The sequence below is a fragment of the Elusimicrobiaceae bacterium genome, from assembly GCA_028700325.1.
Taxonomy (GTDB): Bacteria; Elusimicrobiota; Elusimicrobia; order Elusimicrobiales; family Elusimicrobiaceae; genus JAQVSV01.
On record JAQVSV010000006.1, the window covers coordinates 1 to 55,658 of the forward strand.

The window sequence follows — 55,658 nt, forward strand, 5'->3', positions numbered from 1 at the left end:
CACCGCGTTGGAAAATTTCGCCGCCAGCGCGGAAGCGACCTTATGCGCCAGATGCGGATACTGCATCAGCAGCGCGGTCTGCACATAACTCTGGCTGTGAAACCCGCTCGGCAGCTGGAAATGCCCGTTAAGTATAGCGTCATGCTCCTGCAAAAGCCCCACGACGTCCAGATTATTTAGTTCCGACATTTTTCCTCCCTGACGCCGCAGCGGCCTCGCGCTTCGGCTTTTCCATATTAAGATATTGCTGTATTTCCTTGAATTCAGCGCTGATCCCGGCGGCTGCCGCCGCGCTTATTTTCCTGCCCACATCGTCCGGCGAACGCATCGTCACTTTCGGAGCGAGCATCGAATTTTTTATGTTGAACGACAGCGCCGGATTGCCGCTGGAGTCGGTAAGATTCTCCGACAGCCCGCCCATGCCGCGCCGGGCGGTGAACCGGGTATACACATTCAAATCCAGCTTTTCACCGGGCCAGTCCACCATGCCGTCCATATAAGCGGACATGACACCGCCGTCCAGATAAAAAGAGTTGATCCACATCCCGCCGTATCTCCAGTTCGTGGAAGCTGCCATCGAATTGAACCCCACGTCGCGCAGCACCGACCCGATCTGGAACGCGCCCGAAGTTTCCATCCGGTGCATCGCCAGAAACGGCCTGAACGCCACGTTCAGCGCCGGGCTCTGCTCGGCCATCCGCTCCAGCTGGTACACCACGCCCTCGTCCAGCTTCGCGTAGACCTTGCCGTGAAGCCCCCGCATGCCCCTGCCGATCCCCCTGAGATTGAACTCGATTTTAAGATTGCGCCCGGAAATAACCGGCGTCACCAGTTTTTCGGCGTAAATAGAGCCGTGGAACCGCGGCATGAAGTCCGGCATGCGCCGGCGGAAGTTTCTAAGCCATGCCAGCTTTCCTTCAAAAGGCTTGGGCGCCGGCCTGGAACTGACCCCGTGCGCGATACTGCGGATCGTGCCGATCGTTTCACCCACATCTATATGATTCATCCTGACTACGGAATGGATATCGCGCTTTTTAACGTCTTTGAGATTGGCGATTTCGGTCTTGAGGCGGAATCTGCTGTCATTATACCTGCCGGAAAGATCGCCGACGGTAAGGGTTGAACCGTCATAGGTCGCGCTCCCTTTCAGGCTTGAAAACACCGTGTCGCCGACTTTGACCGTGGCGTTATTGATTTTGAGCGCTGAATTCGCGCCGTCCATTACGGCGGAAAAATCGGCTTTCGAAACCATGAACCCGAGAAATATGCCTTTGGCGTTTTTGGAATAAAGCCGCAGCGCCTCGACAGCCGGCTGCCCGGCCCGCTCCGACACGGTCAGCGTCATGGAAACCTTGCCGCCCAGCAGATACTCTTTCGCTCCGCCCCAATATTTCGACAGACTGCCCAGATCTATGCTGTTGGACCGGAATTCCACATTATAAGCGGGCATCGCGGTGGAAAAAGCCACGCTCCCGCGCGCACGCAATGCCATGCCGCCCAGCGAGATATTCAGATCCGACAGATCCAGCCTGCCGCCCGCATACCGGGCCGTGCCCGTCACCTTCGACTTCGGCAAATTAAGACCGAACGGTTTGCCCGTGAACGGATACAGATCCTTGTCGCTCAAAGCGGGCAGCGCGGCGGACAGCGTAACCACGGGCTCCAGAAAATTTTCCGCGTCCAGTTTTAAATATGCCGGACCGCGAAACGCGTTCACCCGCACATCCGTGTCCGACAAAGTCGCTGACGACAGATTCAGCCCCGCAAGATTGAAAAAACCTTCCGCGTAAACTCCGGCGTGCACCGGCCGCGGGCCGGACCCGCCGTCATATTCAAACGCGAGCCGGAACGGCGTGTTTTTATCAACGCTGAAATCCCACAAATGCAGTTCCGGCAGCGAATAAACGCGCTTTTCGCCGCCCGCCGGATCGCGCACCGCAAGCACGGCGTTGCGCACGCTCACGTTGGCGGAACTGATCATCCTCAGAAGAGTCGCGGCGGAATTCCGGCCGCTTCTGTTACCGGAACCGTAATCGCCATGCGGCAAATCGCCCAGCCGCCAGGCGCCGCTGCTGTCAACCACGGCATTAACACGGATATCCTCGATAACGGCGTCATCCACCTCAAGCTGGCGTCTAAGCAGCGGCATCCAGCGATACGAAATTTCCAGCGGCCCGGTTGAAACAAGATCTTCCCGCTTGCCCAGCACCCTGATGCTGCCGACTTTAAGGCCCTTGAAAACCAGAAGCCGCGCGTTTTCCACCACTACCGGCCGGTGCAGCGCTTCCTGGAGTTTATAGCTGATGAGCATGGTGATATGCTGCGGAGTGAACATGGTCTGCACGATGTACGCGCCTACGGCAACGGCAAGCGACACCAGAAGCGCCAGCAATACCGCGCCCCTTAAAATCCATCTGGTGGAAAGCATGACGCGCCCGTGCCGTTTCAGCGGTTTCAAGGGCCTGATCTGCTTTACCGACTTCAATTCCGAAGAAACACTATTCATCTTCCGCCTGCACCCGCATATATCCTGCCTAAAAACTCCGCCGCGGCATTGAGCGCCCGGCTCCAAAACTCCACAGTGCCCTGCGCGACATGCTGCGCGCCCGCCCGCACCGCCACGGTTTCCGGAAACAGAAACTTAAACGCCGCCAGCAGCACAACGCAGTTCGACAACACTATAACCGCCGTGGAAAACACCGTTCCGCCCGCCGCATCGAGATCGCTCTGCCCCGCGGCGCACAGCACTTCCACGGTATTGACAAGATGAAACGCCAGCAAAAACCCCAGTCCCGGCATAAAATAAACCGTCCACGGCGTCAGATCGTAAAACAGGCCCGCTACCGCATAGCAGATGGCGAACATCGCCGCAAACAGCGGCAGACAATACGGCGCAAGCGCGACAAACGCGTTGGATCCGTCCAGCACCACAGACCCGCTGTCCTTCCCGATCCTCATGCGCCGGACGTTAAAACCGCTGCTCCACGCCGCCGCCGCGTGTGTCAGCTCATGCGTAAGCACATACAGCTTCTGCGGCCGGTAAACCAGATAATGAAGCACGGTGTAAGCCGCCATGCCGCCAAGAAACGGAAACCCCTGCCGGAACACCGAAAAAATTCTCACAAACGCCGCGCCCGTTTCATAAAGCACCAGCGCAACAGCCGGCAGCGCGGCCACGCCCGCCAGAAACTTGATCATGCCGCCGGGCGGCCGTTAAAAACGCGCACCGCTATTGCGCCGGAACATGCGAACCGGAAAAAACCGATGCCGTTCACCTTGCCGCCCATCCGTTCAGAAATTGGTGGTGACCAGAGTTTCAGTGCTCTGCACGCCGTGCGTGCTGCGGATCTCGCGCACGACCATGGAACTGAGCTTGTCCATGGTGGGCGCCTCGGCTATCACCACGGCGTCCCACGCGCCGAACGTAAGATACACGTCTTTCACCGCCGGAATGCCGCGGATGTGCGCCACCGCCTTGTTTTCCAGCCCGACAGTAAGTTTGCAGACAACGAATGCTATCATCTCGATTCTCCGTAACCGGCTAGAGTTTCCTTATCCACTGGGACGAAATGTACTTTTCCCGCAAAGCGCCCGCCGCGGCAAGCATCGCTTCATCCGCGCGGCGGCTTGCCCACTTCAGCTCCCATTGCGCCGCCAGGCAGCGCAGTATCACCAGCTCAAGCTCTTTGGCGCGGGCCCGCGCGCCAGGCAGCTGCAGCGAACCCTGATACAGCACTGTATTGCCGAACCGGCGGATCGCACCGCCCAGAATCTTGCTTCCGCCCGACATGAGATCCTGCGCCACCGGTTTCTCGAAACACCGGCTCGCGCCCTGCGGACCGGACGGCGCATAGTCCGCCGCGCCGCTATACAGCTCCGCCCCTATCCCGCGCAGGCACAGGCCCGCGCTGATGGCGGAATGCAACCGCGCATACAGTTGCGCCGGGCTCAAAACCCCGCCGTCGGGAAACACGCACGAGAAAGTCAGATCCGAAAAATGCGGCACAATTCCGCCGCCGGTCGGCCTGCGCGTGTAATTTGTGCCCGTGCCGGGCGGCAGCGCGCGCTCGACTTCGCTCACCGTCTGGGCGTAACCGAACGTCGCGCCGGCACCGGACCAGTCAAAAAACCGCACCGCGAACTCCTCAGGCCGGGACACCGCGACAGCTTCATCCGCCGCCATCTGCCCGAACACGTCCAGCGCGGGCCACTCCAGTATGATACCGCGCATGACGGGCAAACCACTACCGCCAGCGCACGTCGGGATTGCGGGCCGCGCCCACTTCGTCCAGCCGGTTGACCGGCAAACCCTCCGGCGCGTTTTTAACAAGCGCCGGATCCGCCAGCGCTTCCGCGGCGATCGCGCGCATCGCGCCGATAAAAGCGTCGAGCGTTTCCCGGGTTTCCGTTTCAGTCGGCTCGATCATAAGCGCTTCATGCACTATCAGCGGAAAATATATCGTCGGCGCGTAGAACCCGTAGTCGAGCAGCCGCTTGGCCACGTCGAGAGTTTTAATGCCGTTAAGCCGCTCCGGCACCGTGGTCAGCACGCATTCGTGCATGCAGTGCTCGTCGTAAGCGCAGGGAAACAGGTCTTTGAGCTTCACCCGCACATAGTTGGCGTTGATTATAGAGTTCTCGGCTATCGAGCGCAGCGTGCCGCCGTCATGCATCCGCAGGTAGCAGTAGCCTTTGAGCACCACGCCCGTGTTGCCCAGGAAACTGCGCACCCGGCCGATGCTGCCCGGCCGGCCGGTTTTTATTTTATAGGCCCCGTTTTCGCAAACAACACGCGGAACCGGCAGAAACTTCTCCAGTTCCCTGACCACGCCCACCGGGCCCGAACCGGGCCCGCCGCCGCCGTGCGGCGTGGAAAACGATTTATGCAGGTTCAGATGCATGATATCCACGCCGAACTGCGCGGGTTTGGCGATGCCCATTACGGCGTTAAAGTTCGCGCCGTCCATGTAAAACAGCGCGCCCGCGTCGTGCGCCGACCTCGATATTTCAAGAATTTCGCTTTCAAACAGGCCCACCGTGTTCGGCACAGTCAGCATTACCATCGCGGTCTTCGGGCCAAGCGCGGCTTTCAGCGCGCCCAGATCAACCCGCCCGTTCGGTTTGGATTTCACCGTCACCACCGAAAATCCGCCCATCGCCGCCGAAGCCGGATTGGTGCCGTGCGAGGAATCGGCCACTACGATCTCGGTGCGCGCGCGATCTTTGCGGGAACGGTGATAGGCAGCAGCAACAAGTATCCCGGTGAACTCGCCGTGCGCGCCGGCCGCCGGCGCGAGAGTGAACGCGCCCAGCCCGGTAATTTCGCACAGCAGCTGTTCCATGCCGTAATAAAACCCGAGCGTGCCCTGCATCGCCGCTTCCGGCGCGTATGGATGGACGTTGGCAAAACCCGGCAGCGCGGCCATATCCTCGTTGACGCGCGGATTGTATTTCATGGTGCAGGAACCCAGCGGATAAAAATGCGTGTCGAGGCAGTAATTCCTGCGCGACAGGCCGGTGTAATGCCGCACCGTCTCAAACTCGCTGAGCTCGGGCAGCCTGGGCGGGGTTTTTCTCAAAAACCGCTCCGGCAGATAGGCGCCGGCGTGCTTCTCCGGCCTGGGAAACCGGATGCCGCGCCGGCCGGCTGCGCTTCGTTCGATCGAAAGAATCATCGGTTCGGTTTTCAGTTCGGCGGGTTTGCAGTTCATTGCGGTCGTCATTTGGAAAACCTCCCCAGTTCGGCGGCGAACTGCCTCATTTCCTCGTCGGTGCGCTTTTCGGTGGCGCAGACGAGCAGGCAGTTTTTCATTGACTTGTCAAAATTGCCGAGCGGCACGCCCGCCAGAATGCCTTTTTTAAGCAGCCGGCTGCGCACCTTTTCGGCGGGCACGGGACACTCGAGCACGAACTCGTTGAAATACGGCCCGGAATATTTGACGCTGAAGCCCGGCGCGGCGGACAGCAGCGCCGCCAGCCTGTGCGCTTTTTCAACGCACAGTTCAGCCGCTTCCTTAAGCCCGGCAGGCCCGAGCAGCGCCAGATGGATTGTAGCCGACAGCGCGCACAACGCCTCGTTCGAGCAGATGTTGGAGGCCGCGCGTTCGCGCCGGATATGCTGTTCCCGGGCCTGCAGGGTAAGCACGAACCCGCGCCGGCCGTTGTGATCCTTTGTCAGGCCGCAGATGCGGCCCGGCATATGGCGCATATGCTCTTTTTTGCACGCGAAAATGCCGAGGTAAGGACCGCCGGCCGACATGGGATTGCCCAGGCCCTGCCCTTCCGCGACGGCGATATCCGCCCCGTAACTGCCGGGCGCGGCCAGCACGCCAAGGCTTACCGGATTGACGGTCGCCACAAGCAGTGCGCCGCAGGAGTGCGCTTTGTCGCTCACGGCCTGCGCGTCTTCGATAACGCCATAGAAATTGGGCGTGGCAAGCACAACGGCCGCCGTATCGCCGCCCAGCATGGAGTCCAGCGCGGCCATGTCCATCTGCCCGCCGGCGCAGGGAATATCGGCAAACACCGCCGCGCCTGTCACGCCGAAATAGGTTTTGAGCGTGGCTTTGTACTCCGGATGCAGCGCGCCCGTCAGCAGGATTTTCTTCCTGCCGGTTATGCGGACGGCGGCGTTAACCGCTTCCGCCAGCGCGGTCGCGCCCTCATACATGGAAGCGTTCGCCGCGTCCATCTCAAACAGCGCGCAAATCGAACTCTGAAACTCGTAAATCGCCTGCAGCATGCCCTGGCTGGCTTCGGCCTGATAGGGCGTGTAGGCGGTGAGAAACTCGCCGCGCTGGACAATATGGCGGATGGCCGACGGAATGTAATGGTCATACGCGCCCGCGCCGGCGAAACACGCCAGCGGCGTGTTTTTCGCGGAGAGCCGGGTCACATGCTCCACCAGTTCCTGTTCCGTCAGCGCCGGCGGCAGATTGTAAGCGGGATTGAGCAGCTCCGCCGGCACCTGCGCCGTCAGTTCCTCTACAGAGGAAACGCCGATGGCCTTGAGCATCTCCTCCCGTTGCTTTGTGGTGTGTGGACTGAACATTTTGCGCCCCTTACTTGCCGGCCGATTGCTGGTAAGCCGCAAAATCCATCAGCCCGGCCAGTTCCGCCGGCTTGGAAAGTTTCAGCTTGAAGAACCAGCCTTCGCCATGCGGCGCCTTATTAGCAAGCGACGGCTCGTCCACCAGCGCTTTGTTCACCTCGGTCACGGTGCCGGAAACCGGCGCGTAGAAATCAGACGCCGCTTTGACCGACTCGATTACCGCGCACGCCTTGCCCTGCTCCACCGCCGCCCCTGCTTTAGGAAGCTCCACAAACACGATGTCGCTTATCTCATGCTGCGCGAAATCGCTGATGCCTACTGTTGCCGTATCGCCTTCAACATGCGCCCATTCATGGCTTTTTGCGAATTTGCAATTTTCTGCGTTGAACATATACCGCTCCTTGTAATTAATTGATTTTTTCAGGCCGGCCAAATCCGGCGGATTCAAACCTTGTTGTCGTAAAACGGCGTTTTGGCGACTTCCGCCGCCACCCGCGCTCCGTGGATTTCTATTTCCACCTTGTCGCCCGGCTCGAGATTGACCGGAGTCACATAGCCGACTCCGATCCCGGCGTTGAGGCTGGGCGAGAAAGTCGCGCTGTTAAGCGCCCCGATCCTGACACCGTCTTTATAAACCGCGCAGCCGTGCCGGGGCACCCCGCGGCCGGTCAGTCTGAAACCGGTGAGCTTTTCGCGCAGGCCGGCATCTTTGCGGCGGAGAACGGCGTCCCTGCCTATAAACTCGCCTTTCTTGGGTTTGACCACCCAGCCGCAGCCGGCTTCGTAGGAAGTGTGGTCTTCGTCCGCGTCGGAGCCGTAAAGCAGATAGCCGGCCTCCAGCCGCAGCGTGTCGCGGCTGCCCAGCCCGCACGGAAGCAGGCCGTAAGCGCCGCCGCGCCTGAGCAGTTCGTCAAAGAACGCGTTGATCCCTTTAGGGGAAGCTGCGACCTCAAAGCCGTCCTCGCCGGTATAACCGGTACGGGTGACGACCGTGTATTCGCCCCCGAATTCGGTTTCCAGTATGCCGAACCGGGGCAGCCTGAGCGCGGCGGGGAATATTTCGCCGGCCAGCGCGGGCGCTTTCGGACCCTGCACCGCGACCATGCCGAACCGGTCGCTCGCGTTTTCCAGTTTCACATTGAAACCGGCGGACTGTTTTTCAAACCACGCGAAATCCTTGGCAAGCGTCGCGGCGTTGACCACGATCAGAAACCGCTCCGGCTCGATACAGAATGAGATGGCATCGTCTATAATGCCGCCGTTGTCGGCCAGAATATGGGAATAAACGCCTTTGCCCGGCTCGCATTTGATGTTATTGCTGTTAACGTACTGCACAAACCTGTGCGCGTCCGGCCCGGTTACGAAAACCTGGCCCATATGGGAAACGTCAAACACGCCGCAGGCGTTTCTGACGGCTTTATGTTCGGCTACGATCCCGGAAAACTGCACCGGCATTTCCCAGCCGTGAAAATCAACCATGCGTCCGCCGACTTTGACCAAAGCGTCGAAAAGCGGAGTCCTCCTTAATGTTATGCTTGTCACAAAACCTCCTGGTTTTACTGGCAACTGTCCCGACTATATACATATTATATGTTTGAAGCGACATTTTCCAGCGCAAAAAGCAACGCTGTCACGCCGCGCCGGAGTCTAGCCGGACATGAATCTCCCCCGCCTGTGCCATTGGCCTGCCGGTTGTTATTACGCTTTACCGGCAAGCCGGGGATTTCTTTTGGTCCAGACTTCGTTTGCCCTGCTTGCGCAGGGTTACGCACTCCATCCCCCCTGCCTGAGCCATGCCGGCAATCATTATGCCGTGCCTGCCAGCGCCGGGTTTTCGTGAGCGGAATTTATAAAAAACCGCGGCCCGTAAAACGGGCCGCGGCGCAAAACGTCAAGCCGGCTATCAGCGGCTGAGCGCTTCTTTGATCGTTTCGGACATAGTAGGATGGGCAAACATGACCTTTTTCAGCTCGGGCACAGTCAGCCCGGCCCGGATTGCCACGGAAAAAATGTGGATCAGCTCGGTGGCGGTATGGCCGACGATCTGTCCGCCGAGTATTTTGCCGGTTTTCTCGTCCGAAACAACCTGCACAAACCCGTCCGGCTCATCCTGGCTCAGAGCGCGCCCGGAGCTCAGGAAAAACGCCCGGCCAACCTTGACTGTATGGCCCTTCTTTTCCGCCCGTTCCCTGTCCAGCCCCACGCAGGCGGCTTCCGGACGCGTATAAATGCAGCCCGGCACCAGTTCGTTGTCATATTCCTCGCTGTGGCCCAGCGCGTTGCAGGCGGCGATATCGCCCTGATGTTCCGCCGCATGGGCAAGCAGCGCCAGCCCGTTCACATCGCCGACGGCGTAAATGTGCGGTTTCACGGTGCGAAGCCGGCTGTCCACCTTAATGCCGCGCCTGTCCCACTCAAGCCCGGCCTTCTCGAGCGCGAGTTCACCCAGTTCCGCCACCCGTCCGACCGCGACAAGCACCTCATCCGCATGCAACTGCGTGCCGTCCGAAAGGTGCAGGAGTTTCTTCCCGTTTTCCAGGGCAACGGAGTCGGCGCTCACACCCAGATGCAGATTAATGCCTTTCTTTTTGAATGCCGCCGCCACGGCGCGGCCCACGCCCGGATCCATGCCGGGCAGCACGCCGGGCTGAAGCTCTACCAGATGAGTCTGCACGCCAAACGAGTGGAACACGCACGAAAATTCCGCTCCGATCGCGCCAGCGCCGATAATCGCAACCGACCCCGGCAGCTTCTCCAGCCCGAACACGCTGGTGTTATCAAGCAGTTCCGCGCGCAGCGCGTCAAAGGGTTTCGGGAAAAACGGCCGGGTGCCCGCTGCGATGATGGCCGCGTCGAACGCAACGGTCCGCCGGCCGCCGCCGGTCTCAATTTCGGCTTCCCGGTCCGACAAAAACCGCGCCGTACCCTGCACATAATCAATCCCGAGCGACTTGAACAGCCTCATCAGGTTGCCGCGCAGTTTTTCTATAAGAGCCTGCCTGCGCGCCGAAATTTTCGCCCAGCTGAGATGCGCGGCCACATCGGACAGCGCGGCTTCCGCGCCCGGCTCAAGCAGCGCCGGCAAATCATGCAGCACTTCAAACCGGTGCGCCGCGTCAAGCAGCGATTTCGACGGAATGCAGCCCCAGTTCAGACAAACCCCGCCGGGATGCGCCTTTTCAACAAGCGTCACCTCCGCGCCAAGCGCCGCCGCCTTTGCCGCCGCGGGGTACCCGCCCGGACCCGCTCCTATCACAAGAATTTTTTTTGTCATAACAAGCTCCCGTTCAAATTATTCCCGCCATATTCCGCGCCGCACGGTCAGTCCGCCGTGCTTACAGGGTAGCGCGTGTCCAGAAACATGCGCAGGCTGCGCAGCGAATCCCGCAGAACGCTTCCGACTGTCGAAGAAACTTCCGGCTTGAATTCCGGGTTATCAAGCGGACCCCATACCGCCAGCTCCAGCCCGGCGCTGCCGGCTTTCATATCCAGTTTGAAATCGCCTTCCTTTCTGCCCGGATCAACACAGCCCTCGAAGTCCAGCTTCAGATCCGGGCCGGCGGCGGCGAATTCCATCGTTTCCCATTGCCGGGCGCGCTGGCGGAACCTGGTTTTAAGGCTGTCCACTTTAAACGCGTTCAGATCCGGAACGCTCGCGCCCTGCAGACTGGAAAGCGTTTTAAACGGCATGGCAAGCCAGTACGTCCATTCTCCGTAACCGGCGCGGCCCAGCCCCTTGAGCGTAACGCCTCCGGCGTAAAACGCGGCGTCAATGCCGCGTTTGTAAAGCGGACCCTCGAAATCCCTTAATTTCCAGTCTAAATCCAGCTGGCTGGCCTCCATGGCGCCGGACACAAGGCCGGAAACTTTCACCGCGCCGTCAGAACCGGAGAATCTGCCGCCTTTAAAATTCACCGTGCAGATGACGCTTACCCCGCCGCTTATCTGCGCGCCGCGAAACAGCCCGTCCGCACGGGCTTCCAGCCGCATGTAATCGGATCCGCCGTATCTGTAAATTCCGTTAACGTTTGTAAAGATCAGCCTGGTGCCGTCCAGTCCGTCCTCATACTGAAGCAGACCGTTTGCGATCACCATTTCCGTCACCGGCCGGCCGGTTTTATCCGGATCGCGCAACGCAAGAATATCGTCGAAATTCCACACGCCACGGTCCGTGCGCTTTATCAGAAGCGAGCCGTCGGTCACCGTCAGTCTGTCAAACTCGGCCCGGCCCGCCAGAAGCGCGCGTAAATTCGTGTCAATCATCACGCTGCCGGCGCGCAGGAAATCTCCGCCGGAACGCCTGCTGTTTTCGTTCAGCGCAACACCTTCAAATTCCAGCCCGTGCGCGCGGGTAAGCCGGACGGCACGGAACGAAAAATCACGCGCCAGATGTTTCTTTATCCGCGCCGTGATTATGGCCGACATCCGTTCCGGAGTAAAATACCGCACGCGGGCATAATACAGCCCGCCCACGGCTCCCGCCGCCAGAACCAGCGCTGCGCCCGCCGTCACGGAAAGTTTTTTATGTTCGCGAACAAACCGCATGAAGCTGGTCATATCAGCAATTCTATCTTATTCGGCAATTCCTTAAAATATCCTGCCGGCGCACAGGCCGGCGCACAGGCGGCGAATACGTTGCGGCGGGCGCATAACACCAGTCCCAGCGCGCCCGGCTAATGGAATCACGGCTTGCCGGATTTTACCGCGGCGGGACTTTTTATACCGCCCGACCTTTCAGGCGGGCCGGAAACACCTGCCCCGCCAAACCAAAAACGGGAAAGCCCCGGAAAATTCCGGGGCTTTCCCGTGCTGCATAAACAAATGCGGTTTAACGTCTTTTTCGCATGGCCTCGTCAAACCCGCTGCCGTCGCGGGACAGATTTACCCAGCGGAGGAAACCGCCCCACTTGGATGCGCCGAACGGATTGCTGGAATAAGAGTCCATAATCCTGTGGTTTTTGCTCGGCATATAAACCGACACACCGCTGGTCAGCCGGGAGCGGGCACTGTCTTCCTGAGCCGCAGTTACGACATAGTCTTTATAAATGACGGTCAGAAGGGCTTTCGCCGCACTTCTCACCTTTTCCGATCCGCTCGCACTCGCCTGCAATTGGATAAAATGGCCGAGATCGCAGTAATCGTTATACATGCTCGACGTGTCGCTGTCCATCCGCAATACTTTGTCGCGGGCAAAAAGCGACGACTGCAGATCGTGTTCGGAAATTATCGCGCTGACATATTCGTTCAGCGCCGCGATCACGTTCTTCAACCCGCTCGGTCTTACCACCGACAGCGTGAACACGGGATCAGCCCTGCCGAGCCGGGTGTCGTTTTGAGCCACGGCTTTGAAAATCCCGGCGGCCATGCCTTCCGCGCCCTGATAAGCGTTTTGCTGGACCGCCTCAAACATATCGGTGAAAGGCACGTTGGTAAGCATGGAAGTTTCCGAACCGATTATCAGCTTCGCGCCGTCAAGCCGCGCCGAAACCTCAGCCATCTGCATCAGGCAGGAGTAAAAGAAAAGCACATCCACGCCTTTCGCGGCCCTGAGCACAAACCCAAGATCGGGTATGGACATGCGTGAATGTCCTCCGTTCTGGTCGCCGGCCGAAGTGCCCAGCATCCCCGCGCCGTGACCGTACATCATAAGCAGATAATGGTCTGCCGGATAAGCGCTTTTGCCCCACCGCATGAAATCGAGCAGGGTGGCGGGCGAAGCGGGGTCGGCATCAGTAACCATGGCGAAAGAGATAACCGCCGAATTGCTGTCTTTGGTCACATGATAACGCGCGGAACCGCCCACCACGTCATCCATGGTCACTATTTTGTTGGTGGGCACGATAAGCCCGGACTTGAGCTGCTTGTACTGGGCCGGCGGAGTAAGATCCTTGGTGCTTCTGGCCATATGCACAACCATCTGCACATCGGAGTTCGAACCGGTCTGTTCCATTTCGTTGACAACACGCAGTATATCGGGCGCAAGGTTGTTGTTGCCGTTGAGGTAGACCATCACGGTCCACCTGGCGTGCTTTCTGACGCCCGCGTCCTGCCCGGCGGCATATGCGCTGAAAGACACCAGCCCGGCCAGACAAAGCGCCGCGACCGCCGCGATCAAAAACCTTTTCATCATCGTTTTCATATTTTCCACCGTTCAGTCCAGCGAGTTTCAATTATGGTATATTCTATACAACGGCATCCGCCTTACGCAAGGACCGAAAAGCACCGCCTGACCCGGTCCATAAGACCTAATATTATCCCGGCCGCCAGACTGCGGTTTGGCGCAGAATGCTATAATATTTTAATATATTCGTTCACTGGGATAGCCATGAAAAAACATTTTTTAACCGCTTTGCTGTTCACCCTGTCCGCGCCCTGCGCCAGCGCGCAGAAAATAGACATCGTGTATCCTGTAGAAGGACACATAATGTCAGGCGGCTCTGCCGCATACCTGTTCGGCAACATCAAACCGCCGAAAGGCAAATTGAAAATCAATGAAGTATCCGTAAAAGTGCATTCGAACGGCGCGTTTATCACATATCTGCCGGTCAAGCCGGGCCCGTTCGCTTTCAACTGCGAGCTTACGGCGGGCACGCAAACGGTGAAAGCCGTGCGCAATATCGTGGTGGGATCATCATTTAAAAAACCCGATAACGCCGCCGTGTATATTGACACTTCCTCCCTGTCGCCGTGGGCCGACATCATAGCGCGCCCCGGCGACTGGATATACGCCTCGTTCAGCGGCACGATCGGGCAGAAAGCGTTTTTCAGGATACGCGGACTGTCCGGCGAGCTCCCGATGCCGGAAACCGCGCCGGGCAGTTACGCTGGCGCCTATCTGGCGCAGAGCGCCGATAAAGCGGAAAAAGCCGAAATCCAGTTCCGGCTGACCGGCGCGCTTGGCGAGGCGACGGCGCTGGCTGGCGGGAAAGTGTCCGTCAGGCCGGATTTCAGCCCGGTCGTGGAAATCACCACCGATTCGGTAGGCACGCGCACCGCCAGCGGAGCCGGCTACATGCTTTTTCTTTCCGCCGGACAGCGACTGATGGCAACAGCGAAAACAGGCCGCACGCTCAAACTGAAACTTTCGGAAACGCTTGACGGCTGGGTGGACGAAAGCTATGTGCGGTACCTGCCGGACGGCACTCCGCCGCCGTCCAGCGAGATGACTACGATAAACACGGTCTGCAGCGCAACCGGCACCGCGGTCGTCATCGCGGGAGTAGGCTCCGCGCCGTGGCGGGCGGTGGAAACGGAAAACGGGCTGGAAGTCACGTTCTTTTACACGAAAAACCATACCAACTGGATCGTGTATGACTCGTCCGACACCATGATACGCGACATCCGCTGGCGGCAGGACGACAATAACACCTGCACCGTATCAGTCAATCTGCAGCCGGGGCTGACTCTGTGGGGTTATGACGTGACCGGCTCGCAGGACAGCGCGATCATTTCCCTCAGCCGCAAACCGCTTTTGAAAAGCAGGCCCGGCCGCAAACTCGCGGGCCTTAAGGTTATCATTGATCCCGGTCATTCGCCCACCTCCGCTCCGCCGTACGACGGCGCGATCGGGCCCATGCGGACGATGGAATACCAGCACACGCTGGAAATCGCGCAGATGCTCAAAACCGAGCTTGAAAAACACGGCGCGGTCGCGCTGACCACCCGCAAAAGCTCCGAAACCGTGCCCCTGCGCGAACGGCCCCGCATGGCCGCGCGCGAAAACGGCAACCTGTACATAAGCATTCACGCCAACGCGCTGGTGGACACCGCCGATCCCTACGCCACTCCGCGCGGATACTCGCTTTACTACTATTTCCCGCACAGCCGCAGCTTCGCCTCGAACATGCACAGGGGCATGCAGAAATTCATTCCCCTGCCGGACGAAGGGCTCCGTTACGGCGATTATCATGTGATCCGCCTGACCGCCATGCCGGCCGTGCTTATCGAAACCTCGTATCTGATCCTGCCGGAGCAGGAAATGCTCTTGAATGACGAAGCGTTCCGCATGAAAGTGGTGAACGCCTGCATGTACAGCATTTTCAGCACTTTCGGCCAGCGTTACACCGCGCCGCCTTTTGTCAGAACAAAACCGAAACCCGGCCAGGAAACCGGCAAACCCGGCCGCAAACCCGGGGAAACAGCCATAAAAAAACCGGGCGGAACAACCGCGCCCGGAAAAACCGGTTCCGCTAAAAAAGAACCGGTTCCCTCGGCCAAAACCGCCGCAACACCAGCCGCGCAAGCCGGTTCCGCGGCTAAAAAACCGGGCAAAACCTCCTCTGACAAACAGACAAAAGCATCAAGAGAGAAGCCCGCCGCAATGGAAAAACCAGCCGGAAAAACCTCCGCAAAAAACAAACCTGCGGCAAAAACGCCGGCTTCCGGCAAAAAACAAGCAAAATAAAAACCGGCCGGGAAAACCATAAAAAGAAACCGGCCGCAAACCCGGCAAATAAATAACCGCCCCGCCGCGTATTGCGGCGGGGCGGTTCGCGTGCCAATCAGCTATTTATTCACATCACGGCGCAGGCAAAAATCAATTACCGGGCACTGCGCGCAGCGCGGCGCGCGCGCCTGGCAAACCCGGCGCCCGTGCAGAACCAGCGCCATGGAAAACCAGCGCCAGTCGGCCCGGTCAAGCTGCCGCATGAAATCGCGCTCGATTTTAACCGGATCCGCACTGCCGGTAAACCCCATGCGCCACGCCAGCCTTTTAACATGCGTGTCAACCACAAACCCCTCGGTCTTTCCGAACGCCTCGCCAAGCACGACATTGGCGGTCTTGCGGGCGACTCCGCGCAGGCTTAAAAGCCCGTCCATGGTATCCGGCACGCGCCCGCCGAATTTTTCCATGATTGCCGCGGCGGACTGTTTCAGCGACAGCGCCTTGCTGTGATAAAACCCCGCCGAATGAACAAGCCGCTCGATCTCGCCGAGCGGAGCCGCCGCCAGTTCGCGCGGACCGGGGTATCGCCCGAAAAGCTCCGGCGTCACCGCGTTAACCCGCGAGTCCGTGCACTGGGCCGATAAAATGACCGCGCCCAGCAGCTGAAAAGGCGTTTTGTAAACCAGCTCGGTGCGCGCGCCGAAATACAGCGGCCGCAGTATTTCCGTTATTTCAGCCAGCCTCTCTTTTTTATTCACGGTTTATCCGCCGTTATTTCCACGCGGTTGCCGTCCGGGTCAAGAACACAGCACTCGTAATACCCGTCGCCCGTGCGGCGCGGCCCGTCACAAATCACATACCCGTCGGACTTAAGCCGCGCGGACAGCAAATCAACCGCCCGCTCGTCGCCTGCGGCAATCGCCACATGCGCGTAACCCGCAAAGCGCTCCGCCTTGCCGCTTTGCCGGGGCGCAAGCGTGGAAATATTCATCAGTTCAAGCCTGGAACCGGACTCAAATTCCAGGAACCGCGATGAAAAACCCGTCGCCCCGTTGCGGTATGCCCGCCCCGCCGCCGCGCCGAACTACCTCTCGTAAAACCCGGCCAGTCTTTCGATATCGCCGGTCCAGATCCCGACATGTTCTATTTTCATGCTCCGTCATCCCGTCCCGCCTGCCAATCCCGATATATGATAATATTTTGCGGGGGTAGCGCGTCCGCATCCTGGCGAACACAAAACGATTGACCGCACCGACCTATTATATATAATGTAAAGCGGCGCGCCATTAAAATCCGGGCGGGCCGCACAGCAAGGGGGATATAATGTTCTGTTATCAATGTCAGGAAACATCCAAAAACACGGGCTGCACAATCGCCGGAGCATGCGGAAAGAAAAACGGCACTTCCGACATTCAGGATCTGCTGATCTACACGCTGATGGGCATGGCGCGTTACGCCTATGAACTGCCCGCGCCGCGCGACCGGAAATACGGGGATTTCATAACGGCGGCGCTGTTTTCCACCATAACCAACGCCAATTTCGACGATACCGCGCTTCTGCGTCTCGTGCGCCAGGCCCTGGCATTGCGAGCGGAACTGGCCCGCGGTCTGGACGGCAAACTGGCCGGGCCAGCGCATGACTCAATGATCTGGTCGGCGGCCGGTGACGCGGAAATGCTCGCCAAAGCCGGCACCTGCGGCATCATGGCTCTGAGCGAAAACCCCGATCTGCGCTCGCTTAAATCGCTGGTGCTGTACGGGCTCAAGGGCATATCGGCCTACGCGCATCACGCCGCCGTGTTGGGCTGCGTAAGCGATGAAATTTATGATTCCGTGATCAAGGGCCTGGCCGACTGCACCCGCGAGCTGCCCGCCGATACACTGACCGCGCTTGTTCTGGAAACGGGAAAAACCGCGGTATCGGCAATGGCGCTGCTCGACAAAGCCAACACCGTCACCTACGGCCACCCGGAAATAACCAGGGTGGAGCTGAGCGTCCGCAAAAACCCCGGAATCCTTATTTCCGGGCATGACCTGAAAGATCTGCACGAACTGCTCATCCAAACCAGGGGAACCGGCGTGGACGTGTACACCCACAGCGAGATGCTGCCGGCGCACTATTATCCGGCGTTCAGGAAATTCGCGCATTTCGCCGGCAATTACGGCGGCTCATGGTGGCACCAGAACAAGGATTTCGAAACATTCAACGGCCCTGTCCTGATGACCACCAACTGCATCATCCCGGTCAAGGATTCCTACGGGAACAGGATTTTCACCACCGGCATGACGGGTTATCCCGGCGTAAAACATATCGAAGACCGCCAGCCCGGAAAAACCAAGGATTTTTCGGAGCTGATCGCGCTGGCAAAGACCTGCGCTCCGCCTCTGGAACTGGAAACCGGCGAGCTGGTGGGCGGTTTCGCCCATAATCAGGTTGCCGCCTTGGCGGACAAAATAGTCGCGGCGGTGAAATCAGGCGCGATCAGACGGTTCGTGGTCATGGCCGGCTGCGACGGCCGCCAGCCCGCGCGCGGTTATTTCACGGAAGTGGCCCGGCAGCTGCCGCCGGACACAGTCATACTCACAGCCGGCTGCGCCAAATACCGCTACAACAAACTGAAGCTGGGCGATATCGGCGGCATTCCGCGTGTGCTGGACGCGGGCCAGTGCAACGACTCCTATTCGCTGGCGGTAACCGCACTCGCGCTGAAAGACATGTTCGGGCTGAAAGACGTCAACGAACTGCCGCTTTCATTCGATATCGCTTGGTATGAACAGAAGGCGGTTGCGGTTCTGCTGGCGTTGCTGGCGCTCGGGTTTAAGGGAATCAGGATGGGTCCGACACTGCCGGCTTTCCTGTCGCCGCAGGTCGCCGCGACTCTGGTTGAAAAATTCGGCATAAAACTTGCCGGGCAGGCCGCCGAGGACGTGGAAAAAATGATGACGGGCAATTAGTCGCTCGCGGCCGGGCAGGCTTGAGCCTGCCCGGCCGCACCGCGCATTGCGCCGTGCGGCGGGAAACGCTACAATAATCCTGCCACCGTATGACCAATACCAGGAAACTGGCTGTTATCGTGTTCGGCGGCCTGATTGCCGCCTGCCTCTATCACTGCGCGCTGATGGGGGCTTTGCTGCATCGCGACTACCCCCAAAACACTTTTCTGTTCAACAACGACTGGCTTTTTTCCGATTTCTACGAAACCGTCAAACTGGCCTCCACCGGCAATCCCTATTCCGGCGCGGCGGTGCTCAACAGCGTATATCCGCCGGCGCTTAACCTGGCGGCGCTGCTGCTTGCCAGACAGCCGTTCCTGCGCCCGAGCGACTTATACCTGCTGCTGGCCGCGCTGGTTATCGGCGCGGCCGGCTGGCTGGTTTTCAGGGAAAAGGATCCCGCGAAAACCGCGCTTAATGTGCTGGGCGGCGCGTTCGCGTCGTACCCGGTTATTTACTTGCTGCACCGCGGCAATCTGGAGCTGATTGCGTTTCCGTGCCTGTTCGCCGGCATATATTTTTACGACAAAAAGAAATACGCCGCCGCCGCGCTGGGCATAGGGCTGGCGGCGGCCTGCAAGGTTTATCCGGCGATATTTTTCTTTTTATTCGTGACGGACAGAAAAATGCGCTGGGCAGCGCTGTCCGCCGCGATCTGCGCGGCGGTCACGGTCGCGGGCTTCATGTATTTCCATAACGGGCTCGCGCAAAACATCTCCGCCATGCTCGCCACGATGCGCGCGTATAACGCGGAATATGTAGGCAAGGGGTACGGACTGGTGTTCGGGCACAGCCTCTACGGCGCGCTTCAGGCGGTGCGGTGCTGGATTCTGGGCATAGAACCTGTTTACTCAAGCCCGCGGCTGATCAAATTCTATCCGTATATCGCGGCGGCGCTGGGGCTTTTCACGCTGCGGCGGGTGTGGCTGGAAAAAGAACTGTGGAAAAAAGTCGCGCTGCTTACGGCGGCAATGCTGGCGCTGCCGTATGTGTCGGCGGATTACCGGCTGATCAGCCTGTTCGCGCCATTGTACCTGTATTTCAAAGCGGGCTATAACGGCAGGTACGCTTGCGCATATCTGTGGATTTTCGGGCTGCTGCTTGTTCCGAAAAACTTTTTATATTTCTGCGAACCGGAAGTGTCTTTGTCCGCCGCGCTTAATCCGCTGCTGCTGGGCGCGCTGGCCGCGCTTATCGTGCGAGAACAGATTGCCGGGCGGAAAGCAACCGTCCCGGACGGCGCGCCGCCGTCGTGAAATTTGATTTGGCGGAGATTTGTACTATAATATCATCAGACGCCGGAAATCATGGCGCGCAGCAAATTTCTTTCTCATAAGGAAGAAACACAAAGACTATGGTTCTCGAACCTAAGGCTGAGCCGGACGGAAGTGGCAGTAAAAATCAAGCAGCACCGGAGCGGACGCAACAGACTCTCCAAAACAGCAGTGCCGCAGCAAACCTTCACATCGGGATGAACGACTGCGCTGAAAACGCCGGCCGTATATATCCCTTCTTTAAGCGGTGCGTTCGCGCCGCGCGAAAACCTGCCGTAATAAAAGGGAAAGTTTCGGGCCCGCAATTTTTAATCCGCGGCGCTTCGCCCATGCCCGCATGGCTTGAGCGGTAACCGATACCAATACCGAACGGACAATAAAAAACATCAATGACCGAAAAACAGCTGTGCCTTGAAGAAGCACCCGGTAAAGACTCCGCCGAACCTCCATCCTCCGGCGGGCAGAAAACACTTAACACCATAGGGCTGGCCTTCAACCTGCGCAAGGAAGGCTGCGTGAACGAAGCGTACGAGGAATACGACGATATTCACACGATAGAAAGCCTCAGGCGCGAAATAGAGAAATACGGCTACGAGGTCCTCCTGTACGAACAGGATGATGATTTTCAGGCGCGGCTTCGCGAGCGGCGGCCTGATCTGATGATTAACATAGCCGAAGGGATCGGCACCGGCCGAAGCCGCGAGTCGCAGGTGCCCTGCCTGCTGGAAAGCATGGGGATTGCGTACAGCGGATCCGACCCGGTGGCGCTGGGCATAACGCTGGACAAGTATGTCACGTCCGCGCTGCTCGATCACGCGAAAATCCCGGTTCCGGCGATGCATCTGGTCAGCGCCGCCGAAGATCTCGCCGGCTTGCCGCGGATTTTCCGCGACGGGCGGCGTTACATTGTAAAGCCGCGCTGGGAAGGCTCCTCGAAAGGCGTGCACGACAATTCCGTGGTGGATAATTTCGCGGATCTCAAGGCGCGCGCCAAAGACGTATTGAAAAAACACAGCCAGCCGGCGGTTATCGAAGAATTCATGCCGGGCGACGAAATCACCGCCGGGATCTGCGGCAATAACCGGCCGGAACTGCTCGGCATGATGAAAATCGAACCCACAGTCAGGGAAAAGGATTATTTCCTCTATTCAATCGAGTACAAACGAGAATGGGAAACTAAAATCGTCTACCGGCGGCAGGACACGCTCGGCCGGAAAGTGCGCCAGGCCGTTGAGAAATACGCGCTCGCGGCGTTCCGCTGCCTGGAACTGCGGGACATGGCGCGGATTGATTTCCGGCTCGACAGCAAAGGCGTTCCTCATATAATAGACGTCAATCCGCTGCCCGGCATGTCGCCCGAGTACAGCGATCTGCCCATCCTGGTGCGCCTTAACGGCGGCACCTATACCCAGCTGTTCGAGCGGTTTCTCAGAACCGCAATCACCCGGCACGGCTTCGCCGTGAAATTCTAAAATGCAGACAACAACCCCCACCGGCGTTTCACCCGCCGGCAGAAACATCGTCATCGCCTACGCTTACGAAAAGACCCAGCGGGAGGACGTGAAAGCCTGCGCGACCTGCTGCAGGCTGCTTTACAAGGAACTGGCCTCGATGGGCTTTAAAACGCGCCGGATGAAAGTGTCCGACAGGAATCTGACCCGGCCGCACGAACTGCGCAAACGCCTCAGCCGGGACAACCCGCTGTGCATTTTCAACCTGTTCGAGGGATTCTCCTACAACACCAAAACGGAATCCGTTTTTTCCAGAATTCTGGAAAGCGCTAAAATTCCGTTCACCGGCAACAGCACCAGCGCGCTGGAACTGTGCCTGGACAAACAGGCGGTCAAGGAACGGCTCGCCCTGCACGGCGTAAAGGTGCCGGCGGGCGTGCTGGCGAAATCGCCGGAGGACGTGGAAAACGCGGGCCTGCGGCTGCCTGCGTTCATCAAACCCTGCTACGAAGACGCGAGCGTGGGAATCGGCAAAGACTCGCTGGTCAGCACGAGGGAGGAACTGCTTGCCACCGTGCGGAACCGGCTGGCGGCCTTTCCGTCCGGCGTGATAGCGGAGGAGTTCATACCCGGCGTGGAATACACCGTCGGGCTGATCGGCACGCCGCCGTACGAGGTGATAGGGATATCATCGCTCCAGTACAATCCCGCCGCCGGGAACGAACTGCGGTTCCTGCATTACGAATCGAAGTGGGACACGGAATCGGAATCCTTCCGCATGCTCATGCCGCAGGTGCGGCCGCTGCCGCCCGAAATCAAGGCGGAGCTTGAAGATATCGCCATCCGTGCGGGCAAAGCGGTCGGGTGCAATGGGTATTTCCGCGTTGACGTGCGCGAACGCAACGGGGAGTACTATGTGCTTGACATCAATCCGAACCCCGATATAAATTCCGACAGCGGCTTCATAAAACAGGCCCGCAAAAGCGGCTACACTTACGGGCAGGTGCTGACCAAGATCATAGCGGCGGCCACATGCTGAAACAGACGGTCAATGCGGCGGAGTTCGCGGCAACCGCGGAAGGGACCGGCGTTTTCGCGCGCCATGAAATTGATGTTCTGAAAGAAATCCTGCGCGACTGCGAACACGATCCCGCCAATACTTACGTTATTGACGCGGAGCGCGACGGCTCCGCGCTGCGCGGATTCTCTATTTACGGCAGAACCCCCATGACCGATTTCGGCTGGGATGTCTACTGGATAGTCGTGGCGAAAAACCAGCAGGGCCGAGGTTTGGGAAAACAGCTGCTGGACCGCGCCGAACAGGCCATTATGGCGCATGACAAACGCGCGGTGTTGAGAATTGAAACCTCATCGCTGCCGGAATACGCGCCCGCGCGGAAGCTGTACCTGAAATGCGGCTACGAAAAAACCGGCACGATCCCCGACTTCTACAAGGCGGGCGACTCGCTGATGCTGTTTCACAAACTCATTTCACGCTGACACATATCAGGCGGCAAAGCGCGCCGGCGGATTCTATCCGGCGGCGCGCTTTAAGCTGCAACCCGCTGACGGTATCGCTTTCTCAACGAGAACCCTCAAAACAACACGCAACTGCCAATTTGAGTTAATTAAAATTTTGCCCGGCTCCGAACCTGCGCCCCGGCCCGTTTTTCAGGCGCGTAACCAGCCGGCCGACGGTGAGGAAAGCTCGGCGGCAAGCTGTCTGGCCCGCGCGATGTCAATCTTGCCCGACCCCAGAAACGGGAGCTCCGGCACGCTGAAAAAACAGTCCCGCGCGGGAACCCATAAAGGCGGCAGCCCGGAATCTTTCAGCCGGGCATGAAGCGCGTCCGTATCGCCGATCGCCCTGCACAGCACGGCCAGCTTTTCGCCGCGTTTTTCATCAGGCAGCGAAACCACCACGAACGTGCGCTCGATCACTCCGGCAAGCTGGTGCAGCTTTTCCTCAATCTTGATATGGGGCACCATTTCGCCGGCTATTTTGGAAAACCGGGACAGCCGGTCGGTAATGGTAACGAATCCGTCCTCGTCTATCGAGGCGATATCGCCGGTGATATAATACCCGTCGCGCATTACGGCGGACGTTTTTTCCGCGCTGTCCAGATAGCCTTTCATAACGTTGGGGCCCTTCACCAGCAGCAGGCCCGGCGTGTCGGCCGGCAAAGGCTCGAATGTTTCGGGATTCACCACCTTCATGGCGATACCCGGCAGCGGCGCGCCGATGGTGCCCGGCTTGCCGCCGGTCTGGTGCAGGCCGTCCATATCCACGTCGGGAATATTGAGCGAGGCGGCGGGCGACAGCTCGGTGCAGCCGTATCCTTCCAGCGGCATGATCCCGAATTTATCGCGGAACGACAGCGCTATTTCTTCGCGCAGCTTCTCGGCCCCGGTAACAGCCAGCCGCAGGGTTTTGAAATCCGCCGTTTCGATTTTGCGGATATACGCCACAAAAAAACCCGGCGTGCCAAGCAGCATTGTCGCGCGGTAGCGGCGGGCGAGCGCGCCGATCGTGCGCGCGTCAAGCGGGTTGTAGTGGTAAACGACCCCGAACCCGGCAACCAGCGGCAGCCATAAGGTGACGGTATACCCGAACGAATGAAAAAACGGCAGAACACCCACCAGCCGGTCATGCGGAGTAAGCTGGTAAATCTGGGCCGCCGCTTCAATGTTTGAATGGATATTGGCATGCGACAGCATCACGCCCTTGGGTTCGCCGGTGGAACCGCTGGTGAAGATAATCGCGGCGGTAGCGTCAAGCGGCACGTCCGCGCGGGCGAGCAGGGTTTTACGCAGCATGAACATGGGATAGATAAACAGGACAATCGCGGAGGCCAGGCCCTCCAGTTTAGAGATTCCCGCCGTCAAATCCTCCAGAAAAACCATGTTTTCCGACACCTGCCAGCCGCGGGCCTGCGCCAGTTTTTTCGACACGATTATTTTTTCCAGTCCGGCCTGCCGGGCGCAGGCGGCGATATTTTCAAACGGCGTGGTGTAATTAAGATTGACCGGCACCTTGCCCAGCAGCGAAACCGCTATGTTGACCAGCGCGCCCGCGGCCGACGGCGGCAGCAGAATTCCCACGTTGGACGCGGCCGGAAGTATTTTATCCAGAATTTTCGACAGCACCACCGCGCGCGTAAGCGCGGACCCCATCTTTATTCTGCGGACTCCGGAATCAGCCATGCAGAACCGGAACCAGTGGCGTTTGGCCTCCTCCGCAAACGCCAGCGGCAGCGGCAGTTTAGAGTCAAGCCGGTTCCTGAAGGCTTCCGCGCCCAGTTCCTGCATGGCAAGCCGGATGGTTGAGGAATCGGTATCCGCCGGCATAGCGCGCCCGAAACTGACAGTCACCGGGTAACCCAGCCGCTTCGGCCACTTGAAAACCGCGCGGCCGCCCTCGAAACTGAACAGTCTTCCCCACACCCCGTCAATATGTACCGGCAGGATGGGCGCGTCCAGCCCTTCGGCAATCCGCTCATAGCCTTTTTTGAAACGCAGCAGCTGGCCGTGGCGTGAAATCTCGCCTTCGATAAAAATGCAGACCGCGTCGCCGTTTGCAAGCGCGTCCTTGGCCATGCGCAGTGACCGCACGATTTCGCGCGGCCCGCTGGAATGCGAAATGGGAATGCATTTGGCCATCCGGAAAAACCAGTTCAGCACCGGCATGTCATAAAACTTTTTATGCATTATGAAACGGATGGGCCGCTGGCACGCGCCGGTGAGAAGAAGCGCGTCAACAAAAGAAATATGGTTGGAAACCAGCAGAACAGGCCCGTCCGGCGGAAAATTGCCGCCGCCCTTGGTTTCAATGTGATAGGCGATATTGACCACCGGATAAGCGATAAACCGCAGCAGAAACTCCGGCAGCACGGTTATGATATAGGCGGCCACCGCCAGAGTCATCGCGCCCAGCACGATAAACACCTGCGCGGGATTAAGCTTGAACCAGCTGTCCGTCGTCCACAGCACGGCGGAAGCGACAATAACGCCCGTAAACGCCATAATGTTTCCGGCGGCTATGAATGTGCCGCGCCGGGCCTCGGGGCTGCGGTACTGCACATAGGTTTCCAGCGGCAGTTCAAACAGCCCGCCCGAAAGCCCCAGCAGAAACAGCAATACCCCGGTCGCGAACACCGAATCAAAACTGAAAGCGAGCGCGGCGGAAAACACCACCAGCCCCAGCGCGCCGACCGGCACCAGCCCCAGCTCCACCCGGTTCCTGGACAGCCGGCCCGCCAGCACGCTGCCAACGCCTATGCCGAGCGCGACCATCATCTGAAACACGCTCAGCGCGGCCGCGGTTTCGTGCATCATTTCGCGCCCGTAAACCAGAATGTTCATCTGGAACATCGCACCCACAAACCAGAAATAAGCGCTGCCCATAAGCGCGAGAAAAATTTTGCGGTGTCCGGAAACTTCCCTGATATCGGAGTAAATTCTTCCCGCCACATCCAGCTCGAACCGCTGCGAACCCGCGGCGGCCGGCACCTTGCCCACCAGCAGGCTGGCCGCCAGGCCCAGCCCGGCGACCGCCAGGAAAAACGGCACCGCCTGATAGAATTTCCCGTGCGTGAACTCCAGCAGCAGGCCAGCCGCAGCCGCGCCGAGAATGATGCCGCCAAACCCGGTCATTGACATAAGCCCGTTGCCGTTTGACAGATCGTTCGACTCCAGCAGTTCCGGCAGGATCGCCAGCTTCACCGGGCTTAACAGCGCGCTGTGAACACCCATCAGAAACATCAGCGCCAGCAGCGCCGGCACGCTTTGAAAATACAGCGGCAGAAAACTGACCGCCATCAGGCCCAGTTCCACCGCTTTAAGCGCGATGATTGTTTTATGCTTGCAGAACCGGTCGGCCAAAGCGCCGGCAAAACTGGAAAACAGTATATAAGGTATTACGAAACAGACACCCGCCAACGCTATAACGTGCGCCGTTCGGGCCTGCGGCAGAGTTACCGCCGCCATCAGCATGATGAATGTTTTAAAGGCGTTGTCATTGGCCGTGCCAAGCAGCTGCACGGCCAGCAGGCTCACAAATCCGGGACTGGCGGTTGAAATTTTAGCGTTCTTCACTTGCCCCTCTGTTGAAATACTGTAAAAGTATAACAAAAACCCGGCATGCGTTGTATCGCCCGGCCGGAAAAACACTATAATATCGGTATGAAAAAGAAACTCATTGCCGCAGCCGCGCTGTGCTGCGCGCTCGCTTGCACAATCGTGCCCGCGCATGCGGGCACAAAGATAAAACGCGCGGCGACCGGCAACACCGCAAAGACCGTTGCACTCGACGAAACCGGCGCGGCGGCCGGCACGCTGACGGACAAAACCGAATATATCCTCTATATTCCGGCGGGCCTGAAACCCGGGACAAGGCATCCCCTCGTCGTCGCGCTTTCGCCCGGCGGCGAGCCGTATTCCATGCTTAACGCCTGGCGTTCGGCGGCCGACCGGCATAAATGGCTGGTATTCGCGTCGAAAGTGTTTAGCAACGGCGGCGACGCGGACAAAAAACTTGCCGCCGTTTCCAGCGCGCTGTATAACGAGATCTGCCTGCGGCCGGACACAGACTGCACAAAAACGATCGTCACCGGCATGTCCGGCGGCGCGATGGGCTCTTACATACTCGCCATGATGGAGCCGGGCATGATAGCCGCCGTTGTCGCCAACACCGGCATGATGCACGAAAACGAGAAACGGGCGAATTATCCGCGCGGCAAGGCGGCGGTGTTTCTCGCCAGCCCAGCGGACTTCCGCTATGACGCGATGAAACAGGACCGCGGATTTCTTGAAGAAAGAGGCTGGAAAACCGAATGGCTGGAATTTGCCGGCGGGCACACCATCGCACCCGCCGGCATCTATGAGCGGGCCGCGCAATGGGTGCAAACCAACGTATTCAGCACACCGCAGCCGCCGCAAGAGAACCGGTAAAACCCGATCAGGCTGTATCCGCGGCTTTTGCGCCGCGCAGTCGGCGTGTGCCGGCTGACGCGCCGGCGCCAAGTCCGCCGGAGATGAGGACACGCGGCTTTCCGCGCACGGATCCGGTTTTCAATGTTGAACGTGCCTGCCACCCGCTTTCCTGAAAGCCGCAAACAGGCGCAAAAATCCGCACGAAATGTACCGGGCCGGCAATCATTATGTCGTGCCGGCCGGCGCCGGATTTTTGTAAGCGGAATTTATTAAAAACGGGCGCCGGTTACCCGTCACCCGACCCGGTCTGGCACAAATCCATTTTAATTCGGCGCGCGGAATCCGCAGGTTTTGCAGCAGTCCGGTCTATCGTCAGGTGAAGCGATTGCGCGGCGCAGCCGCATGGCGGCGGGCCCGGCCAGAATCTCATCAAGCGGCGAATCGGCTATTGAACCGAGCGTCATACGCCCGTCAAAATCCGCACAGCACGGCACAACCCTCCCGTCAGACAGAATGGCGCAGTTGTGCCGCAGCCCAAGGCACCCGCCCGGCGGTCTTTCCGCGCGGGCCGAGCCGGGCCATTCGAAAAACGGGCCGGAATTAAAATACACGCCGGGCGCAAGTTTCACGGCGCCGCGCTCAAGCGCGGACGCCGTCACGCCAAATTCCGCAAAAACGCGGCCGGCTGTTTCGCGCTCGAAAACTCCGCGCAAATCGCCGCGCAGCCGAAAAGAAGCGATCACGCGCGCCGGACGGGCGCGTGCAAAACGCAGAATGGAAAGCAACGCCGCCTCCCGGCCGCGCGTTTCAAGCGAGGCCAGCGCGTGCAGCGAAATCGAAACCTGCTTAAGGCATGGCTCTTCAAACAGCGCCGGACCGAATTTATCCAGCAGAGTCGCGTTGGTGACCAGATTCACGGCAACGCCCGCCGCCGAGCAGATTTTCAGAATTTCCGGCAAATCCGGGTGCATGAACGGCTCGCCCAGCACATGCAGCGACACCACTCCCGCCAGCGGCCCGGCCCGCCGCAGCGTCATCCGGAAAAATTCAACTGTCATCCGCCTCGGTTCACGCGCGGAAACCGCGCAGAACCCGCACGCCAGATTGCATTCATTGGTGATTTCTATAAATACGCGGCGGAATTTCATAAGTGTTTTTCAAAAAGCGAACCGGCCGCAATCACGGCAACCCGCTGACACGGCCTTCAAACCGAGCCGCGCTCCTCTCTGTATACAGGCAGGGTGAAAGCGAATTTCGCGCCTTTGCCTTCGCCCTCGCTTTCCATCCACATCCGCCCGCCGTGCAGCTCCACAATATCCCTGGAAATACACAGCCCCAGCCCGGTGCCGCCGTATTTTCTGCCGGGGCCTTTGGCCAGCTGCTCAAACTGGCGGAAAATCCGCTCCTGATCCTCCGACGCAATGCCTATGCCGGTGTCGGAAACCGCTGTTTCGACAAATTCGCCGGCCCGGAACATGGAAATTTTTATCGTTCCCCCGTCCGGCGTGAATTTCGCGGCGTTTGAAAGCAGATTATACATTACCTGCCGCACCCGCATTTCATCCGCCAGAACGGGCGGCACGTCCGGCGCAAGGTCCATTTCGAGTTTTAATTTGTGCCGGACGGCTTTTTCGCGTATCATCACAAGACTGTTTTCAACCAGTTCCGTCAGCGCGACCCGCTCAGGTTCAAGCACCATCTTCCCGGACTCTATTTTCGCCAGATCAAGAATATCGTTTATCAGCAGCAGAAGATGCCTGCCGCTTTCCTGAATATCGTGCGCGAATTCCCGCTGCTGCCGGCTGAGTCCGCCGAAACTTTCATCCGCCAGCACCTGCGCAAACCCGATTATCGAATTAAGCGGCGTTCGCAGTTCATGCGACATCGTAGAAAGGAATTCGGTTTTCGCGTGGCTGGCGGTTTCCGCGGCTTCCCGTGCGCGGACAATCTCCTCCTCGCTGCGCTTTAGCCTGGTAATATCTATTATCGTCCCGGTCATCAGCATGGCGCGGCCCCTGTCATCGCGGGTGGGGACATCGGCGCGAGAGTCAAACCATTTGACGCTGCCGTCGCGCATGGCGATCGGGTAGACGCTGCGGAACGCGTCGTATTTGCCGGAAATCGTGCCGAAAAACCGCTCGATACTATCGTTGACCGCAGCGGTATATTCCGGGAACCGTTTTTTTGTTTCAACCAGCAGGGCATGCCAGTCGCTCAGGAGGTAAGTCCGGCGCTCGGACCCGGCTGTTTCAAGCCCCATCATCCTCATCGTGATATCCAGCGCATGAAAAACGTCAGACTCGCGAAAATCTATCCACCACGCGCCCACATCCGCCGCCTCCAGCGAATCGTGCACCAGCTGATTAAGCAACGCCAGTTCCTCCGTGCGGGCCCAGACCATTTCCTCCAGCTGTTCCCGGTGCCGCGCCAGTTCGGCCTCAGCCTGCTTGCGCTCGGTGACATCGGAAAACATCACCAGCCTTTTCTCGCCGATGCGGGTGCCGAACATTTCCACAACCCGCGTCACTCCGTTTTTGCAGATGATGTTATATTGCTGCGGTTCAATGTCGGTGCCGTCGCGCCTGGCGCGCTCGCCCGCCGCGCGCCACGACTCCATCGCCCGGCGGCGATATTCCTCGTCGGCAATGGCCAGCCGCCAGAAATCCCGTGCGTTGGGAATATCTTCGGTTGTATAGCCGAAACTGCTTACGAACCGGTCGTTAAGGAATTCGATATCGCCATTTTCCTTCTTTATAGCGATCGGAACCGGCGCGCACTGCGTGAGCATTTGGAACTAATGGCTGCTCTCGCGCAAAGCCAGCTCCGTGCGCTTCTGCTCGATCATCATTCTGGAAAGCCGGGTATTGCTGAAACTCAGGCGCGACACCAGCGCCGACAGCTTGATAAGGAAATCCATCGCCGTTTTCACGCGCCCGGAACTGACATGCGGCACCCCGGCCAACGCCTTGAGATAGCCGGCCCTGTCAAAGCCGAAACGCCCGGCGGCGCGCCCGTAATTTTCCGGATCAGGCTTTTCGTCATCAAGAAAGAACTGGCTGGTGACTATCATGCCCTTATATGCGCCTTCTATATAAAGCGGAGTGGCCACATTCCACAGCCCCCGCTCGCATTTAAGCGAAGCGTATTCGCCGGGTTTGATCATGGCGGCCAGCTGTTCGTTGCAGGCAAGACAGTCGCTGGCCGTTTCCGGATTGATGCGGTGGTATTTCGCGCAGATGTCTCGCCATCCGGCCGCGACGACAATCCCGTTATGTTCGTCCAGAATGCTGGCGTTAAGGCCCGTCAGGCTGGCAAAATCGTTCAGCAAAGACTGCATGGCGGGCACATCAATAATATCGCCCAGTTCGCGGTCGGGCGAGGACGGAAGCTCCGGCACATGATTCTCCGCCAGCAGCGCGAGCGTTCTTTTCTGGGCCTCACGGTATTCGGTAAGGTCGCGCCCGACGACCGAACAGCCCAGCGTTTCCCCGCCCGCGCCGGTAATGCGCGAGAGCGCATATTCCATCGGGACGAACTCGCCTTTTTTTGTTTTCAGTTCGGCTTCAAGCGTGGCTGTTCCCTCACGCCACACTTTGTCCAGCGTTTCCATTATGCGCGGCGCGTCCGACGGCCGGAAAAAATCCGTGGGCCGCATGCCGGCGACCTCCGCATTGCCGTAGCCGGTCAATCTGTGCAGCGCGCTGTTGCATTTGATAAGCCGGCCGTTTAAATCAAGCACGCAGAATAGATCCCTGATAGAATCGGCCACAAGACCGGCCGCGTCCACAATATCCAGACCGCACGTTACGGGCCTGTCTTTCAAAAAATAAAGAATCCAGCCGGACCAGCCGGGCAAGCGTGCGGCCGTGAAATCCAGCGTGTGCGGCTTGCCGTTTTTTCCGGTCAGCGCAATCTCTCCGCGCCCGCCGGACACCAGCCCGGCTCGAAACTCCGCCAGCTTTCCGGCCTCTTCGAAAAAAGTTTCCGGCCCGGCGCGTTCCATTTCGGATACGCAATAGCCGAGCAATGCGGCCATGGCGGGGTTAACCGCCTCGGTTTTGCCGCCGTCATCAATAATCCAGACCCCGTAAGGAGCCTGCCTGAAAATATCCAGAAAAAGATTGTTTGCGCCAGACATACCGATCCCCATGCGCCTTCACGCGCGCCAGCCGCCGATACAAATTTGCCGTCTCGCAATTCCGTCTCACCCAGAATACAGTTTACCTATATTACTGCCGTGAAGCAATACTCCTCCGGCGCGGCACGCCCCTGTTTTGCCGGACAGGAATTTAATATCATGTTGAATCGGCGGGCGCAGGCTGCGCCCGTGCCCGCCGCAGCGGCACTATGAAAAATCCAGTACAGCCGGCGCAAGACCGGGAATTTGAGGCACGGGACTTTGCAGGACAGGTTCTGCCGGTTCGCGAATTTGCGCGGTGCCGCTTTAAAGCCTGCCTGTTCGCCAGAACCGACTGCACGGGAGTTTTATTTTCCGACTGCGTTTTCGAGTCCTGCGATTTTTCCGGCGCGATATTAAAAAACTGCCGCCTGCGCGGCGCGGAATTTAACAGCTGCAAATTCATGGGCGTGGATTTCACGCCCGTAAACACCATGCTTTTAAGCTGGAAATTCACCAGCTGCAAGCTGGGGTTCTGCAATTTTTCCGAACTCAGGATAAAAGGAACTCTTTTCAAAAACTGCATCCTGCGCGACACGGATTTTATCAAGACCGACCTGAAAGACTCGTCTTTCTCCGCAACCGACCTAAAAGCGACAGTATTCCGCGGCGCGGACCTGCGGAAAGCGGATTTTTCCGGCGCGTTCAATTATTACCTCAATCCGGCGGAGAATCTGGTTGACAAGGCGGTTTTTTCCATGCCGGAAGCAGCCGTTCTGCTCGATCCGTTCGGCATAAAACTGGTTTAGCGCAGCAAACACAGGAGACGCCATGAAATTTGAGACTCTCGCCATACACGCAGGCCTGCAGGCGGATCCGGCAACCGGAGCGGTCAGCGTTGCGGTGTATCAGATTTCCACCTTCAAGCATGACACGCTCACCACCAACCGCGGCTGGAGTTATTCCCGAACCGGCAATCCAACGCGGGCCGCGCTGGAAAACTCGGTCGCGGCACTGGAGGGCGGGAATTCCGGGCTGGCATTCTCGGCGGGCCTGGCCGCGGAAACAACCGTTTTGAGCATATTAAATCCCGGCGACGAAGCGCTCGCCGATCTTGTGCAGGCCCTGCCACGCTGAAACAACCATGACATTGACCGCGTTATCGCTTCTGGCCGCGCTGGGCGCGGCGGTGGGACTGCTGGGCTCGGTATTCGGGCTGGGCGGCGGTATTTTTATCGTGCCGGTGCTGGTGCTTTATTTCAAACTGCCGATCCACAGCGCGATAGCCGCGTCGCTGGTAACCATCATCGCCACGTCAAGCGCGGTGGCCTCCGTCAACGTCGAACGCGGACTGGCCAATATGCGCCTGGGCCTTTCGCTGGAAGTGTCAACCGCGGCAGGCGCTGTGGCGGGCGCGTTCACGGCGGGCGCGTTATCCCCGAAGATATTGCAGTTCTGTTTTTCGCTGCTGCTTTTTTTCGCGGCGGCCGCGATGTTCAGAAAAGGCATCGCAAAACCGGCGCCTGAAAGCTCCGGCGAACCGCCGCCGGGCGGCGACTATGAATACACCGATCCCGCAACGGGGCGCGTGTGCCGTTATGCCGTGAAGAATCTGCCGGCGGCTTCGGCGGTTTCGGTCTTCGCCGGGGCGGTTTCCGGGCTGCTGGGCGTGGGCGGCGGCATTATCAAGGTGCCGCTAATGCATCTGGTGTGCGGCATTCCCATAAAAGCCGCGGCCGCGACCAGCAATTTCATGCTGGGCGTTACGGCGGCAACCAGCGCGGTCGTCTATTTCCGCAAAGGCCTGGTGCCGCTGGAACTGACGGCGGTGCTGGTGCTGGGCGTACTGGCCGGCTCGGCGGCGGGAATGCGAATACTGGCCAAAACCTCCTCAAACCGGCTTCAGCTGGTTTTCAGCCTGATCGCTTTTTTGATGGCGGCCAAAATCCTGTCCGCCGCGTGGGACTTATGAAACACGACAAGGCTATTGCGGTTCTGATTTCCAGAACCCTTTATTGCGGCGTCACGCTCAGCGCCGCCGCGCTGATGGCGGGCCTGTGCGCGGTGCGGCTTTGGCCTTCCGCAGGCAAACACCTGCTGACGGCGGGACTGCTGATCCTGCTGCTGACTCCGATCGCGCGCGTTATAATGCTTGCGGCGGGATACGCACTAGCCGGCCGGCCGCGCTTCGCGGTCATGGCCGGCGCCATACTGATTATCATGCTGATCGGCTATTTCATCGGCGGATAACCGCATTTTCTTTTATATAATCACAATATGGCTGACTGGACGGTCTACATGGCGCTTTGCGCCAACAACGCGCTCTACACGGGCATCACAACCGATCTGGAGCGCAGAATGCGCGAGCATAATTCCGGCAAAGGCGCGAGCTATACCCGGTCGTTCGGACCGGTGAAGCCGGTCTGGAGCGAACCATGCCGGACAAAAGCCGACGCGCTCAAACTGGAGGCCCTGATCAAGCGGCTCGGCCGCGCCGCGAAACTGCGGCTGTGCGGAGGAAACGGAAAATGGCGACACTGACATTCGCGGGCGCGGCGGGCAGCGTCACCGGCTCGCGCCACCTGCTGAACCTGACCGGCGGAAAAATGCTGCTCGACTGCGGACTTTTTCAGGGCCACCGCCGCGACGCGGACTCGAAAAACCGGACTTTCCTTTTCACGCCGGCCGATCTGACCGCCGTACTGCTTTCCCACGCGCACCTCGACCACACCGGCAATCTGCCACGCCTTGTAAAACAAGGCTTTGCCGGGAAAATTTACTGCACCCGCGCAACCGCGGAACTGGCGGAAGTGCTTTTGCAGGATTCCGCCAACATACAGCAGAAAGACGCCGAATTCTATAACAGGAAACACCCTGCCGGGCCGATAGAACCGCTGTACACGGCGGACGATATCGCGCCGGTTATCGCCCGGTTCTGTCCGGTGGAATACGAAGACCGGTTCGAACCCGCGCCGGGCGCAAGCGCGCGGTTCATCGAAGCCGGGCATATACTGGGTTCGGCGCAGATCGAGCTGGACTGGCAGGAAAACGGCTCCGCGCACCGACTTGTTTTCACCGGCGATCTCGGCCGCAAAAACATGCCGCTCGTGCGCGATCCCGCCCAGCCGCACGCGGCTGACACGGTGATAATGGAATCAACCTACGGCAACCGCCTGCACGCCGCAGGCGGCAACGCCTCGGCGCATCTTGAAACGGTAATACGGCGCACCGTAAAACGGGGCGGAAAAGTGTTCATCCCGGCATTCGCGCTGGGACGCGTGCAGGAAATCGCCTCATTGCTGGAAACCCTGCACAACCGGGACTCAATCGGGCGCGTGCCGGTTTACGTTGACAGCCCGCTCGCCGAAAAAACAACAGCCGTGTTTTCAAAAAACCGCCGCATCCTCGATCAGGACTTCGGCCGCCAGTCCGGGCAAAGCGATCCGTTCGGAGCAGGCTGGGTTCAATATATTTCCCGGCAGGCTGACTCGGTAAAGCTAAACGCGCTTGACACTCCGGCCGTTATCATCGCGCCGTCGGGCATGTGCGAAGGCGGCAGGATACTGCATCACCTGCGCCATAATCTTTCCGACCCTAAAAATTCGGTCGTGCTGGTCGGCTATCAGGCGGAAGGCACGCTCGGGCGGCGCCTGTCCGAAGGAAAACGCGAGGTTCTCGTGTTCGGCCTGCCGGTGAAAGTGCGGGCCGAAATCGTCACCGCGCACGAATACAGCGCGCACGCCGATTATAAGGATCTGACGCAATATCTCAAAGCGTTCGCCCTGCCGCCGCGCAAAGTGTTCCTGGTGCATGGCGAGGCGGATTCCGCCCGCCCGCTCGCGGCCCGCCTCGGCCGGGCGGGTTGCGCCGAACACATTCATGTGGCGGCTTACGGCGAAACTGTCACAATATAGGCTACAATATATGGGAAAGGAGCCGGACACCATGAAAAAACTTTTACTCAGGCTGCTCGCGCTGCCGCTGCTTGCCGCGCCGGCCTTTCCGGGAGTGACGATACGATACGACGTGTTCCAGTCCATAGGCCCGGCCGGAAACGCCATCCAGACACGCCACACCCATTCCTACACCCGCTCCGCCATGCGCGCGGATGTTGTCATGCAGGGCCCTATCCAGCTCGATATCGCCGACGCCATTATCAGGGCGAAACAGCCTTATCTTGTCATGAAACTCGGCTCCGACTCGCCGCAACGCAATAATATACACGATTACGAGGATGCGGCGCTGCCCGACGCCGCGGTAACCCCGCTCGGCAAAACCAAAACCATCATAGGCTGCAACACCCAAGGCTATAAATTCAAGAGCGCCCGCATTTCCGGCACTTTCTGGATCTGCCGGAACAGGAAATGGGCGGATGCGTACAAATTTACAAACACCCTTTTAAAAACGCTGGACGCCGGTTCCGACGAATTCGGCCTGTATTCCCGGCTTCTTAAAATCCTGCCCAAAAACGGAGTGGTGTTCGAAGCCGAAGCCGTAAAAGGCAAAAAAACGCTGTTTCACGCTGTGGCGGTGTCGGCTGAAAAAGAGAAACACCCGGCGCATCTGTTCGACAGGATGGACGGCAAACCCATACCCGCCGGCGAAAAGGACACGCCCCCGCCCGGCTCCGCAAAAGACACCGGCACAAACCCGGATTTCTGATTGTCCGCCTTTTGCAACCCGCGGCGCATGCCATGCGCCGCGGGTTTTCAGGCGGCAACATATATGATGCCGGCCTCGGCAGGTTACGCCGTGGCGGCCCGGTTCATGCGGTTATTGAAAGCTTCCATATCAAGGCTTATTAAGCGGAACAATTAAGGACGTGCTGCCGGTAAAAACGCTTTCCGCCACGACACGAAACACCGTCAGCGCGAGCCCGGCCGGTTTCACCGCGCGCCAGCGCGGTACGGAGCTGTCATAAAAAACCGGGCGCCGATCGGGCGCGTCTGTCATATTGTTTAAGGAAAATGCAGGAACTTACAACCCGAGCAGGCTGAAAAATTCAGCCCGGTGCGCCTGCTGCTTAAACAGCCCGCGCGCGGCGGTGGCAACCATTTTCGTGCGCTGTTTCTGCACGCCGCGCGAAGTCATGCAGAAATGCTGGGCCTGCGCGGTGACAATCACGCCGCGCGGCTCAAGAAATTTTTCGATATCGTCGGCAATATCACTCACCAGCCGCTCCTGAAGCTGCAGTCTGCGCGCGTGCAGTTCGGCAAGCCTGGCCAGCTTTGAAATGCCGGTAATCTTTCCGTCCGGAAGATACCCGATGTGCAGCTCCCCGAAAAACGGCAGCAGGTGGTGCTCGCAGGTGCTGTAGAAATCTATGTTTTTAAGGATCACGATATCGCTGTTTTCCGGGCACTCGAAAAACCGGAAAATTCTCGCGGGATCCTGCCGGTATCCGCCGAACAGCTTGTCCCAGCTGCGCAGAACCCGCCCGGGCGTATCCGCGAGCGAGGCGCGGGCGGGATCGTCGCCCACGTATTCCATGAAATCCGTAACGTACCGTTTCATCCTGTCGGCGGCACAGTCCCGCTTCTCCGGCGCCGCTAGTTTATTTTCAAGTACTTGTGCAGTTGAACGCTTAACCGCCATTGGGGATGCTCCTTTATATATGCCAGCGTGGCCTGCTCGGTGCAGCCGAACACGGGCTGTAAAAATTTATGCCCGAACCCGCCGCAGTCATAAGCCGACAGATCCTGCCCTTCATACACTATTTTTATTTCGCTGCCCGTTCGCTGCCTGAAATCCGGGGTTTTGGGGCTGACGGTTATCCAGTCGAGCCGGCCGGCGCAGGCAAGCGCTACGGTGCCGTTCGTTTCAATCGCCGTGTACCAGCCGGGGAACAGGTCCAGCAACCCGGCATCGAGCTGCAGTGCCGGCTCGCCGCCGGTAAACAGGATGTTCTCGCAATTGTGCGGCGATACCCTGGCCGCTATTTCCGGGCCGGTCATTTCCATGAAACTGCTGGTATCCGTATCGCACCAGCCGCACCGCAGATTGCAGCCGGAAAACCGCACAAACACGAACGGCCGGCCGGCGTTGCCGCCTTCGCCCTGCACCGAATAAAAAATTTCATTTACACGGTAAGATTTCATATAAAAACCGGCTGGCAACTCCCTTCGCTCACGCCGAGCGGACAAGTTCGCCGTACCGCGTGAGATCCGGCAGCCCGGCGTTAACGAACGCTTCCCTGCGCTCTGCGCAGGTGGCGCAGGTTCCGCACTGCGATTCACCGCCCCGGTAACAGCTCCACGAGTCATACATCTGCCGCTCGATTCCCAGCTTTTTGCCCAGCGCAACTATATCCGTTTTATTGATTTCCGAAAACGGGCTGAGAATGCCCACTTTCGAATAAGTGCCCAGTGCCACCGCCCCGTTCAGCGCGGTGATGAATTCGGTGCGGCAATCAGGATAGAGCGCATGGTCCCCGCTGTGATTGGCTATGGCGATTTTACGGCAGTCGCTGCTTTCCGCAATCGCCGCCAGATAACTCAGCATGATCCCGTTGCGGAACGGCACTACCGTGCTTTTCATGCCGATTTCATGATAATGCCCGTCCGGCACAGGCCCGCCGCTTAACAGCAAATCACTTTTTATCTGCGAAAAATCCAGCTCCAGCTTCAGGAGCCCCGGGCAAAGTTTTTCGGCCGCAGCCCGCTCCCGGGCGTTATGCTTCGAGCCGTAACTGAAATTCACTCCGCGAACGGCGTATCCCAGCGACTGAAGATAAAAATAACACACGCAACTGTCCAATCCGCCGCTCAGGCTGAGTATAACGGTTTCTGTCATAATTCAAGTATATAAAATCGCACCGTTTATTTCCGTACTTACTAACGGTTAGGAATTTAGCTAGAATTAATTTATGAACCCACGCGACATGATTGAGCAGGTTGTGGCGAACTCGTCCGCGACAGCGGCATTGATAGGAACGGATTCTTCCGGCGGCGGACTGTTGGGGAACCTTACTCCCGGCAGCATTTTTGTTATGGTCATGCTCTCGCTTGTCGGATTCGTCTACTTCCGGTACGGGAAAACACAGCAGGACATCGCCTCCATCGTCTGCGGCATCGCGCTGATTGGGTTCCCTTATCTCGTGTCGGACACGCTATATATGACTATTATAGGAATAGCCATAATCGTGGTCCATTTTTTCATTAAAAAATGGATGTGATTTCCGCGCGGCGGCACACGCGCTAGAGCGCGCCGGGCAGCCGTTACCGGTCGAGCCTGCCCGCAGGAGCGGCGCTCCGCCGGGGCTGTCCGGCCGAAAACCGGGCAAATCAAAAATCCGTGAAAAATCAGTTCCGGTTATCGGCCCGCGCTATGCAGCACCGGATCCGGCACAGGTCCGGGCATTGCGGCCTGCGGCAAGGCTCGACATGAACCGTTACCAGCGCATCCGGGAACACATCGCCGATTTTGTCGGACATCAGATCGGTTATCCGGTGCGACTCCTCGACCGTCATTTCCGCCGGCATAACCGCGTCTATTGAAATAAAGCGCATATGCCCGGCCTTGCGGGTGCGCAAATTCTTGAAACTGACAAGCGCGGGCCGCAACGCGGTCATGCGGTGAAGGATTTCGGCCTCCTCCGATTCCGGCAGCCGGTGGTCCAGCAGATCTTTCGACGATTCCAGCGTCAGTTCCAGCGCGGCCTTCATGATCATCAGCGCAACCACGATCGCCGCCACCGGGTCAACCCAGCCCAGATTGACCGATGGCGCAAATATCCCGCCGGCCCAGATAACCGCCAGCGCGAACATTACGCCCGCCGATGTATAAACATCGGTCAGCAGGTGCCATGCGTCGGCCACCAGCGCCACGGAATCGGTCTGCTTGCCAACCCTGAAAAGAAGCCTCGACACCATTATATTGGCCACGGCTGAAACCGCCATGACACCGGCCGCCAATCCCGCCGCCTCGACCGGGCGGGGATTAACCAGCTTATGCACCGCCTCGTAAATAATCCAGACTGCGGCGATAAAAATCAGCAGCGCTTCCGCCACGCCTGACACGTTTTCATATTTCCCGTGCCCGAAACTGTGCTCCGCGTCCGCCGGCTTTGACGAGGTTGACACCGCGAAATACGCGATCAGTGCGGCCAGCAGATCCACCGCCGAATGGATCGCCTCCGAAATCACCGACACCGAACCCGACACCAGCCCGATCATCAGTTTTGCCGACACCAGCGTCAGGTTGGAACACACCGACACCGCCGCCGCGCGCTTTTTCAGTTTTACAGTTTCGGACATGTTTTCACCTGAAAAAATACCGCGGAAACACCCGGCTCTCCCAAGAAACCCATCTGAGAAAAGTCTGTGGTCCCGCGGTGAAATCGTTCTCCGCTGCCGCATTGCGGCCCGGCCGCGTCCGCACCAGCGCGGATCAGGCCTGTATATCCATTTTACATAAAAACAGCAAAAACAGTCCGCCTCGGCGGGCCCAAACAGCGAACTTAAACGCCGGATCCGGATTCAAGGCAGGCTTTCGCCTCCTCGGCCGTCAAACCGGCGGATCCGGCGGAAAGCGCCCAGTTCATCACTACGGCAAACACCGTGCCGAACGCTATGCCGGCTATATTCACCGTGCCGACGGTAATGCCTTTCACGCCCAGTCCCGTTGCGATCATCAGCGTCGCGCCCGCCACGATCAGATTGCGCGGACTGCACAGGTCCAGCCTGTTATCTATCCAGATCTTCACGCCCATCAGCGTGATAAGCCCGCACAGCAGCACCGACACACCCCCGATAACCGGCATCGGAATGGCATGAGTCGCCGCCCCGAATTTGGGACACAGGCCCAGCAGCGCCGCAAAACCCGCCGCCACGGCGAACATCCGCGTGGCGAACACTCCGGTAATCGCCATAACGCTCATATTCTCGGCGTAAGTGGTCTGGGGAGTGCCGCCGCCGCACGCCGACAGCAGCGTAGCCAGCGCGTCGCCCAGATACGCGCGCCCGAGGCTGGGCGTAAGATCGCGCTTCATATACGCCGATATCGCGTCAATATGCCCTTTATTTTCCGCCACCAGCACCACAAAAAGCGGCGCAATCACCAGAACCGCGCCCCAGTCGGGCACCGGGGCGATGAAACGAGGCAGCCCGAACCAGGCGGCCTGCCGGACAGTTTCCAGCGACTGCTGACTGACAAGCCCGGCCGCCCAGGCCGCGACACAGCCGACCAGCACCCCGGTCAGAATCGGGATCAGCCGCAGCATTCCGCGCGCGTAAATCGCGGTTATTCCCGCGCTTGTGAAAGTTATGGCCGCCACGGAAAAATTAAGCCAGTCCTGCCGGCTCGCCAGTTCAAGGGAACCGCTCATCGCCTCGTTCACCGCGCCCGGCGCAAGGTTCAGGCCGATAATGGCGACAACGCTGCCGGTAACAAGCGGCGGCATCAGCCGGTCAATCCACGCCGACCCTTTCCTTATTGTATAGACAGCCGCGCCCAGGTAACATACCGCCGAAGCCGCTATCCCGAACAGCGCGTGCGGAATGAATGCCGGATTGCCGCCCGTAACCGCCAGCACCGGCCCGATATAGGAGAAACTGGAACCAAGATAACTGGGCACCTTGAATCTGGTCACCACCAGAAAAATCAGGGTGCCCACGCCCGAAAAAAACACCGCGGTCTGCGCGTTGAAACCCATCAGCACCGGAGCCAGCACTGTCGCGCCGAACATGGCGATGACGTGCTGCATTCCAAGCGGAATTATTCTGGAAACTGCAATTCTGTCCTCGGGGTAGTAAATACCGGCCGGCGCGGACTCGGTTTCCGCCATAAGCATCGCTCCTGTGTTTATGAAACTCCCGCCGCTCGGGCCGGGCAGGCTCTTATTATGGCCTGCCGGCCAAAACCGGGGTTTTGCGAACGCAATTTCAATGAAACGGCGGCGCGCAAAAACACGCGCCGCCGCGGCAATTCAAACTATTTCTGCCAGGATAATATGATTTTCCCGGATTTGCCCGACAGCATCAGCTCGAACGCTTCCTTATAATCCCGCACGTCGTAATGATGCGTGATGATGCCGCTTACGTCCAGCCCGCTTTGCAGCATCGCCGACATCTTGTACCAGGTTTCGAAAATCTCGCGCCCGTAAATCGCTTTCATCAGCAGGCCCTTGAAAATCACGGAACCCCAGGGGATCCGGGTGCTGTCCGGCAGCAGGCCCAGCAGCGCGACCTTGCCGCCCATCCGCACATTTTCAAGCATATCGTTGAACGCGACCGCGCTGCCCGACATTTCCAGCCCCACGTCAAACCCCTCGGTCATGCCCAGCCCGCGCATGACGTCCTCGAGTTTTTTATTACGCACATCCACAACGGTTTTCACTCCGAGATTTTCCGCCAGTTCCAGCCGGTAATCGTTGAGATCGGTGATCACCACATTACGCGCGGCGACGTGCCGGGCTATCAGCGCGCCCATAATGCCGATCGGGCCTGCTCCGGTAACCAGCACGTCCTCGCCGATAAGATCAAACGAAAGCGCGGTATGCACGGCGTTGCCGAGCGGGTCCAAAATGGCGGCGATATCATCCGTGATATGCTCTCCGAGCGGAAACACGTTGGCGGCCGGCATCGCCAGATATTCGGCGAACGCGCCGGGCCGGTTCACCCCGATCCCTTTCGTGTTGATGCACAGATGTCGCGCGCCGGCCCGGCAGTTGCGGCAGAACCCGCACACCACATGCCCTTCGCCGGAAACCCGCTGCCCGACCCTGATGCCGGTAACCGCGCTGCCCGTTTCCACCACTTCGCCCACGAATTCATGGCCGACATGCATCGGCACCGGAATGGTTTTTTTAGCCCAGTCGTTCCATTCGTAGATATGCGCGTCGGTGCCGCAGATCGCGGTTTTGGATATTTTTATCAGCACATCGTTTTCGCTTATTTCCGGTTCCGGCACCTGTTCCAGCCATAAACCGGGTTCGGCGTATTTTTTTACAAGCGCTTTCATAAAGGTACGCTCCCGAAATTTGAAAACCTCAACTGCATCTAAAGGCATTGTACAAAAACCCGCCGGCAAAAAATATGCCGGCGGAGGTGCCGCTGCGCCAGCCCGCAGGTTTTATGAAAAGCCGGGCCGGACCGGCGTTTTCCCGGCCCGGCCCTGGCATACCGGCTGCAGCCAAACCGCGCGTGCGGCCTCAGTCCAGCAGCTTGAACTGATCCTTGCCCACACCGCACACGGGGCAAACCCATGTGTCCGGCAGGGCTTCCCATGGCGTCGCGGCGGCTACGCCGCCGTCAGGGTCGCCCAGCGCAGGATCATACACATAACCGCACACATCGCACACATATTTCTGCATACACTCCCTCCTTACCCGTTAACTGAAACCGTTTCCGCGCATTCAGGAATTGTAAGTCGTCGCGTTTTTCTGGGTCTTGCCTTTTAAAACGTTATGATAATAGCTGTAGGTTAACGGCTCGCCCTCGGCAATCTTTTCAGCGCCCGCTATCGTGCCGATAAACAGCGTGTGCGTATCCAGCTCAACCGTTTTTTCAACCAGCACTTCCAAAACCGACAGGGTGTGTTCTTTGGGAACCGGCAGGCCGGACGCGGTTTTGCCGTGTCCGGCAACGGCGAACTTGTCGGTATCGCGCCCGCTCCTGAAACCGAACAGCCCGATAAAAGTCATAGGCGCGCTCTGCGCCAGCGCAGCCAGCGTATAGCGGCCCGTTCTGGTTATATAGTCGTGCGTAAGATTTTTCCTGTTGATTCCCACAGCAATCCGCGCCGGTTCGGCCGTCACCTGAAAAGCGGTATTCACAATCTGGCCGTTAAGCCGGTCGCCATCACGGGAGGAAACAATATAGAGGCCGTAAGTCATGTCGCACAGGCTTTTGAGGGTCACGCTATCCATATCATTCTCCGGTCAAACAGCTGTTTTAAGGCGGGCGGAAACCGCGCGGCCGAGCTCAAACGCTTTCATCAGGGCCGCATGGTCCGGCACATACCGGCATTCCGCCGCTTCGCCCGCAAATTCAATTCCCATATCTTCGAAATATCCGCGCAGTTGCGCGGTGCCGTGCGGCGCCCAGCCGTAGGAACCGAATACGTTGCCGGTAAGGCCTTGGGGTTCCAGCCCTTTTATATACGTCATGAAATCCGCCATGACCGGATAGATGCCCTTGTTAAGGGTCGGCGTGCCGGCGAGCAGCGCGCCTGCGTCGAGCAGCTCGACCGCGATATCGCTGCGGTGATGCGATTTAAGCGGCATGACCCTGACCGGCGTACCGCCGTCCAGCAGGCCTTCGGCAACCGCGCGGGCGAGTTTTTCCGTGCTGTTCCACATGGTGTCATACACCACCACCGCCCGGTCAGCGCGCTTCTGCGCGGCGAATGCGCCGTACAGCTCGACGATCTCGCGCGTATTCCCGCGCCACACCGGCCCGTGGTCGGGCGCGATAAGCGCCGGCTTCAGACCCGAAGCCGCGAATTTCTTTAAAAACGCCGTCACAACCCCGGAATACGGCAGGATGATGTTGGCGTAATATTTGGCGGCTTCGTACCGCCAGTCCGGCACTTCGTCAATAAACCGCCCGGAAGAAGCCAGATGCATCCCGAAAATATCGTTTGAAAACAGTATTTTCTCCGCTTCCAGAAACCCGATCATGCTGTCAGGCCAGTGCAGCATGCGCGACTCCAGAAACGTCATGCTGGAACTGCCGACCGGCAGAACCGCTCCGTCCGCCACAGCCTCGATTTTCCAGTCCTCGTGGAAATGCGCCCTGAGCGCCTGCGCGCCCATGACCGACGCGTAAATCTTTTCCGGCCGGATCGCGCCGATCGCCATTGGCAGTCCGCCGCTGTGATCCATTTCCGAATGATTGGAAATGACGGCCTTGATGTCCGCCGGCGCGATTACCGACGCTATCCGCTCAAGCATTTCCTCCGCAAACGGAGCTTTCACCGTGTCAATCAGCGCCGGCCGCTCACCCAGAACAAGATAAGCGTTATAGGTGGTGCCGCGGTTGGTGGAGTAGCCGTGAAAATCGCGCACGTTCCAGTCAATCGCGCCCACCCAGTAAACGTCACCGGCTATATGAACGGCTTTGCAGGGTCCTGTCATAAGATCTGTCCCGAACTTTCGCCCGGGACCCGGCTCAGGCCGGATCCCGGGTAAACAAACTAATTAGCCGCGGCGGCCGCAACCGGCCACGGTGTAATGCTTGTCCGGGCGCCCAGCTCCCGGTCAATAAGCACAAGCCCGTCGCCGCTGGCGCCGATACGGGTGAGATCATCCACGATTTTAGAGGCGGTTTCCTCCTCTTCCACCTGCTCGCGCACAAACCACTGCAGAAATTCAACAGCAGCGTAGTCGCTTTCCTCGTGGGCCAGTTTCATAAGGTAATTGATGCGGACGGTGATATGCTCCTCATGCGCCAGCGCGGCCCTGAACGCCGCGAGCGGACTCTCCCATGTATGCTCCGGAATTTCCAGATTCCCGATAAACGGATACCCGCCGCGCGCCGAAATATGGCTGTAAAATTTATAAGCGTGCAGGCGTTCCTCGTCGTGCTGGGCCAGCATCCAGACGCTCATGCCATTCAGCCCCAGCGACACGAAATACCCGGCCATCTGCATATAAAGGTATGCAGAAACCAGTTCCTCGGCGATCTGGTCGTTAAAACCCTGTTCAATTTTTTTGCCGATCATTATTAAAGCCCCCCTGCCAGTATCCGTGTATGTTGCAGTAGGCGCGCGCCTCAATGCCGGCATCGCCGTCCGCCCGGAAGCTGAACACCGCTTCAGGCTTGTCGCCGGGCTTTAACTGTTTGCGGTAAACCCGCCCGCCGCCGCGCAGCTCAATCCATTCGATAAAATGCTTTTCTTCCATCGGGTGCGCCACTTCCCCAACGCGCACTATGAAACCCGTTTCGATCTTTTCAAGAACCGGGATATGCTTTTCATGCGCCGCCTCGACCGTATTTTCAGCCAGCAGATCCATCGGCTTGCCGCAGCACACCAGCTGCCCGCCGCCCACGTGCGTCACCTGCACGATATTGCCGCATACCCCGCACCTGTACAGTTCATTCAGTTCCATTGTGTTCCCCCTTGTCTATAACGCCGCTCTGGCGGCTTCAATTATTCCGGCGTAGTCCGGTTCGTCTTCCACATTGGGCGTGATTTCGGTGTAGCGGATCACGCCGGCCCGGTCCACCACGAACGCCGAACGAGCCAGCAGATACAACTCTTTTATGAAAACACCGTAGCTTCTGGCGAATTCCGCTCCGCGATAGTCCGACAGGGTCCGCACCCTGTCAATCCCGGCGGCGGCGCACCAGCGTTTCTGCGCAAACGGCAGATCCATGCTGATTGTCAGCACCGCGATTTTATCCGACAAAGCCGCCGCCTCTTTATTAAACCGGCGCGTTTCCATGTCGCATACCGGAGTGTCAAGCGACGGCACACCCAGCAGCACCAGCGTCCGCCCGGCGTAATCTTTCAGCGAAACAGGCTTCATGTCGTTGGCGGCAAGCATGAAATCCGGCGCCCGATCGCCGACCTTCAGTTCCGGCCCGACAAGCGTCAGCGGGCTGCCGCCGGCTTTGGTAATGCCTTTCCTTTCGGTCATGAGTGCCTCCTGCGGTCAAATTACCAGTTTTCCGCGAGCAGTTCGAAATAAGCCTGGGGATGCGCGCAGGCGGGGCAGGTTTCCGGCGCACTCTCGCCCTCGTGCAGGTACCCGCAGTTCATGCACCGCCAGACCACTTTTTCGTCTTTTTTAAACACCCGGGCGGCTTCAATGTTTCCGAGCAGCCCGAGGTAACGTTTCTCATGCTGTTTTTCCGCCACCGAAACCGCTTCAAAAACCTTGGCTATCGCTTCAAAACCTTCCTTGCGGGCGATTCCGGCAAAAGCAGGATACATCGAACCCCACTCGTGATTTTCACCGGCGGCCGCCGCTTTCAGGTTCTGCGCGGTCGTGCCGATCACGCCGGCCGGGAAAACGGCGGCAATCTCAAGATCTCCGCCCTCGAGAAACTTGAAAAAACGCTTGGCGTGTTCTTTTTCCTGATCGGCGGTTTCCTCGAAAACCTTTGAAATCTGGAAATAACCCTCGTTTTTCGCTTTGGACGCGAAATAAGTGTAGCGATTGCGCGCCTGCGACTCGCCAGCAAACGCTTTAAGCAGATTGCTCTCGGTTTGTGTTCCTTTCAGTTTTGCCATGTTATTTCTCCCTGTCGGGTGCTGTTTTCAATCCCCCGAACATTCTAGTATATTTTACGCTTTCCAAAATATGTTTTCATATTACCTTTATATATGCGGATAACCGCTCATAATCCAGGTCATCGCGTATTCCGAACCTGGTAAGCGCGAAGTCGTACTTGACCGGATCGCGCGGACTGAGCCGCGCAAACCCTTCCGTAATTTCAAGCGCCGTTTTAAGATCGCCCTGCCGGCGCGCGGTAAGCCCCAGTTTTAAAGCTATATGGTGCATATGCGTGTCAAGCGGCACAATAAGCGACGAGGCCGGCACCCCCTTCCACCCGCCGGGATCAACCGCGTCGCTGCGCACCAGCCAGCGCAGATACAGGTTAAACCGTTTGAACGCGCTGCCGGCCTGCGGATCAGGCAGTAAAGTGGAAACATCTCCGCCGAGCGCGCAGATGCGGCGGATAAAACCGCGCGTAAGCTCCAAACCGCACCCGGGCCCCGCAAGATAGCAGGCTTGAAGTCCGCCGTAATCCGTTATCGCGGCCTTCGCGCCGCGCATAAGCGCGGACAGCTTTCTGCCTTCCGTGAACCGGTACTTAAACCCCGAGAACGCCGCGTCAATTCTGGCGGGCGAGCTGCGCTCAAGCCAGCCGCGCGGACTGGCGCCCGGCACCGCAAGCGCAGCTTCAACGGCACGCAGAATCTGTTTGACGTTGCCGTAGGCAAGGCTGGAAGCGACAAGTCCGGCAATTTCGCGGTCGCGAATATCATCATACCGATAAAGAAACTCCAGCGGATCGGGGTGCACCAGTTCCCGGCGGTTATAATCGCGATAAATCTTTTCAAGCGCGGGCTTGAGAACTTGCCCGGCAGCTCCGGCTGCCGGAGCTGCCGGAGTTTTTCTCCCGTGCCCGCCTGTCCCCGCGCGCCGCGCGGCGCATGAACGCGACTTGAAAACACCGTTCGTGCCGGGCGGGCGGAAATTATTGCGGTCACCGTATTTATCATGTGTCAGCATAATTATTCGCCCAAAGAGGCCCGCCCCGCCGCAACAGCCAGAGTAACCGAAAGCATTTTGCCCAGTTCCAGCGCGGTGCGGTGCAGAAAATCGCCGAGCAGGCATGTGCCGGGCCTGCACCGCATTTTTCCAAGCAGACACTCGTCGAACCGCGGTTTGCCCTCTATGATTTCATAAATCTTCAGCAGGCGGATTCGGGCGGCCCTGTCCGCCAGTAAAAACCCTCCGCCCGGCCCGCGCCGCGAAATCAAAACACCCGCCCGCACCAGCCGCTGCAGCACCTTCGACAGATGCGCGGCGGACACGCCCAGCCGGTCCGCCAGCCCTTGCACACTCTGCGGCTCGCAGGGCCGTTTTGCCAGCAGGATGCATGCGTGCAGAGCCAGTACAGCCGCATCCGATATCCGTAATATCGAATTCATTTTTACCCATCCCGGCTTGTTTTGCCGTACCTGCCGTTTCCGCCGGCAGGCCGTTCCCCGTTCTTCCCGGGGGCCCTGTCCGGCCCGCCGGTTTTTACAAAAACTTCCGCCGGCGCAATGACCGATTTATTCGGTATTTAAGTATCAGTATACCAAAATATAATCCGCCCTGTCAAACCGTTTTAACGCCTTCCGGCGAACCCCTGCGCGCCCGGTTCAAACTTGCCTGTTCCGCGCGGCTTGCCGCGCGGAAATTCATTCCGGTCCCGAGCCCGGCACGCAGGCCTTAAATCCGGTTTTTACCCGGATCGCGCATTTTCCGGTTTAAATAAATTGGTATGATTGATAATGTCGGTTTTGCCAGAGGTCTTGAAATTGATATCCGTCTGGCCGCTGCGCGCACCAGGTTAACAGCGCGCGGGCAGGACGGCAGTCAAAACGGCCGGATATTTGCCAATGAAAACCGCTACTCTGACGGAAAATTTCAATGCCTTAAAAACGAGATTCATATGCACTTGTTTGAACAACAGCTTATTGTCCCGGTTGAAAACATTGAGCTCGAATGCGGCGGCATGGCCCAGCTGCCCTGGGCGGAATTCCTGCTTAATCCAAGAAGATTAAGGGGGAGCGATTTTCTCATGCGCTGGTCGCAGGGAGTCTGGAGCGAACAGCGCCTGACGGAGGCGCTTAACTCCTCCGGCGATTTTTTTGCTATTCCTTATGGCCCGAGCGGAACGGCTCCGCATAATAACGTAAGAGAATTCGAATTGTATTTTGAAAGGCTGGAAGCGGCCGGACTGGGCAACATCAAAAGGCCCGACCTGCTGGTTTTTAAAAAAGAGCAAACGGAAAAAGTGCGCGTTTTCCTTGAAAGAACAGGCGGCGTGGCGGAATTGCCGTTTACCCGCGAAGAAAATCTGCGGGAACTGCTCGCCCTGGCCATTATCGGAGTGGAATGCGAAAACAGTTTATGGAAAGCCTCGAAAATGCCGGACTTTAACACGGAATTCACGGCGCAGCGACGGCTGGGCGGCAAGCACGGCCTGAAAAAAACCGCCATCCTTCCCACAATAATCATCAAAGATGAAGATATGAGCCCGCTGAAGAACTGGCAGACGAACAATAATTTGCCCATACATATCTGGCATGTATTTTACGACCGGGCATACGGAATTTCTTTTAGTGAAGCCGAACGTCTGATAGCCGGGGGATTTATACTTCCCACCGTTCAGGTTTTTCAGGCGCCGGGCGGCGCGACCACCAGAAAGAGCATTTATAAAATCTACCACCGCTATGGTTACCCGCTTGGTATTTCCGCCAGAGAACCGCAGCTGCTGCCCGCGTTCGTTGAAGACAGAAACGGGCACATTCTGCCTTATGTGAAATTTGACGGCGGCCAGCTGGAGATTTCGGAAAAATGTCTGGACATTCTGAGGAGCATCACATAATGCCCGCCGCGGATAGTCGGCAAACAGCCCGTTTGCGGCAATTCGGCCAGTTCTGGACACCGGAACCCGTTGCGCGGGCCATGATCGCCTGGCTCCTGACTCATGCGCCGGAACGTATTTTTGATCCGGCCGTAGGCAAAGGCGTTTTTTACAGCGCGCTGAAAGAACTTGACGTCGCGAAAAAAACCGGCTTTTATGGCATTGATATTGACCGGGAAATAATTGAAACTGCCTGGGCAGACCGAATTTTTGACAGGAGAAGCACAATCGAGGTTCGGGATTTCATAAAAAATCCGCCAAGACAGCTTTTTCAGGCTGTTGCAGCCAATCCGCCGTACATTAGACATCACCGGATTCCGCTCTCCACCAAACAGCTCCTTCAGGCGATCGCGCATAAACATACCCGCACTAAAATTGACGGCCGTGCGGGCATGCATGTTTATTTTTTGATCCAGTCATTAGGACTGCTGGCAAAAAACGGCAGGCTTGTTTTCATTATGCCGTCAGACACCTGCGAGGGCGTGTTCGCCGGCAACCTATGGGCTTGGATTGCCGGCAATTACCGCATAGAGCGGGTCATCTCTTTCGACCACCCCGCCTCGCCTTTTCCCGGGGTGGACACCAATCCCTTGATTTTCTGCATCTCTAACCGCCCGCCGAACCCGGCGTTCGACTGGGTGAAGGTGAAAAAACTTTCCGGTCATCTTTTTGATTACATGGCCGGGACGGAACACCCGCGCCGGCTGACGGATCTGGAAATAACCAGTCGGGACATAAAGGAAGCGCTGGCTAACGGCTTTTCCCGGCCGCCCGCAAAAATCGTGCACAGCCGGTACAAATTAAAGGATTTTGCCACCGTGCGGCGCGGCATTGCCAGCGGAAGCAACGAATTCTTCTTTTTAACGAAAGAGCAGATTGACCGATTGGCCATTCCCGCGCAATATTTTAAAACCGGAATCGGCAGGACACGCGATGTGCGGGGCTCGGTTATCACCGAAAAGGATACTTTGGCGCTTGAGGGAAAAGGCCGGCCAACCTTCTTGCTGTCGCTGGACAAACAGACAAAAGATGAGCTTCCAAAACCGCTACGCGAATATCTGGCGTATGGCGAAAAAATCGGACTGCATAAAAAAGCGCTCATCTCCACCCGCCGGCCCTGGTATAAAATGGAAAAAAGAGTGCCGCCGCCTTTCCTGTTCGCCTATCTGGGCAGGCGCAGCGCACGGTTTATAAAAAACGAGGCCGGGGTTATTCCGCTGACGGGTTTTCTCTGCATTTATCCCAACATCAGCACCAGGCAGTATCTGGCCAAACTGTGGAAACTGCTAAGCGATCCCCGAACCGTGGAAAATCTGGGACTGGTAGGCAAAAGCTACGGATCCGGGGCAATCAAGGTGGAGCCCGGCGCCCTGGCGAATTTGCCCGTGCCGGACGAATTGGCAAACCGTCTGAGGCTTATCCCGCCCTCGCCGCGCCAAACCTTGCCTTGCCTGAAACCGCAAAGCAGGCCAGCCCGCAAATAACTGCCGGCGCTGCCGCATTTACCGCGGCGTATTGCCTCATCCGGCCGGAAATACCTTTTCAAATTAGGTAAAATATACGCAAGGTATGCTTCTCTCGGATATAATTGCAGGCTTTCAACTGTCCGCTCCATCCGCCAATCCGGAAATCAGCGGACTGTCGCTCAACTCGGCCCGGATCGGGCCCGGCTGTCTGTTTTTCGCCATACAGGGCGCGAAAACCGACGGACATGTTTTTATTCCCGATGCCCTTGCGCGCGGCGCGGCGGCAATAGCCGCAACCCGGCCGCCGGAAAAGGAATTCGGGGCGCCGTATCTGCAAGTCGCCGACATGCCGGGCTTCATGGCGCATTGCGCCGGGACATTTTACAAACATCCATCGGCCGCGCTGAGACTGACCGGGATAACCGGCACGAACGGCAAAACCACCACATCCTATTTTTTTGAGTCCATCTGCTCGCAGGCGGGCGAAAAACCCGCCGCGGTCGGCACGATAAATTACCGGATAGCGGGCAAAGTAATTTCGTCCGCGCCAAACACAACGCCGGTAATAGTGGAACTGTCGGAACTGCTCGCCAAAGCGCGGGACGCGGGTTCAGGCTCGGCGGTTATGGAAGTGTCATCGCAGGCGATCGAGTCCGGCAGGATACTGGGGCTGGAGTTTGACGCGGCGGTGTTTCTCAACCTGTCGCAGGACCATCTGGACCATCACCGCACGATGCCCGCCTATTTCGCCGAAAAGAAAAAGCTTTTCTTGCAGCTTAACCAAAGCCCCAAGCAAAACAAAATCGCAGTGCTTAACGCCGACTCGCCGGAATCCGGCGCAATAGAGCGGGCGCTGAACCGGTCGGTGCGGCCGGTGTGGTTCGGGCTGAAAAACGGCAGGGGTTATTCCATCGCCGCCGTGAAACACACGCTGGACGGCTCGAGTTTTCAGATAACCGCTCCGGCCGGGAAAGCACTTTCCGCGCGCATAAACCTCTGGGGCGATCATAACGTGTCAAACGCGCTGGCGGCGTTCGCCTGTGCCGTGGAATCCGGCATAAAGCCGGAAACCGCGCTGGCAGGGCTGGCCGCCCTGCCCTGCGTGCCGGGCCGGATGCAGCGCATTGACCGGGGCCAGAATTTTCATGTGTTCGTTGATTTCGCGCACACGCCCGACGGACTGGAACAGACGCTGGCCAGCATCGCCCGCCTGAAAACCGCTAAAGTTTACACCGTGTTCGGCTGCGGCGGCGACCGCGACCGCGCCAAGCGCCCGCTTATGGCGCGCGTGGTGTGCGGCAGAAGCGATTTCGCGTTCATCACGTCCGATAACCCGCGCACGGAACCCCCGGAGCGGATTTTCGCGGATATCACCGCAGGGCTGGCGGAATCCGGCGCAACAGATTTCAGCGTCATCGATGACCGCCGCCGCGCCATCGCCGCCGCGCTGGCGCGGGCGCGGGAAAATGATATCGTGCTTATCGCGGGCAAAGGCCACGAACAGGGCCAGCTGCTGGCTGACCGGGTGCTCCCGTTCTGCGACGCCGCGGTCGCCCGCGAGGAACTGGACAAACTTGGAGGCGCTCATGCCGTTTAATCCGGAAACCGTAAAAGGACTGAAAGGCTGCGTGATAGGGTACGGGAAATCCGGAATTTCCTGCGCGCAGCTGCTACGCGACAACGGCTTTGAGGTTCTGCTTACGGAAGCGCGCGACTGGCAGCCCGGCAACCCGGACCCGGCAGAACTCGGCCCCGGCATAAAAACCGAATTCGGCGGCCATTCGGACGAGGTGCTGGAATGCGGCTTCGCCGTCAAAAGCCCCGGCATTCCGATGAACCGCCCGATTATCAGGAAACTGCTCGCCGCCAATATTCCCGTATTGAGCGAAATTGAAATCGCGCTCGCATTCGCGCCGGAAATAAAAATTTTCGCCGTAACAGGCACAAACGGCAAAACCACGACCACCACCCTGCTCGGCGACATCCTTAACCTCGCCGCGAAAAAATCCGGCCGGTTTCGCGTGCATGTGGCGGGCAATATCGGCACGCCGGTTTCGGTGCTGGCGCGCGAAATGCGCGAGGGCGACTGCCTTGTGATAGAAACCTCCAGCTACCAGCTGGAGGATTCGTCGGGTTTCCGCCCGAACGCCGCCTGCATCCTCAACATCACGCCCGACCATCTCGAGCATCACGGCACGATGACCGGGTATATCGCCGCGAAAAAAAAGATTTTCCGCGAGCAGACCCCGCAGGACTGCTGCGTGTTCAACGCGGCGGACGCGGTCTGCCTTGAAATTTCAAACGAATGCCCTTCGGAAGTGCTTTATTTCGCGCGCGAATGCATGGAATCCGTCCGGCTCGACGCGTTTTACGAAAACGGCAGGATAATATTCAACCTGCCGTCGGGCCGGCATGAAGCGGAGCCGCCGAAACTGCCGGGCATCCATAACATAGAAAACGCGATGGCGGCGGGGTTGATGGCCATTAACCGCGGCATTCCGCTCGACTGCGTGGAGGAAGTGTTCAGTTCGTTCCAGGGCGTGGAGCACCGCATCGAAACTGTCGCGGTGGTCAACGGCATAAAGTGCATTAACGACTCAAAAGCCACCAACGTGGACTCCACCAAAGTCGCGCTGGAATCGCTTGTTTCTGAAGAAAAGAATATCTGGCTGATCATGGGCGGAACCGACAAAGGCAACCCCTACGCGCCGCTGGAGCCGCTTATCCGCCAGTCGGTGCGGAAAATCCTCACCATCGGCCAGGCGGCGGACCGCATCGAGCACGAGCTCAACCTCTCCGCCGAAGTGGAAAACTGCGAAACCATGGAAAACGCCATTGAATTCGCTTTTGAAAACGCGAAAGAAGGCGATATCCTGCTGCTGTCGCCGGCCTGCGCTTCATTCGACCAGTTCACCAATTTCGAGGAACGCGGAGAACACTTTAAAAAACTTATTCAGGCGCGGCTGTAACCTGCCTCAAAACCTGAAAAAGAACCTCCGCGCGGCAAGCCCGCACTGTAAAACCTTATCCGGCAGAAAAAAAGGCGGGCACGGCAAGCCGCGCGGAATAACCGGCTTTAAAAAAGCCGCTCTCGCGCAAGCGCGCCCCCTTATTCCGGCCAGAACTCCGGCCGCCGGGGAGCCCTGCCGCGCTAGCCTTGCGAATTGGGATTAAGCAGACACTCGGCGCAGCGATACCCGGCGCGCCCCTTCTCAAGAACTCCCAGCACCTGCCGGGCGTATGCCGTAAGGGTAGGGTCACGCGCGCCCATCACCATGACCACGTCGCCGGGACGGGCGGCGGCGGCCAGATCGGAAATAATCTCCTCGCGGCACGCGATGAACCGCGCGTCGCGCCCGCGCCGGGCCAGTTCGGAAGCGAGAAAAGCCGACGAGATATCCTTCTCCACCGTGCCGCCGATATAATAAATCTCCGGGAACCAGACAATATCGTCCGCGGTAAGGCCGCGTTCGAACGATTCCACAAGTTCGTCGCGCAGCAGCTTCACCGGCGCATAGCCGTGCGGCTGATAAACCGTCAGCACCCGCTTGCCGCGCAAATGCGCGGCCGACAAAGCGGCTTCTATTTTAGCGGGATTATGCGCAAAATCGTCAATCACCTCCACCCCGCGGCTCACGCCTACGCTGTTAAACCGCCTGGCCACGCCGCTGAACCGGGCCAGCGCGCGCGAGCAGGTTTCCAGATCCGCGCCCAAAGCCGTGCAGACCGCCACGGCGGCCGCCGCGTTCTCGACGTTGTGCCTGCCGGGCTGAGATATTTCGAACTCCACCGTGCCGATCGAAAATCTGCTTTTAAAACCGTCCAGCCGGATGTTCACGGCCCGCGTGTCCCCGCCGTTGAGGCCGAACGATTTGGCGTGCTGCGCATAGCGGGCCAGATTCCGGGCGTCGGCGTTTATTATGAAATTGGCGCAGTTGGCGCGGAATCTGTCGAAATAGCCGTAGAGCACGTCCATTTCCTTGTGATCTTTGGTGATGTTGAGAAGCACCGCCGTCCGCGGATGATAATTGACGAACGACCCGTCAGACTCGTCCGCCTCTATCACCATGATATCGCTCTCGCCTCTGGCTACGTTGCCCACATAGCCGGCCTGCACAAGACTGATAATCGCCCCGCCCGTTATGACCGACGGGGATTTGCCGGCGAATTTCAGAATTTCATAAATCATCGCGGTCACGGTGCTTTTGCCGCTCGTGCCCGACACGGCCACCGTTTTATACCGGTTCACATGGGAGGCCAGCAGCTCCGCGCGGTGCACCACCTTCACGCCGAGTTCCCTGGCGCGGATGAAATCAGGGTTGTCCTTTTCTATCGCTGACGACAGCACCAGATAATCCAGCTCTTTCGTCACGCCCAGCCCGTTCTGTCCGCAGAGCCTGATATTGAGCGCGGCCAGCTTTTCCCACATCGGCAAGGCCGAAAAACCTTTATCGAGCAGCCGGTCGGACCCGGAAACCGTGTCCCCCCCCATGGCATGCAGCTGCGCCAGCGCGCTCATCCCTATGCCGCCTATTCCGGCGAAATGTATTTTAGCCATAAAATCCGGTGAAAAACGCCGCGCCTTGGCGCGGCGGAAATTGAAATTAAAATTCCAGCTTGGACAGATACGCCCGGCCGGAATCGCCCAGCACGGCAACACCCAGATCGCCTTTCTTCATATGCGCGGCGGCGTACTGCGAAACGCCCCACACCACCGCCCCGGATGACAGACCCCCGAATATGCCGCTGCCGGCGGCAAGCGGCCCGATGGCTTCAAAAGCGGGCTCGTCGGCGATGCCGATAATCTCGTCAATATACCGTTTCATCAGAACCGGCGTGTCGAAATCAATGCCCATACCCTCGATCCTGTAATGCCGGGGATGGCCGTTGGTGGAA

54 protein-coding genes are annotated in these 55,658 nt (G+C 58.5%); 19 read left to right on the forward strand and 35 right to left on the reverse strand.

Annotation, left to right across the window (positions count from 1 at the left end):
* The 12 genes from PHW69_01490 to PHW69_01545 form a co-directional block, all read right to left on the reverse strand.
* On the reverse strand, nt 1-189 hold a 189-nt coding region (locus PHW69_01490), incomplete at its 3' end, for a hypothetical protein (protein ID MDD4003861.1).
* Entirely contained in the window at nt 173-2,506 is a 2,334-nt protein-coding gene (locus tag PHW69_01495; GenBank protein MDD4003862.1) for an AsmA-like C-terminal region-containing protein, read from the reverse strand. The genes PHW69_01495 and PHW69_01490, both read right to left, overlap by 17 nt.
* The gene (locus tag PHW69_01500; GenBank protein ID MDD4003863.1) at nt 2,503-3,198 is read right to left on the reverse strand and encodes a M50 family metallopeptidase; all 696 of its coding nucleotides are present in this window, start codon (nt 3,196-3,198) and stop codon (nt 2,503-2,505) included. Before PHW69_01500 ends, PHW69_01495 begins: the two co-directional genes overlap by 4 nt.
* 93 nt (nt 3,199-3,291) lie before the next feature.
* On the reverse strand, nt 3,292-3,522 hold the full coding sequence (locus tag PHW69_01505) for an Lrp/AsnC ligand binding domain-containing protein (protein MDD4003864.1): 231 nt from the start codon (nt 3,520-3,522) through the stop codon (nt 3,292-3,294).
* Between the two features lie 19 nt (nt 3,523-3,541).
* Entirely contained in the window at nt 3,542-4,231 is a 690-nt protein-coding gene (locus tag PHW69_01510) for a hypothetical protein (protein MDD4003865.1), read from the reverse strand.
* Between the two features lie 13 nt (nt 4,232-4,244).
* Nucleotides 4,245-5,723, reverse strand: coding sequence for an aminomethyl-transferring glycine dehydrogenase subunit GcvPB (gcvPB, locus tag PHW69_01515; GenBank protein ID MDD4003866.1), 1,479 nt, complete (start codon nt 5,721-5,723; stop codon nt 4,245-4,247).
* Nucleotides 5,720-7,051: an aminomethyl-transferring glycine dehydrogenase subunit GcvPA gene (gene gcvPA / locus PHW69_01520; protein ID MDD4003867.1), complete on the reverse strand. Its 1,332-nt coding sequence runs from the start codon at nt 7,049-7,051 to the stop codon at nt 5,720-5,722. The genes gcvPB and gcvPA overlap by 4 nt, the downstream gene beginning before the upstream one ends.
* 10 nt (nt 7,052-7,061) lie before the next feature.
* Nucleotides 7,062-7,442, reverse strand: a complete 381-nt coding sequence (gcvH, locus tag PHW69_01525) for a glycine cleavage system protein GcvH (protein ID MDD4003868.1) — start codon at nt 7,440-7,442, stop codon at nt 7,062-7,064.
* A 53-nt stretch (nt 7,443-7,495) separates the two neighbouring features.
* Nucleotides 7,496-8,593 (reverse strand): glycine cleavage system aminomethyltransferase GcvT, encoded by a 1,098-nt coding sequence (gcvT, locus tag PHW69_01530; GenBank protein MDD4003869.1) that lies wholly within the window; start codon nt 8,591-8,593, stop codon nt 7,496-7,498.
* A 361-nt stretch (nt 8,594-8,954) separates the two neighbouring features.
* Complete coding sequence (gene lpdA / locus PHW69_01535; protein MDD4003870.1) at nt 8,955-10,325, reverse strand: dihydrolipoyl dehydrogenase; 1,371 nt, start codon at nt 10,323-10,325, stop codon at nt 8,955-8,957.
* 47 nt (nt 10,326-10,372) lie between these two features.
* On the reverse strand, nt 10,373-11,608 hold the full coding sequence (locus PHW69_01540; GenBank protein ID MDD4003871.1) for a hypothetical protein: 1,236 nt from the start codon (nt 11,606-11,608) through the stop codon (nt 10,373-10,375).
* Between the two features lie 271 nt (nt 11,609-11,879).
* Entirely contained in the window at nt 11,880-13,178 is a 1,299-nt protein-coding gene (locus PHW69_01545) for a clostripain-related cysteine peptidase (GenBank protein MDD4003872.1), read from the reverse strand.
* 198 nt (nt 13,179-13,376) lie between these two features.
* On the opposite strand from PHW69_01545, the gene PHW69_01550 reads away from it, so the two are divergent.
* Complete coding sequence (locus PHW69_01550) at nt 13,377-15,455, forward strand: N-acetylmuramoyl-L-alanine amidase (protein MDD4003873.1); 2,079 nt, start codon at nt 13,377-13,379, stop codon at nt 15,453-15,455.
* A gap of 101 nt (nt 15,456-15,556) precedes the next feature.
* On the opposite strand, the gene nth is transcribed toward PHW69_01550, so the two are convergent.
* Nucleotides 15,557-16,195: an endonuclease III gene (nth, locus tag PHW69_01555; protein MDD4003874.1), complete on the reverse strand. Its 639-nt coding sequence runs from the start codon at nt 16,193-16,195 to the stop codon at nt 15,557-15,559.
* Nucleotides 16,192-16,428 (reverse strand): VOC family protein, encoded by a 237-nt coding sequence (locus tag PHW69_01560; GenBank protein MDD4003875.1) that lies wholly within the window; start codon nt 16,426-16,428, stop codon nt 16,192-16,194. Before PHW69_01560 ends, nth begins: the two co-directional genes overlap by 4 nt.
* A 332-nt stretch (nt 16,429-16,760) precedes the next feature.
* Between PHW69_01560 and hcp the strand changes: the two genes are divergently transcribed.
* The 5 genes from hcp (at nt 16,761) to PHW69_01585 (ending at nt 22,656) form a co-directional block, all read left to right on the forward strand.
* Entirely contained in the window at nt 16,761-18,392 is a 1,632-nt protein-coding gene (gene hcp, locus PHW69_01565) for a hydroxylamine reductase (protein MDD4003876.1), read from the forward strand.
* Nucleotides 18,393-18,481: 89 nt separating this feature from the next.
* On the forward strand, nt 18,482-19,687 hold the full coding sequence (locus tag PHW69_01570; GenBank protein ID MDD4003877.1) for a glycosyltransferase 87 family protein: 1,206 nt from the start codon (nt 18,482-18,484) through the stop codon (nt 19,685-19,687).
* Between the two features lie 407 nt (nt 19,688-20,094).
* Complete coding sequence (locus tag PHW69_01575; GenBank protein MDD4003878.1) at nt 20,095-21,177, forward strand: ATP-grasp domain-containing protein; 1,083 nt, start codon at nt 20,095-20,097, stop codon at nt 21,175-21,177.
* Nucleotide 21,178: 1 nt separating this feature from the next.
* Nucleotides 21,179-22,195 (forward strand): ATP-grasp domain-containing protein, encoded by a 1,017-nt coding sequence (locus PHW69_01580; GenBank protein MDD4003879.1) that lies wholly within the window; start codon nt 21,179-21,181, stop codon nt 22,193-22,195.
* The gene (locus PHW69_01585) at nt 22,189-22,656 is read left to right on the forward strand and encodes a GNAT family N-acetyltransferase (protein ID MDD4003880.1); all 468 of its coding nucleotides are present in this window, start codon (nt 22,189-22,191) and stop codon (nt 22,654-22,656) included. Before PHW69_01580 ends, PHW69_01585 begins: the two co-directional genes overlap by 7 nt.
* 171 nt (nt 22,657-22,827) lie before the next feature.
* Here PHW69_01585 and PHW69_01590 read toward each other — a convergent pair whose 3' ends face one another.
* Nucleotides 22,828-26,250, reverse strand: coding sequence for an acyl-[ACP]--phospholipid O-acyltransferase (locus PHW69_01590; GenBank protein ID MDD4003881.1), 3,423 nt, complete (start codon nt 26,248-26,250; stop codon nt 22,828-22,830).
* 87 nt (nt 26,251-26,337) lie between these two features.
* On the opposite strand from PHW69_01590, the gene PHW69_01595 reads away from it, so the two are divergent.
* Complete coding sequence (locus PHW69_01595) at nt 26,338-27,105, forward strand: hypothetical protein (protein ID MDD4003882.1); 768 nt, start codon at nt 26,338-26,340, stop codon at nt 27,103-27,105.
* A 305-nt stretch (nt 27,106-27,410) separates the two neighbouring features.
* Here PHW69_01595 and PHW69_01600 read toward each other — a convergent pair whose 3' ends face one another.
* Genes PHW69_01600 through PHW69_01610 form a run of 3 tightly spaced genes read right to left on the reverse strand, consistent with a single transcriptional unit; the run spans nt 27,411 to nt 31,225 of the window.
* Nucleotides 27,411-28,235: a radical SAM protein gene (locus PHW69_01600; GenBank protein MDD4003883.1), complete on the reverse strand. Its 825-nt coding sequence runs from the start codon at nt 28,233-28,235 to the stop codon at nt 27,411-27,413.
* Nucleotides 28,236-28,291: 56 nt separating this feature from the next.
* Nucleotides 28,292-29,875: an ATP-binding protein gene (locus tag PHW69_01605; GenBank protein ID MDD4003884.1), complete on the reverse strand. Its 1,584-nt coding sequence runs from the start codon at nt 29,873-29,875 to the stop codon at nt 28,292-28,294.
* 6 nt (nt 29,876-29,881) lie between these two features.
* Entirely contained in the window at nt 29,882-31,225 is a 1,344-nt protein-coding gene (locus PHW69_01610) for a PocR ligand-binding domain-containing protein (GenBank protein MDD4003885.1), read from the reverse strand.
* A gap of 209 nt (nt 31,226-31,434) precedes the next feature.
* On the opposite strand from PHW69_01610, the gene PHW69_01615 reads away from it, so the two are divergent.
* From PHW69_01615 to PHW69_01645, 7 genes are read left to right on the forward strand one after another with little or no spacing between them, the layout of a single operon-like run.
* Nucleotides 31,435-32,013 (forward strand): pentapeptide repeat-containing protein, encoded by a 579-nt coding sequence (locus tag PHW69_01615; protein ID MDD4003886.1) that lies wholly within the window; start codon nt 31,435-31,437, stop codon nt 32,011-32,013.
* Between the two features lie 22 nt (nt 32,014-32,035).
* Nucleotides 32,036-32,341, forward strand: a complete 306-nt coding sequence (locus tag PHW69_01620; GenBank protein ID MDD4003887.1) for a PLP-dependent transferase — start codon at nt 32,036-32,038, stop codon at nt 32,339-32,341.
* A 7-nt stretch (nt 32,342-32,348) separates the two neighbouring features.
* The gene (locus PHW69_01625) at nt 32,349-33,176 is read left to right on the forward strand and encodes a sulfite exporter TauE/SafE family protein (protein MDD4003888.1); all 828 of its coding nucleotides are present in this window, start codon (nt 32,349-32,351) and stop codon (nt 33,174-33,176) included.
* Nucleotides 33,173-33,454, forward strand: coding sequence for a DUF1634 domain-containing protein (locus tag PHW69_01630; GenBank protein ID MDD4003889.1), 282 nt, complete (start codon nt 33,173-33,175; stop codon nt 33,452-33,454). The genes PHW69_01625 and PHW69_01630 overlap by 4 nt, the downstream gene beginning before the upstream one ends.
* A gap of 27 nt (nt 33,455-33,481) precedes the next feature.
* A complete protein-coding gene (locus tag PHW69_01635) occupies nt 33,482-33,745 on the forward strand; it encodes a GIY-YIG nuclease family protein (GenBank protein ID MDD4003890.1) in 264 nt (87 codons plus the stop codon).
* The gene (locus PHW69_01640) at nt 33,733-35,118 is read left to right on the forward strand and encodes an MBL fold metallo-hydrolase (GenBank protein ID MDD4003891.1); all 1,386 of its coding nucleotides are present in this window, start codon (nt 33,733-33,735) and stop codon (nt 35,116-35,118) included. Before PHW69_01635 ends, PHW69_01640 begins: the two co-directional genes overlap by 13 nt.
* Before the next feature lie 31 nt (nt 35,119-35,149).
* The gene (locus tag PHW69_01645) at nt 35,150-35,866 is read left to right on the forward strand and encodes a hypothetical protein (GenBank protein ID MDD4003892.1); all 717 of its coding nucleotides are present in this window, start codon (nt 35,150-35,152) and stop codon (nt 35,864-35,866) included.
* A 315-nt stretch (nt 35,867-36,181) separates the two neighbouring features.
* Here the strand turns inward: PHW69_01645 and folE are convergent, their stop codons facing one another.
* From folE to PHW69_01660, 3 genes are read right to left on the reverse strand one after another with little or no spacing between them, the layout of a single operon-like run.
* Nucleotides 36,182-36,718, reverse strand: a complete 537-nt coding sequence (gene folE, locus PHW69_01650; protein MDD4003893.1) for a GTP cyclohydrolase I FolE — start codon at nt 36,716-36,718, stop codon at nt 36,182-36,184.
* A gap of 35 nt (nt 36,719-36,753) precedes the next feature.
* Nucleotides 36,754-37,302, reverse strand: coding sequence for a 7-carboxy-7-deazaguanine synthase QueE (locus PHW69_01655; protein MDD4003894.1), 549 nt, complete (start codon nt 37,300-37,302; stop codon nt 36,754-36,756).
* A gap of 28 nt (nt 37,303-37,330) precedes the next feature.
* Nucleotides 37,331-37,996 (reverse strand): 7-cyano-7-deazaguanine synthase, encoded by a 666-nt coding sequence (locus tag PHW69_01660; GenBank protein MDD4003895.1) that lies wholly within the window; start codon nt 37,994-37,996, stop codon nt 37,331-37,333.
* A 73-nt stretch (nt 37,997-38,069) separates the two neighbouring features.
* Between PHW69_01660 and PHW69_01665 the strand changes: the two genes are divergently transcribed.
* Complete coding sequence (locus tag PHW69_01665; GenBank protein ID MDD4003896.1) at nt 38,070-38,378, forward strand: hypothetical protein; 309 nt, start codon at nt 38,070-38,072, stop codon at nt 38,376-38,378.
* A 127-nt stretch (nt 38,379-38,505) separates the two neighbouring features.
* On the opposite strand, the gene PHW69_01670 is transcribed toward PHW69_01665, so the two are convergent.
* The 12 genes from PHW69_01670 to PHW69_01725 form a co-directional block, all read right to left on the reverse strand.
* Nucleotides 38,506-39,459 (reverse strand): cation diffusion facilitator family transporter, encoded by a 954-nt coding sequence (locus PHW69_01670; GenBank protein MDD4003897.1) that lies wholly within the window; start codon nt 39,457-39,459, stop codon nt 38,506-38,508.
* Nucleotides 39,460-39,662: 203 nt separating this feature from the next.
* Complete coding sequence (locus tag PHW69_01675; protein MDD4003898.1) at nt 39,663-40,988, reverse strand: solute carrier family 23 protein; 1,326 nt, start codon at nt 40,986-40,988, stop codon at nt 39,663-39,665.
* 146 nt (nt 40,989-41,134) lie between these two features.
* Nucleotides 41,135-42,163: an L-threonine 3-dehydrogenase gene (tdh, locus tag PHW69_01680; protein MDD4003899.1), complete on the reverse strand. Its 1,029-nt coding sequence runs from the start codon at nt 42,161-42,163 to the stop codon at nt 41,135-41,137.
* Between the two features lie 190 nt (nt 42,164-42,353).
* The gene (locus PHW69_01685; GenBank protein MDD4003900.1) at nt 42,354-42,515 is read right to left on the reverse strand and encodes a rubredoxin; all 162 of its coding nucleotides are present in this window, start codon (nt 42,513-42,515) and stop codon (nt 42,354-42,356) included.
* Nucleotides 42,516-42,557: 42 nt separating this feature from the next.
* On the reverse strand, nt 42,558-43,070 hold the full coding sequence (locus PHW69_01690) for a flavin reductase family protein (protein ID MDD4003901.1): 513 nt from the start codon (nt 43,068-43,070) through the stop codon (nt 42,558-42,560).
* Nucleotides 43,071-43,082: 12 nt separating this feature from the next.
* Nucleotides 43,083-44,279 (reverse strand): FprA family A-type flavoprotein, encoded by a 1,197-nt coding sequence (locus tag PHW69_01695; GenBank protein MDD4003902.1) that lies wholly within the window; start codon nt 44,277-44,279, stop codon nt 43,083-43,085.
* A gap of 59 nt (nt 44,280-44,338) precedes the next feature.
* Nucleotides 44,339-44,866 (reverse strand): ferritin, encoded by a 528-nt coding sequence (locus PHW69_01700; GenBank protein MDD4003903.1) that lies wholly within the window; start codon nt 44,864-44,866, stop codon nt 44,339-44,341.
* The gene (locus tag PHW69_01705; protein MDD4003904.1) at nt 44,847-45,254 is read right to left on the reverse strand and encodes a desulfoferrodoxin; all 408 of its coding nucleotides are present in this window, start codon (nt 45,252-45,254) and stop codon (nt 44,847-44,849) included. Before PHW69_01705 ends, PHW69_01700 begins: the two co-directional genes overlap by 20 nt.
* A gap of 15 nt (nt 45,255-45,269) precedes the next feature.
* Nucleotides 45,270-45,785 (reverse strand): thiol peroxidase, encoded by a 516-nt coding sequence (tpx, locus tag PHW69_01710; GenBank protein ID MDD4003905.1) that lies wholly within the window; start codon nt 45,783-45,785, stop codon nt 45,270-45,272.
* A gap of 20 nt (nt 45,786-45,805) precedes the next feature.
* Nucleotides 45,806-46,381, reverse strand: a complete 576-nt coding sequence (locus PHW69_01715; protein MDD4003906.1) for a rubrerythrin family protein — start codon at nt 46,379-46,381, stop codon at nt 45,806-45,808.
* Nucleotides 46,382-46,457: 76 nt separating this feature from the next.
* Nucleotides 46,458-47,387, reverse strand: a complete 930-nt coding sequence (locus tag PHW69_01720) for a TIGR02757 family protein (GenBank protein MDD4003907.1) — start codon at nt 47,385-47,387, stop codon at nt 46,458-46,460.
* A gap of 2 nt (nt 47,388-47,389) precedes the next feature.
* Nucleotides 47,390-47,809, reverse strand: coding sequence for an Rrf2 family transcriptional regulator (locus PHW69_01725; GenBank protein MDD4003908.1), 420 nt, complete (start codon nt 47,807-47,809; stop codon nt 47,390-47,392).
* Between the two features lie 509 nt (nt 47,810-48,318).
* On the opposite strand from PHW69_01725, the gene PHW69_01730 reads away from it, so the two are divergent.
* The 4 genes from PHW69_01730 to murD all read left to right on the forward strand — a co-directional run bounded on the left by PHW69_01730 (nt 48,319) and on the right by murD (nt 53,731).
* Nucleotides 48,319-49,257 (forward strand): AccI family restriction endonuclease, encoded by a 939-nt coding sequence (locus PHW69_01730; protein MDD4003909.1) that lies wholly within the window; start codon nt 48,319-48,321, stop codon nt 49,255-49,257.
* Complete coding sequence (locus PHW69_01735; protein MDD4003910.1) at nt 49,257-50,780, forward strand: N-6 DNA methylase; 1,524 nt, start codon at nt 49,257-49,259, stop codon at nt 50,778-50,780. The genes PHW69_01730 and PHW69_01735 overlap by 1 nt, the downstream gene beginning before the upstream one ends.
* Nucleotides 50,781-50,865: 85 nt before the next feature.
* Entirely contained in the window at nt 50,866-52,359 is a 1,494-nt protein-coding gene (locus PHW69_01740) for a UDP-N-acetylmuramoyl-L-alanyl-D-glutamate--2,6-diaminopimelate ligase (GenBank protein ID MDD4003911.1), read from the forward strand.
* Nucleotides 52,349-53,731 (forward strand): UDP-N-acetylmuramoyl-L-alanine--D-glutamate ligase, encoded by a 1,383-nt coding sequence (gene murD, locus PHW69_01745; GenBank protein ID MDD4003912.1) that lies wholly within the window; start codon nt 52,349-52,351, stop codon nt 53,729-53,731. The genes PHW69_01740 and murD overlap by 11 nt, the downstream gene beginning before the upstream one ends.
* A gap of 182 nt (nt 53,732-53,913) precedes the next feature.
* Here murD and PHW69_01750 read toward each other — a convergent pair whose 3' ends face one another.
* Together PHW69_01750 and PHW69_01755 are read right to left on the reverse strand one after the other, a co-directional pair.
* Nucleotides 53,914-55,320: a Mur ligase family protein gene (locus PHW69_01750; GenBank protein ID MDD4003913.1), complete on the reverse strand. Its 1,407-nt coding sequence runs from the start codon at nt 55,318-55,320 to the stop codon at nt 53,914-53,916.
* 46 nt (nt 55,321-55,366) lie between these two features.
* Nucleotides 55,367-55,658: hypothetical protein (locus PHW69_01755; GenBank protein ID MDD4003914.1), on the reverse strand; the 292-nt coding region annotated here is incomplete at its 5' end.

What these genes read in the sequence shown, in the direction of transcription:
- PHW69_01495 (MDD4003862.1), bottom strand. Translation starts at nt 2,506, where the DNA reads ATGAATAGTGTTTCTTCGGAATTGAAGTCGGTAAAGCAGATCAGGCCC.
- PHW69_01500 (MDD4003863.1), bottom strand. Translation starts at nt 3,198, where the DNA reads ATGATCAAGTTTCTGGCGGGCGTGGCCGCGCTGCCGGCTGTTGCGCTG.
- PHW69_01505 (MDD4003864.1), bottom strand. Translation starts at nt 3,522, where the DNA reads ATGATAGCATTCGTTGTCTGCAAACTTACTGTCGGGCTGGAAAACAAG.
- PHW69_01510 (MDD4003865.1), bottom strand. Translation starts at nt 4,231, where the DNA reads ATGCGCGGTATCATACTGGAGTGGCCCGCGCTGGACGTGTTCGGGCAG.
- gcvPB (MDD4003866.1), bottom strand. Translation starts at nt 5,723, where the DNA reads ATGACGACCGCAATGAACTGCAAACCCGCCGAACTGAAAACCGAACCG.
- gcvPA (MDD4003867.1), bottom strand. Translation starts at nt 7,051, where the DNA reads ATGTTCAGTCCACACACCACAAAGCAACGGGAGGAGATGCTCAAGGCC.
- gcvH (MDD4003868.1), bottom strand. Translation starts at nt 7,442, where the DNA reads ATGTTCAACGCAGAAAATTGCAAATTCGCAAAAAGCCATGAATGGGCG.
- lpdA (MDD4003870.1), bottom strand. Translation starts at nt 10,325, where the DNA reads ATGACAAAAAAAATTCTTGTGATAGGAGCGGGTCCGGGCGGGTACCCC.
- PHW69_01540 (MDD4003871.1), bottom strand. Translation starts at nt 11,608, where the DNA reads ATGACCAGCTTCATGCGGTTTGTTCGCGAACATAAAAAACTTTCCGTG.
- PHW69_01545 (MDD4003872.1), bottom strand. Translation starts at nt 13,178, where the DNA reads ATGAAAAGGTTTTTGATCGCGGCGGTCGCGGCGCTTTGTCTGGCCGGG.
- PHW69_01550 (MDD4003873.1), top strand. Translation starts at nt 13,377, where the DNA reads ATGAAAAAACATTTTTTAACCGCTTTGCTGTTCACCCTGTCCGCGCCC.
- PHW69_01560 (MDD4003875.1), bottom strand. Translation starts at nt 16,428, where the DNA reads ATGAATATTTCCACGCTTGCGCCCCGGCAAAGCGGCAAGGCGGAGCGC.
- hcp (MDD4003876.1), top strand. Translation starts at nt 16,761, where the DNA reads ATGTTCTGTTATCAATGTCAGGAAACATCCAAAAACACGGGCTGCACA.
- PHW69_01570 (MDD4003877.1), top strand. Translation starts at nt 18,482, where the DNA reads ATGACCAATACCAGGAAACTGGCTGTTATCGTGTTCGGCGGCCTGATT.
- PHW69_01575 (MDD4003878.1), top strand. Translation starts at nt 20,095, where the DNA reads ATGACCGAAAAACAGCTGTGCCTTGAAGAAGCACCCGGTAAAGACTCC.
- PHW69_01580 (MDD4003879.1), top strand. Translation starts at nt 21,179, where the DNA reads ATGCAGACAACAACCCCCACCGGCGTTTCACCCGCCGGCAGAAACATC.
- PHW69_01585 (MDD4003880.1), top strand. Translation starts at nt 22,189, where the DNA reads ATGCTGAAACAGACGGTCAATGCGGCGGAGTTCGCGGCAACCGCGGAA.
- PHW69_01595 (MDD4003882.1), top strand. Translation starts at nt 26,338, where the DNA reads ATGAAAAAGAAACTCATTGCCGCAGCCGCGCTGTGCTGCGCGCTCGCT.
- PHW69_01600 (MDD4003883.1), bottom strand. Translation starts at nt 28,235, where the DNA reads ATGAAATTCCGCCGCGTATTTATAGAAATCACCAATGAATGCAATCTG.
- PHW69_01605 (MDD4003884.1), bottom strand. Translation starts at nt 29,875, where the DNA reads ATGCTCACGCAGTGCGCGCCGGTTCCGATCGCTATAAAGAAGGAAAAT.
- PHW69_01610 (MDD4003885.1), bottom strand. Translation starts at nt 31,225, where the DNA reads ATGTCTGGCGCAAACAATCTTTTTCTGGATATTTTCAGGCAGGCTCCT.
- PHW69_01615 (MDD4003886.1), top strand. Translation starts at nt 31,435, where the DNA reads ATGAAAAATCCAGTACAGCCGGCGCAAGACCGGGAATTTGAGGCACGG.
- PHW69_01620 (MDD4003887.1), top strand. Translation starts at nt 32,036, where the DNA reads ATGAAATTTGAGACTCTCGCCATACACGCAGGCCTGCAGGCGGATCCG.
- PHW69_01625 (MDD4003888.1), top strand. Translation starts at nt 32,349, where the DNA reads ATGACATTGACCGCGTTATCGCTTCTGGCCGCGCTGGGCGCGGCGGTG.
- PHW69_01630 (MDD4003889.1), top strand. Translation starts at nt 33,173, where the DNA reads ATGAAACACGACAAGGCTATTGCGGTTCTGATTTCCAGAACCCTTTAT.
- PHW69_01635 (MDD4003890.1), top strand. Translation starts at nt 33,482, where the DNA reads ATGGCTGACTGGACGGTCTACATGGCGCTTTGCGCCAACAACGCGCTC.
- PHW69_01640 (MDD4003891.1), top strand. Translation starts at nt 33,733, where the DNA reads ATGGCGACACTGACATTCGCGGGCGCGGCGGGCAGCGTCACCGGCTCG.
- PHW69_01645 (MDD4003892.1), top strand. Translation starts at nt 35,150, where the DNA reads ATGAAAAAACTTTTACTCAGGCTGCTCGCGCTGCCGCTGCTTGCCGCG.
- folE (MDD4003893.1), bottom strand. Translation starts at nt 36,718, where the DNA reads ATGAAACGGTACGTTACGGATTTCATGGAATACGTGGGCGACGATCCC.
- PHW69_01655 (MDD4003894.1), bottom strand. Translation starts at nt 37,302, where the DNA reads ATGAAATCTTACCGTGTAAATGAAATTTTTTATTCGGTGCAGGGCGAA.
- PHW69_01660 (MDD4003895.1), bottom strand. Translation starts at nt 37,996, where the DNA reads ATGACAGAAACCGTTATACTCAGCCTGAGCGGCGGATTGGACAGTTGC.
- PHW69_01665 (MDD4003896.1), top strand. Translation starts at nt 38,070, where the DNA reads ATGAACCCACGCGACATGATTGAGCAGGTTGTGGCGAACTCGTCCGCG.
- PHW69_01670 (MDD4003897.1), bottom strand. Translation starts at nt 39,459, where the DNA reads ATGTCCGAAACTGTAAAACTGAAAAAGCGCGCGGCGGCGGTGTCGGTG.
- PHW69_01675 (MDD4003898.1), bottom strand. Translation starts at nt 40,988, where the DNA reads ATGGCGGAAACCGAGTCCGCGCCGGCCGGTATTTACTACCCCGAGGAC.
- tdh (MDD4003899.1), bottom strand. Translation starts at nt 42,163, where the DNA reads ATGAAAGCGCTTGTAAAAAAATACGCCGAACCCGGTTTATGGCTGGAA.
- PHW69_01685 (MDD4003900.1), bottom strand. Translation starts at nt 42,515, where the DNA reads ATGCAGAAATATGTGTGCGATGTGTGCGGTTATGTGTATGATCCTGCG.
- PHW69_01690 (MDD4003901.1), bottom strand. Translation starts at nt 43,070, where the DNA reads ATGGATAGCGTGACCCTCAAAAGCCTGTGCGACATGACTTACGGCCTC.
- PHW69_01695 (MDD4003902.1), bottom strand. Translation starts at nt 44,279, where the DNA reads ATGACAGGACCCTGCAAAGCCGTTCATATAGCCGGTGACGTTTACTGG.
- PHW69_01700 (MDD4003903.1), bottom strand. Translation starts at nt 44,866, where the DNA reads ATGATCGGCAAAAAAATTGAACAGGGTTTTAACGACCAGATCGCCGAG.
- PHW69_01705 (MDD4003904.1), bottom strand. Translation starts at nt 45,254, where the DNA reads ATGGAACTGAATGAACTGTACAGGTGCGGGGTATGCGGCAATATCGTG.
- tpx (MDD4003905.1), bottom strand. Translation starts at nt 45,785, where the DNA reads ATGACCGAAAGGAAAGGCATTACCAAAGCCGGCGGCAGCCCGCTGACG.
- PHW69_01715 (MDD4003906.1), bottom strand. Translation starts at nt 46,381, where the DNA reads ATGGCAAAACTGAAAGGAACACAAACCGAGAGCAATCTGCTTAAAGCG.
- PHW69_01720 (MDD4003907.1), bottom strand. Translation starts at nt 47,387, where the DNA reads ATGCTGACACATGATAAATACGGTGACCGCAATAATTTCCGCCCGCCC.
- PHW69_01725 (MDD4003908.1), bottom strand. Translation starts at nt 47,809, where the DNA reads ATGAATTCGATATTACGGATATCGGATGCGGCTGTACTGGCTCTGCAC.
- PHW69_01730 (MDD4003909.1), top strand. Translation starts at nt 48,319, where the DNA reads ATGCACTTGTTTGAACAACAGCTTATTGTCCCGGTTGAAAACATTGAG.
- PHW69_01735 (MDD4003910.1), top strand. Translation starts at nt 49,257, where the DNA reads ATGCCCGCCGCGGATAGTCGGCAAACAGCCCGTTTGCGGCAATTCGGC.
- PHW69_01740 (MDD4003911.1), top strand. Translation starts at nt 50,866, where the DNA reads ATGCTTCTCTCGGATATAATTGCAGGCTTTCAACTGTCCGCTCCATCC.
- murD (MDD4003912.1), top strand. Translation starts at nt 52,349, where the DNA reads ATGCCGTTTAATCCGGAAACCGTAAAAGGACTGAAAGGCTGCGTGATA.
- PHW69_01750 (MDD4003913.1), bottom strand. Translation starts at nt 55,320, where the DNA reads ATGGCTAAAATACATTTCGCCGGAATAGGCGGCATAGGGATGAGCGCG.